Annotated in this window: 35 protein-coding genes and 1 pseudogene; 6 read left to right on the top strand and 30 right to left on the bottom strand. The window is 67.4% G+C overall.

Annotation, left to right across the window (positions count from 1 at the left end; genetic code table 11):
- From DM816_RS09965 to DM816_RS09915, 9 genes and pseudogenes are all read right to left on the bottom strand, one after another.
- Window positions 1–2,659: pseudogene (locus DM816_RS09965) on the bottom strand (SpvB/TcaC N-terminal domain-containing protein); the annotation flags it as partial.
- A 61-nt stretch (window positions 2,660–2,720) separates the two neighbouring features.
- Window positions 2,721–6,266: a LamG-like jellyroll fold domain-containing protein gene (locus tag DM816_RS42365; protein ID WP_162907289.1), complete on the bottom strand. Its 3,546-nt coding sequence runs from the start codon at window positions 6,264–6,266 to the stop codon at window positions 2,721–2,723.
- Window positions 6,267–6,655: 389 nt separating this feature from the next.
- A complete protein-coding gene (locus DM816_RS09945; RefSeq protein ID WP_117209859.1) occupies window positions 6,656–8,053 on the bottom strand; it encodes an L-fucose/L-arabinose isomerase family protein in 1,398 nt (465 codons plus the stop codon).
- Between the two features lie 96 nt (window positions 8,054–8,149).
- Window positions 8,150–9,355, bottom strand: a complete 1,206-nt coding sequence (gene mmsB, locus DM816_RS09940; RefSeq protein WP_246001789.1) for a multiple monosaccharide ABC transporter permease — start codon at window positions 9,353–9,355, stop codon at window positions 8,150–8,152.
- The gene (gene mmsA, locus DM816_RS09935; protein ID WP_211588621.1) at window positions 9,352–10,920 is read right to left on the bottom strand and encodes a multiple monosaccharide ABC transporter ATP-binding protein; all 1,569 of its coding nucleotides are present in this window, start codon (window positions 10,918–10,920) and stop codon (window positions 9,352–9,354) included. The genes mmsB and mmsA overlap by 4 nt, the downstream gene beginning before the upstream one ends.
- A 2-nt stretch (window positions 10,921–10,922) precedes the next feature.
- Complete coding sequence (chvE, locus tag DM816_RS09930; RefSeq protein ID WP_246001787.1) at window positions 10,923–12,059, bottom strand: multiple monosaccharide ABC transporter substrate-binding protein; 1,137 nt, start codon at window positions 12,057–12,059, stop codon at window positions 10,923–10,925.
- On the bottom strand, window positions 12,022–12,681 hold the full coding sequence (locus tag DM816_RS09925; RefSeq protein ID WP_117209857.1) for an L-ribulose-5-phosphate 4-epimerase: 660 nt from the start codon (window positions 12,679–12,681) through the stop codon (window positions 12,022–12,024). Before DM816_RS09925 ends, chvE begins: the two co-directional genes overlap by 38 nt.
- Window positions 12,678–14,342 carry a ribulokinase gene (gene araB / locus DM816_RS09920; RefSeq protein WP_117209856.1) on the bottom strand — a complete coding sequence of 555 codons (1,665 nt, stop codon included), beginning with the start codon at window positions 14,340–14,342 and terminating at the stop codon, window positions 12,678–12,680. Before araB ends, DM816_RS09925 begins: the two co-directional genes overlap by 4 nt.
- Complete coding sequence (locus DM816_RS09915; protein ID WP_246001786.1) at window positions 14,339–15,397, bottom strand: LacI family DNA-binding transcriptional regulator; 1,059 nt, start codon at window positions 15,395–15,397, stop codon at window positions 14,339–14,341. Before DM816_RS09915 ends, araB begins: the two co-directional genes overlap by 4 nt.
- Before the next feature lie 379 nt (window positions 15,398–15,776).
- Between DM816_RS09915 and DM816_RS09910 the strand changes: the two genes are divergently transcribed.
- A complete protein-coding gene (locus DM816_RS09910) occupies window positions 15,777–15,980 on the top strand; it encodes a Tn3 family transposase (protein WP_117209854.1) in 204 nt (67 codons plus the stop codon).
- A 575-nt stretch (window positions 15,981–16,555) separates the two neighbouring features.
- Here the strand turns inward: DM816_RS09910 and DM816_RS09905 are convergent.
- The 4 genes from DM816_RS09905 to DM816_RS09890 form a co-directional block, all read right to left on the bottom strand.
- Window positions 16,556–18,331, bottom strand: a complete 1,776-nt coding sequence (locus DM816_RS09905) for an FG-GAP-like repeat-containing protein (protein ID WP_117209853.1) — start codon at window positions 18,329–18,331, stop codon at window positions 16,556–16,558.
- A 244-nt stretch (window positions 18,332–18,575) separates the two neighbouring features.
- Window positions 18,576–19,796 carry a chymotrypsin family serine protease gene (locus DM816_RS09900; protein ID WP_117209852.1) on the bottom strand — a complete coding sequence of 407 codons (1,221 nt, stop codon included), beginning with the start codon at window positions 19,794–19,796 and terminating at the stop codon, window positions 18,576–18,578.
- Window positions 19,797–20,747: 951 nt separating this feature from the next.
- Window positions 20,748–21,548 (bottom strand): pentapeptide repeat-containing protein, encoded by an 801-nt coding sequence (locus DM816_RS45215; protein ID WP_117209851.1) that lies wholly within the window; start codon window positions 21,546–21,548, stop codon window positions 20,748–20,750.
- Window positions 21,542–24,232, bottom strand: a complete 2,691-nt coding sequence (locus DM816_RS09890; RefSeq protein WP_211588620.1) for an AfsR/SARP family transcriptional regulator — start codon at window positions 24,230–24,232, stop codon at window positions 21,542–21,544. The genes DM816_RS45215 and DM816_RS09890 overlap by 7 nt, the downstream gene beginning before the upstream one ends.
- A 97-nt stretch (window positions 24,233–24,329) precedes the next feature.
- Here DM816_RS09890 and DM816_RS09885 point away from each other — a divergent pair, with 97 nt between their 5' ends.
- Window positions 24,330–25,355, top strand: a complete 1,026-nt coding sequence (locus tag DM816_RS09885; RefSeq protein ID WP_117209850.1) for an ArsR/SmtB family transcription factor — start codon at window positions 24,330–24,332, stop codon at window positions 25,353–25,355.
- A gap of 43 nt (window positions 25,356–25,398) precedes the next feature.
- On the opposite strand, the gene DM816_RS44320 is transcribed toward DM816_RS09885, so the two are convergent.
- From DM816_RS44320 to DM816_RS09840, 6 genes are all read right to left on the bottom strand, one after another.
- A complete protein-coding gene (locus DM816_RS44320) occupies window positions 25,399–28,080 on the bottom strand; it encodes a proprotein convertase P-domain-containing protein (protein ID WP_281274312.1) in 2,682 nt (893 codons plus the stop codon).
- 395 nt (window positions 28,081–28,475) lie between these two features.
- Window positions 28,476–29,360, bottom strand: coding sequence for a hypothetical protein (locus tag DM816_RS09860; RefSeq protein WP_117209865.1), 885 nt, complete (start codon window positions 29,358–29,360; stop codon window positions 28,476–28,478).
- A 197-nt stretch (window positions 29,361–29,557) separates the two neighbouring features.
- Window positions 29,558–30,199: a formylglycine-generating enzyme family protein gene (locus DM816_RS09855; protein WP_117209864.1), complete on the bottom strand. Its 642-nt coding sequence runs from the start codon at window positions 30,197–30,199 to the stop codon at window positions 29,558–29,560.
- A gap of 32 nt (window positions 30,200–30,231) precedes the next feature.
- A complete protein-coding gene (locus tag DM816_RS09850) occupies window positions 30,232–31,419 on the bottom strand; it encodes a heparan-alpha-glucosaminide N-acetyltransferase domain-containing protein (RefSeq protein ID WP_117209849.1) in 1,188 nt (395 codons plus the stop codon).
- Window positions 31,416–32,078: a BPL-N domain-containing protein gene (locus DM816_RS09845; RefSeq protein WP_117209848.1), complete on the bottom strand. Its 663-nt coding sequence runs from the start codon at window positions 32,076–32,078 to the stop codon at window positions 31,416–31,418. The genes DM816_RS09850 and DM816_RS09845 overlap by 4 nt, the downstream gene beginning before the upstream one ends.
- 12 nt (window positions 32,079–32,090) lie before the next feature.
- Complete coding sequence (locus tag DM816_RS09840) at window positions 32,091–36,041, bottom strand: Pls/PosA family non-ribosomal peptide synthetase (protein ID WP_211588619.1); 3,951 nt, start codon at window positions 36,039–36,041, stop codon at window positions 32,091–32,093.
- A gap of 268 nt (window positions 36,042–36,309) precedes the next feature.
- On the opposite strand from DM816_RS09840, the gene DM816_RS42360 reads away from it, so the two are divergent.
- Window positions 36,310–36,459 (top strand): hypothetical protein, encoded by a 150-nt coding sequence (locus tag DM816_RS42360; RefSeq protein ID WP_162907287.1) that lies wholly within the window; start codon window positions 36,310–36,312, stop codon window positions 36,457–36,459.
- A gap of 38 nt (window positions 36,460–36,497) precedes the next feature.
- Here DM816_RS42360 and DM816_RS09835 read toward each other — a convergent pair whose 3' ends face one another.
- The 3 genes from DM816_RS09835 to DM816_RS09825 all read right to left on the bottom strand — a co-directional run bounded on the left by DM816_RS09835 (window position 36,498) and on the right by DM816_RS09825 (window position 38,384).
- A complete protein-coding gene (locus tag DM816_RS09835) occupies window positions 36,498–37,064 on the bottom strand; it encodes an Asp23/Gls24 family envelope stress response protein (RefSeq protein ID WP_117209847.1) in 567 nt (188 codons plus the stop codon).
- Window positions 37,065–37,096: 32 nt separating this feature from the next.
- Window positions 37,097–37,894, bottom strand: coding sequence for a L,D-transpeptidase family protein (locus DM816_RS09830; protein ID WP_117209846.1), 798 nt, complete (start codon window positions 37,892–37,894; stop codon window positions 37,097–37,099).
- Window positions 37,895–37,970: 76 nt separating this feature from the next.
- Complete coding sequence (locus DM816_RS09825) at window positions 37,971–38,384, bottom strand: Fur family transcriptional regulator (RefSeq protein ID WP_117209845.1); 414 nt, start codon at window positions 38,382–38,384, stop codon at window positions 37,971–37,973.
- Window positions 38,385–38,437: 53 nt separating this feature from the next.
- On the opposite strand from DM816_RS09825, the gene DM816_RS09820 reads away from it, so the two are divergent.
- A complete protein-coding gene (locus DM816_RS09820) occupies window positions 38,438–39,247 on the top strand; it encodes an LLM class flavin-dependent oxidoreductase (protein WP_117209844.1) in 810 nt (269 codons plus the stop codon).
- On the opposite strand, the gene DM816_RS09815 is transcribed toward DM816_RS09820, so the two are convergent.
- The 6 genes from DM816_RS09815 to mca form a co-directional block, all read right to left on the bottom strand.
- Complete coding sequence (locus DM816_RS09815; RefSeq protein WP_117209843.1) at window positions 39,201–41,474, bottom strand: MMPL family transporter; 2,274 nt, start codon at window positions 41,472–41,474, stop codon at window positions 39,201–39,203. The two genes, DM816_RS09820 and DM816_RS09815, sit on opposite strands and share 47 nt — an antisense overlap.
- A 39-nt stretch (window positions 41,475–41,513) precedes the next feature.
- The gene (locus tag DM816_RS09810) at window positions 41,514–42,734 is read right to left on the bottom strand and encodes an RNA polymerase sigma factor (protein WP_246001785.1); all 1,221 of its coding nucleotides are present in this window, start codon (window positions 42,732–42,734) and stop codon (window positions 41,514–41,516) included.
- A 1-nt stretch (window position 42,735) separates the two neighbouring features.
- Window positions 42,736–43,164, bottom strand: coding sequence for a YciI family protein (locus tag DM816_RS09805; protein WP_117209842.1), 429 nt, complete (start codon window positions 43,162–43,164; stop codon window positions 42,736–42,738).
- A gap of 128 nt (window positions 43,165–43,292) precedes the next feature.
- Window positions 43,293–43,868, bottom strand: a complete 576-nt coding sequence (locus DM816_RS09800; protein ID WP_246001782.1) for a cadmium resistance transporter — start codon at window positions 43,866–43,868, stop codon at window positions 43,293–43,295.
- Complete coding sequence (locus tag DM816_RS09795) at window positions 43,861–46,416, bottom strand: putative bifunctional diguanylate cyclase/phosphodiesterase (protein ID WP_162907286.1); 2,556 nt, start codon at window positions 46,414–46,416, stop codon at window positions 43,861–43,863. The genes DM816_RS09800 and DM816_RS09795 overlap by 8 nt, the downstream gene beginning before the upstream one ends.
- Before the next feature lie 287 nt (window positions 46,417–46,703).
- A complete protein-coding gene (gene mca, locus DM816_RS09785; RefSeq protein WP_211588622.1) occupies window positions 46,704–47,576 on the bottom strand; it encodes a mycothiol conjugate amidase Mca in 873 nt (290 codons plus the stop codon).
- A gap of 167 nt (window positions 47,577–47,743) precedes the next feature.
- On the opposite strand from mca, the gene DM816_RS09780 reads away from it, so the two are divergent.
- Both DM816_RS09780 and greA read left to right on the top strand, forming a co-directional pair.
- Window positions 47,744–48,184, top strand: a complete 441-nt coding sequence (locus tag DM816_RS09780; RefSeq protein ID WP_117209839.1) for a DUF4307 domain-containing protein — start codon at window positions 47,744–47,746, stop codon at window positions 48,182–48,184.
- Window positions 48,185–48,235: 51 nt separating this feature from the next.
- Window positions 48,236–48,724, top strand: a complete 489-nt coding sequence (greA, locus tag DM816_RS09775) for a transcription elongation factor GreA (protein WP_117209838.1) — start codon at window positions 48,236–48,238, stop codon at window positions 48,722–48,724.
- Window positions 48,725–48,848: 124 nt separating this feature from the next.
- On the opposite strand, the gene ilvA is transcribed toward greA, so the two are convergent.
- Together ilvA and DM816_RS09765 are read right to left on the bottom strand one after the other, a co-directional pair.
- A complete protein-coding gene (gene ilvA / locus DM816_RS09770; RefSeq protein WP_117209837.1) occupies window positions 48,849–50,066 on the bottom strand; it encodes a threonine ammonia-lyase in 1,218 nt (405 codons plus the stop codon).
- 37 nt (window positions 50,067–50,103) lie between these two features.
- On the bottom strand, window positions 50,104–51,014 hold a 911-nt coding region (locus DM816_RS09765), incomplete at its 5' end, for an amidase (RefSeq protein ID WP_162907285.1).

The raw sequence follows: 51,014 nt of genomic DNA, 5'->3' as shown, positions 1-51,014 counted from the left end.
CGTTGATGGTGCGTGAGGCGGTCGGTGTGGATTGCCACGGCTCATTGACCACCGCAGACACTTCTGGACCGGTGGCACCGTTGAAGGTGATGGAGGCCCGGGCCATACCGGCGTAGGCGTCTTCATCGTTGACCGCGGGCACGTCCACCCCGGTGTCGCTGGTGTCACCGTCTTTGTTCATGTCCACGGCCGGCAGCGTGACCGTACGGGCGCCCGTAGGCAGGCGATCACCGTGCATACCACGGAAATACCGGGTTTCGGCCAACGTTTGCGTCGTCTTGGCAGGGTCTCCGGTGCGGGAACGCACGGTGGCGTAGCCGCGCCACACCGACCAGGTCTTGTTCTCCGGCTTGACCAGACCGTCGTCGTCGCTGTAACGCCACGCGCCCGTCGCCGGCGGGTACTCGTAACGGTGGATGACATCGTCTGCCCCACCCACCAGATCGCCTTCACGAACCTCGGCCACCACATACTTATGGAAGAAGTCGATGATGGGGTTGGTGTACCCGTCCGGCGTCCAGCGGACCGGGAAGCAACGCAAGGTGTTGTCCTGCAACGCGCTGACGTTAGGCATCGCCGCTGTGCCCGCCACGCACTCCTGCGGTGCGTAGTTGACGATGATCGCGCCGCCGGTCTCGGTGTCGATGCGCGAGATGCGCCACCAATTCATCGGGAACAGCTGGTCGCCGATGGTGTCGACCCGGTTTTGCAGCTGCACGCCGGAGAACACGATGTCCGGCACCGTAGTGGTGGTACCGACCAGACCGGCATGCGAGATCCGTGACAACCACAGCCCGGCCCGGGAGCTGTCACCAGGGTCGGGGAAGCTGTGGGTGAAGGTCCATCGTTCGACGTTCTTATATCCGGCGGCTGGCTGCTTGGTGGCATCCCACACTTTGGTGGTGATCGATGCCAGGCGTTTGGTTGACCAAAACGTCGGCGCATAATCGTTACATGACGAGCCGGCGCATTCCTGGTCTAGCGGGGTGTCCGGATAGGTCACCGGATCGGTCTTGGTGCACGCACCGGTGCATCGCTCGGCGACCTCGAAGGACACCTGCATCGGAGCCGAACCTGTACCGCCCGTACGCGTGCCGTAGTTGATGGTGGCCAGGTAGCCGCCCCGGTCGTAGGTGACCGCATCGGTGGAGGTGTTGTTGCGCCCGTATCGGTTGGTCTCCTTCACATAGGTGTAAGACATGGTGTTGCCGTGGGTGTCCACGACATGGTCCAGGTTCCAGCGCCAAGACTGAGTGCAGCTCGATGCGGCGAATGTGGTCTGCCGGCAGGGTTCGCCCGGGTCGTTGCCGAACACCGGCACATTCCAGGCGGAGTTCGCCGACGGCACGCCACCGAACCAGTACTGGGTGCCCTTGGTATCGGTGAGCACCCACCATTCGCCGTCGTTGTCACCGTTACCGGCGCCCGTCTTGCGCATGACCAGCGAGCCGTCCTCGCCGCGCAGGTGCCACCGGTTGGCATCCGTACCGTCTTTGATCAGCTCCCCGGAGTGGCCCGACAGTGACAGCGTGGCGTTGTCGGTTTCCCAGCACTGGTCGCCGGTCTTGACCGTGTTGTTTCGCCCGGGCGTGTCCATGTCCTCGGCACACGGCTTGTAGCGCCGTTCGATGTACCCGGGCCACCAGTCGAACCCTTCACCCAGCCAGCTCGGCTGATTGTTCGTGGCAGCGGTGCGCCCATCAACGGACTGCGCCGAATACGACAGACCGATCCCCGGAGACGGCCCACCCAGCGACGGCGGTACCTGGATCGGATACGACCACGCGAAATCCCCGGAGTTCGACCCGGCATTCCACGTCGACGACGGCGACAACGACGTGGCCGCAAAGTCACCATCGTTTCCGGCCGCCCCGGCAGACAGCGCCAGCAATGTGCCGGCCGGTGCCCCATATTCGGCGTCGGCGCGGTCCTGCCGCGACAATGTTGGGCCAGAACTGCTGCCGGGCAGCGAAACGGTCGCGGTGACACGCTTACCACGCACGTCGTTGGCCGAATCGAGCACAGTCGCATCGGTACAGCCGGCCACTGCCGGTGTCGTCAGAGCACAGGCAGGCAGCTGCACCAGCCGTAGCCGGCCCGCCCACGACGCCCCATACGCATTCGCGAAGCCGCTGTAGTCAACACCCACCTGGACCACACCACCTGATGTGGCCGAGTCTGCCCGTTGCACTCGCAGCAGCAGCCCGTCAACACCCAGAGCACGCACCGCATCGCGGTCGTAGGCCTGCACCCGCAGCCGTGACACCCCTCCCGGCCCGGCTTGGCCCCGCGCCGCGGGAACCGGCTCCACCCACACCGGCAGCGATCCTGCACGGGCCGGGCCTGCCTGCGCCGCCCGTGCAGACACCGACGGCAAGTCGACGTCCACTATGGACGGCTGCGGCCACATCGGTGCGGCACGAGACACGGTCCGCGCAGCCGCGACCTGCGCCGGATCTGCCGGACGTGCCTTGGCCGCCACCCGTTCCCCAGGGATCGGCTTGTCCTGCTGGCCCTCCTGCAGAGACAAAGGCCCCGCAGACGCGGACACCGGCCCGGCCAGCGACGAGACCAGCACACCCACGATCACCGCAGCGGTAACACGACGTGCCCGCCGGCTCAGCAGCCGCGAACCCCTACGAATAAGACGAGCTGACACGACACAGTCCCTTCACAACAAGCCGGGCGTAGGAAACGAGAATCGGTGAGAAGACAAGGAGCTAGGGAATATTGCCGATTGAACCCGTAGGCACGACGCCCTGATACACGTAGACAGTGTCGATACCGCCCCGCCAGTCGTCGATCAGGTCGGGTGTGCCTCCAGCCGCAGTCCACAGTGCGGAGCCGATGGTCAAAGGTCCTGTGGTGGCGAAGGAGGCGTTGGGCCGGGTTCCCGACGCGATCTCGATACCGTCGAGGTACAAGCGCATCGCCCACTTGTTGGCGTCGTAGGTGGCCACGAGATGATGCCACTGGCCAATGTCCGAAGTGGTCAACGCCGTAGGTGAGAAGATGTTGTACCACGGCGCGGTCGTGTTCGGGTCCTCACCGGCGTCTATGTCGGCTTCCGGGATGGCAAAACACCATCGTGAGGTTCCGTTGACCTGACGCACACCAAGGTAGAAGCCGCTGACCTTCTGACCTGACTGGCCGAGCACCGTCCGGGCAGCGGTCGGCAAGTCCAGCGCGGGGGTGCTCGGATCGTCGTCGTCCAGCCTCACCCACGCCGACACGCTGAACGACTGGTCGGTATGCAACACCGGGCCAGGCCCGAACGTATTGGGATCCAGCGTTTCAGCGACCACACCAGTCCCTTGTGCCTGCAACCCATAACCACTGTGGCCGCTAGCGGTCGTGCTCACACCACTTGTCAGCCTCAGATCATGTGCGTAGGCCGAATAATCCTCGCACACCACAGGCGGCCCGGCCGTACACCGCTGCGGCTCAACCAACCAGGTCCCCACGAGATCGGTAGCCTGGTTGGCAGGGTTGGTCGGATCCACCATCTTGCCGATCTCCGTGGCCGACAGCAGCCGGTTCCACACCCGCACATCCGAAAGCTTGCCCGGCCAACGGTCGCCAACGCCACCGTTCCACTTCAGCCGGCCGATCACCAGCGGCCCGGACGCCTTGAACGGCGCCGCATCCAGCGTGCTGCTGCCCTCGAATACACCGTTGACGTAAATACTGACCCTGCGCGTGGCCGAGTCGTAGCTTCCGACCAGATGCGTCCAGGTATTCAACCGCGGCGCGCTGACCGACCGTGCCTCAGGGCATGACGGATTATCGACATCCAGCGGGCACACCGTCATCCGATACGTGCCAGCGAAATAGTCCACGCCCAGCGTGAAGGCAAATGTGCGGTTGCCGTCCATCGCCACCGCGGACCGGTTCCAGGTATTGGCCGACAGGTACACCCACGCCGCCACCGTATAACTCTTGGTGTTGTCCAATCCCACACCGGCAGCGAATACGTCGGCGACCGCGCCAGCGTCGGCCGACAGAACGGTCGGACCGTTGACCATACGGCCAGAGGCGCCCAGCGTCGACCCCGCGCTCAGGGTGACGGTGGCATGATGGCCATTGCCGGTACTGTCAACCGCGTTGGTCGACCCGGCCGGATCCGTCAACAGCCAGCGGCCGATCTCGGTCGTCGGCTGCGCGGCATTGAAGACATAGCTGGCCGAGCTGACGCTGACGCCGATGCGGTCCTTGACTTCGACCCGGATGGTCCCCTGGCCCAACTTCGGTGTCCAATCCACGGTCACCGTGCTGCCCGGCTGCCACACCTTCGCCGTCGTCCCGGCCGAATCCTGCACCCACCAGTAATAGCCAGTGACATCGGTGTCGGCCGGGCTACCGCCCGGCCTGAACGTGACCCTGACCGTCTTGCCTTCCACGAACGGGCTGTTCGCCGCATCCGGCGTAATCAGCGGGGTGTTCGGCCGGACCGCGTCGACCTCAAACTCACACCATCGGGTCCAGTTCGTGTAGTCGGTGCCTGACCCCGCATTGGGATATGACCACGAGTTCGCCGCGCGCAGCAACCACCGGTAGATGCCGCCCGTGGCGAACGTCGGCGCCGGTGACGGGCTGGTCGTCCCGTTAGCCTGGGTCGGCCCCACGGCGGAGCCGATCCGCTCCCACACGCCGGTCGTCGTATTCCACCTGTCCCAGTGGAACTCGCCCGTCAGCGAACCGTTGATGTCCCCTTCGCCGGCCCCGTCGGGGTCGGTGATTCTGGCCGACAGTGTCGGGTTGGTCACCGCCACAACCGGTCGCCCGGAACCCTCGGTGCACGGTTGCCCATGAGTGGACAGGTTGTCCGGATTGTTGGGCGGTGTGTTGTACACGATCGACAGCGATGCGGTGGTCGAGTCGAACCGCTTCCACTGACTCACGGTGCCCTCATCGATGGCCCTTAATCCCAGGGTAGCGCTTCCGCCCCACTCCGGGTGCCGCTGCGCCTCCTGCATGAGCGCCGTAACATTGAACGCCACGTTGCCCGGGCCGGAGCAGCTGGTGCTGGCATCCCACTTGTGCGATGCCGGTGCGTCCATCGTCCAAGCAGACTCCCAGGCGGGTTGAGTATTCCAGGTCGTCGAAGAGGAGATCCCGCCCGTCAACCACAACCGGGCGTTTGAGCCAGGGTTGCACGTCCACGAATTCTTCTGCGTGATATTGAAGGTGGCGCTGATAATCCGGCGACCATGGATGCCGCTGGTATCCATGTCAAACATCGACCGCACCAGATACTGAGTGCTGGTGCACACCCCGTTGTTGGAGTTGTCGCAGACCCGTCCCGCTCCCGCGTCGCCCGCAATGGCCCCATTGTTAAGGGTGAAGGTGGAGCTGTTGACCAGATCGGAGCGGTTGGCCACCATCTTCCAAAGATTGCCGAGCTTTGCGCCGGACCATGAGGGGTCCACAAAGACCGGATACTCGGTGGCCGGATCGTTCAGCATCGCCTGATCCGGGATCACGGTGATGTGGGTGGCGTCGATCTGCTGATCCATCGCGGTGATCCGCGGCAGCACCGACTCAACCTCCAGCACCGTACGCGCAGCCCCGCCCGGTGCGGCGCCACGCGAATCCCACATCGTCGGCTGCGGCGACGTGAACACCACCTTGCCGCCCGGGTCGCGGGCCTGCGCCCCACCACCAGCGTCCTGTGAGATGCTCACCCCCCGGGTGGCATAACCCAGGCGCACGTTGCGCACCGCCGGATGGGCCGCCGCCTGCAGCGACTTGACCACTAGCACCTGCGTGAACCCGGTAGGCTCCGCGGTCACTCGCAGGTCTACATCGGTTAGCACGTTGGGGTAGGTAGCGGAGTTGCCGTCCAGCACCGGTGCCGGGAGTGTGCCCGGCCACGACAGCGCCAACTGCCTGTCGCCGTCGGCCAAAGTGGCGAATGGGGCGTCACCGCCGTTGGAGAACCACATCGGCAACACCGTATTGCCCGGAGTCACCCGGCCACCCTCAAACCGCAAAGCGGTGTCAACCGCCGCCCACGAGCCGTCGCCCCGTTTGGCCCACCGCGGCCGCCAAAACTCACGCAGCTCCGTGGTTCCACCCGGATGCGCATACACCTGCGCATCCGGCCTGCGAGAAGACATGTCCTCCACCGGCTGCCCGCAAGCCTTCGCCATCGCCGCCGCAGCAGCCGAAGTGTGCTGACTGTCCGAACACGACTGCAGCGCAGCCGCAGCGCTCACGGCTGGCAACGGCACACCGGCCGCCGCCACCAGCAGCGCGCTGAACACCGCTACCCGCGCATGCCAACGCCGAGGGACAGATCGACCTAAAAGGACAACGAAGCGCGATCGCAGCATGGCACTCCCCCGTGCAAGTAGCGATAGGACGTCTCAGAGCCACGAACACTAACGATCGAATGTGGGTATGTCAATATGTTGTGTTATCTCAGCGTAACGGGCTGTAACCGCCACGAGCGGCTGCTCATCAACGCTTCCACCTGTGCTTTTCCGACCGTGATGTGGAACGTGGCGGCCGTCTGCATACGCTTGCTGACAGCCAGCGAACAGTTTGAACGCCACCGCTTACATTTCGGTTGCGCGATGAACGTCGATACGACAAAGGGCGGCGTGCCCGGGGCAACCCCGGGCACGCCGCCACATCGCGCGGGCCACAGTGCTTAGACGGCGCGAAACTCGATCCCCGCGAGCTCGCAGAACACCCGCCAGTCGTCCGCGTGCAGCCCCATGTTCATGGCCATGTGGTGCGTGCCCCCGGCCTTCAGCCAGTTGTTCATGCACTGCCGCAGCCCCGTGTTCGGCCGGAACTGCCCGTACGGCATCTCAAGCACCGGCAGCACCTGCGAGTCCAAAATCTCGCCCTCCGACACGACCATCCGGAACCGCTCCCCACCAAGCGAAACCAGCGACGCCAGCGTCGCCGGCCCAGGCTCGATGCGGAACAGGAACGTGGGCGGGTCGTCGAGTTTGCCGATGCCCAGCGAGCGCTTGATGAGCCGCACCGGCTCGTCCTTGCGCGCCACCGCGTAGTTGCCCTCACCCATGTGGCTCATGAGGATCGACTCACTCGGGAAGTCCATCGCGTACATCTCGGTGAAGTGTCCGTCACCGGCAAGCTGATGCGCCGCATACACCATCGATGCGGCCATCGCATCACCTTCAGCCCCATAGCCATAACCCTTCGACATCAACGTCGACGCAGCGGCCAGCGGAAGCCGGGCAAACCGCCCATCCTCCCCGATGGCATCGAAGTGGGTCGAGTAGGCCCCATATCCCCTATCCGTCAGGATGTTCTCAATCGCCAGCTGCATCCGCGCGTGGTCTTCACGCTCCTCATTGGACAGCTGCCCGTCGACCTCGAAGTTCGCGTCCTCCCAAGCCATCAGCGAGGCCACCGCATCCGACGGCACGGCCGACATCCCGCGCCACAGATCCCCTGGCGCGATGAAGCTGATCTCCGGCCCGAGCGCCCGCAGCAGCGCGTTCTCGTCCACCCGGATGTCACCCATGTCGTTCATCGCGTACCCGAACACGCCCACCTTGAGCGTGCGCCAAGCCGTGATGGCCCGTGCCGCCCGCGCCCACCGGTCGACCTGCTCCTTGAAGGCCGGGCTCTGCCAGTCCTCCGTGATGACATCGAACGGCCGGTCGGCCCGCACCATCGCGTTGGCCGTGTCCTGCGCACCGTGGATGCCCTGGTTGTACGTCATGTCGGCCATGTCCCACGCCGGCGTCACCGCCGCCTCGGGCTGGATGTTGGCCAGGCACACCGGCAGCTTGTTCTCGTTGAACAGCCGGGCCACGCGCATCGCCGGGCCGTATGTCAGCATGATGACCAGGACACCGTCCAGGTCGTCGTTTTCGAACTGGCGCATGACTTTTTCGGCGTCCTGCCGGGTCTTCACCGGCGGCCCGACGACGAACTCGCACACGTCGGCAAGGCTGTCCGCCACCCGTTGGGCGTAGCCGGCCTGCCGCTCGGTGATCCCCGGAATCATGTGGTCGTACAGCGCCTGCGTGATGCCGAGGACGCCGATACGGGGCAAACGGTCGGTCACGACCCCTCCTACTGTGCTTTGAAATTGACCATGAAGTTTCGGTCACGACACGCCGTCGAACATGGACGTAAGTTCATGATCAACCAGCAAAGTGACTTATTTGGACTTGTTTTTGTTGTAGACGTCGAAGGCGACCGCTGCGAGCAACACCGCTCCCTTGACCACCTGTTGCAGGTTGACGTCCATGCCGATGATGGACATGCCGTTGTTCATCACGCCCATGACGAGCGCGCCGACGATGGCGCCGATCACCTTGCCGACACCGCCGGACGCCGACGCACCACCGATGAACGCCGCCGCGATCGCGTCGAGCTCGAAGTTGACGCCCGCCTGGGGCGTGGCCGCGTTGAGCCGTCCGGCGAAGATGAGCCCGGCCAGCGCCGCGAGCACACCCATGTTGACGAACACCCCGAACGACACCTTCTTGGTCTTCACGCCCGACAGCAGCGCCGCCTTTTCGTTGCCGCCCACCGCATACACGCGACGGCCCGCGACCGACGAATTCATGACGAAGGAGTACGCGATGATGAGCACGATCAGCAGGATGCCCACCACCGGCAGGCCCCGGTATCGCGCCAGCTGGAACGCGAACGCGTTGATGACCGCGATCAGCGCGGCCAGCTTCACCACCGACCACACCCACGACCCCGGCGGCAGTCCGTATTCCGCGCGCCTGCGCCGCGACGAAATCTCGATCCAGATCACGGCCAGCGACGCCAGCACACCCAGCCCCACCGTGATCATGTGCAGCCCGCTGAACTTGCCGACCTGTGGCAGGTAGCCGGAGCTCAGCTGCCGGAACGCCTCCGGGAACGGCGCGAGCGACTGTCCTTTGAGGACGGTCTGAGCGAGCCCACGGAACAGCAGCATCCCAGCCAACGTCACAATGAACGACGGGATGCGCACATACGCGATCCAGAACCCTTGCCACGCCCCGATCAAAGCCCCAACAACCAACGCGACCGCCACCGTGGCCAGCCACGGCCAGTCCCACGTCACCATCATGACGCCCGTGATGGCCCCGACGAACGCCGCGACCGAGCCCACCGACAAATCGATGTGCCCGTTGACAATCACGAGCATCATCCCGATCGCGAGCACCAGCACATAGCTGTTCTGCATGATCAGGTTGGTCACGTTGAGCGGGCGCAGCAGCACCCCGTCAGTGGTGACGCCGAACAGCACCACGATGACGGCCAGTGCGATGATCATCCCGTACTGCCGGAAGTCGATGCGGCGCAACAGCGCGCGCCACGCCGGCTCGTCCCGCGCCTCGTCGGCGGTGATTTCCGCTGTGGTCACGCCTGCCGCCCCCCTCCATTGGCCGTCGCGGTCATGAGCCTCATCAGTGCCTCCTGTGTTGCCTCGGCCGCCGGGAGCTGGCCGGTTATCCTGCCTGCGCTCATCGCGTAAATGCGATCGCAGATGCCCAGCAGCTCGGGTAGCTCCGACGAGATGACGAGGATGCCCTTGCCCTCGGCCGCGAGCCGCTGGATGATCAAATAGATTTCGTACTTCGCGCCCACGTCGATGCCGCGGGTCGGCTCGTCGAGGATGAGCAGATCCGGCTCGGAGAAGATCCACTTCCCGAGCACGACCTTCTGCTGGTTGCCACCGCTCAGGTGTCCGGTGCGCTGGAACACGCTGGGCGTCTTGATGCGCAGGGCCTCGCGCAGCCGCTCGGCCACCGCCGTCTCGGCCAGCTTGTCGATGACGCCCCGCTTCGACACGCGCGGCAGGTCGGCCAGCGTGACGTTGCGCCGAATGTCCTCGTCCAGGTGCAGCCCATATGCCTTGCGATCCTCGGTCACATAGGCCAGCCCGGCATCGATCGCGTCGGCGACGGTCTTGAGCTTGAGCTCCTTGCCGTCCTTGACGATCCGGCCGGAGATGCGAGCCCCGTAGGCCCGCCCGAACACGCTCATCGCGAGCTCGGTGCGGCCCGCGCCCATCAGCCCGGCGAGGCCGACTATCTCACCCCGCCGGACATTGAGCGCCGCATCGCGTACCAGATGACGATCGGCAATCTCCGGGTGATAGACATTCCAATCGTGCACCTCGAAGAAGACCTCACCGATCTTGGGATTTTCCCTTGGGGGGTACCGGTTTTCGAGATCACGCCCGACCATGCCCTTGATGATGCGGTCTTCGTCAACGGCATCACCGCGCACGTCGAGCGTTTCCACGGTCCGCCCGTCGCGCAGCACCGTGATGGAGTCCGCCACCGCGAGCACCTCGTTGAGCTTGTGCGAGATGAGGATGCTGGTGACCCCGTGCTCGCGCAGATCCCGCAGCAGTCGCAACAGATTGGCGCTGTCGGTCTCGTTGAGCGCGGCCGTCGGCTCGTCGAGGATGAGCAGCTTCACGTCCTTGGTGAGCGCCTTGGCGATCTCGATCAGCTGCTGCTTGCCCACGCCGAGCCCGGCGACCAGCCGGCCCGGCTCCTCGCGCAGGCCGACCTTGCGCATCACCTGCACGGCGCGTGACGTCGTCGCGTGCCAGTCGATGAGGCCGGCGCGGGACTGCTCGTTGCCCAGAAACAGATTTTCGGCGATGGACAGCTGCGGTACGAGGGCGAGCTCCTGATGGATGATGACCACGCCGGCATGCTCGCTGTCGCGGATGCTGCCGAACTCGGCCGCCTGTCCATTCAGGACGATCTCGCCCTCGTAGTCGCCGTGCGGGTAGACGCCGCTGAGCACCTTCATCAGCGTGGACTTCCCGGCGCCGTTCTCGCCGACCAGGGCGTGGATCTCGCCCCGGCGCACGTGGAACGTGACGCCGTCAAGCGCCCGCACGCCGGGGAACTCCTTCGTGATCCCCCGCATCTGGAGGATGAGGTCGGTGCTCAGCGTCGTCGTGCCCATGGCTAGCCGCCCAGCTGCGCCGCGGTGTAGTAGCCGCTGTCGACGAGGATCTTCTGGTAGTTGGACTTGTCCACCGAGACCGGCACCAGCAGGAACGAAGGCACGATCTTCTTGCCGTTGTCGTAGGTCTTGGTGTCGTTGGTCTCCGGCGTCTTCCCGCTGATCGCGGCGTCGGTCATCTTGGCCGCCGTCTTGGCCAGCTCACGGGTGTCCTTGAACACGGTCTGGGTCTGCTCCCCGGCGATGATGGACTTGACCGACGCGAGCTCGGCGTCCTGGCCCGTGACGATCGGCAGCGGCTTGCCACCCTTGCCGTAGCCGACCGCCTTGAGCGATGACAGGATGCCGATGCTGATGCCGTCGTACGGCGACAGCACGGCGTCGACGTTGGCCGCGCCGTAGTGGGTCGACAGCAGGTCGTCCATGCGCTTCTGCGCGGTGGCGCCTTCCCAGCGCAGCGTGGCCACCTGCTCCACCTTCGTCTGTCCACTCCGGACGACCAGCTTGCCCGAGGTGATGTAGGGCTGCAGCACGCTCATCGCGCCGTTGAAGAAGAAGAACGTGTTGTTGTCGTCGGGCGAGCCGGCGAACAACTCGATGTTGAACGGCCCCTTGCCGTCCTTGAGACCCAACTTCTCTTCGATGTACCCGGCTTGCAGCACGCCGACCTTGAAGTTGTCGAACGTGGCGTAGTAGTCGACGTTCGGGGTCTCGCGGATGAGCCGGTCGTAGGCGATGACCGGGATGCCCGAGTCCTTGGCCTGCTGCAGCACGGCCGACAGCGACTTGTTGTCGATCGCGGCGATCACGAGCGCCTTCACGCCCTTGGTGACCATGTTTTCGATCTGCGAGACCTGGGTCTCCACCACGTTCTCGGCGTACTGCAGGTCGGTCTTGTAGCCCATGTCCTGGAACGCCTTGACCATGTTGTTGCCGTCGGCCACCCAGCGCTCGGAGGACTTCGTCGGCATCGCGATGCCGATGGTGCCCTTGTCGTCACCGGTGCCGGTGCCGGAATTATCGCCGCACGCGGCGGTCACGAACAGCGCGCCGGCGACCGCCAGCCCCGCTATTATCTTGCGGTACACAATAATCATCTCCTTATTGGGGTTGGCCGTAGACGTTTTGGTAGCGGTCATACAGACTGTCCACATCGGACTGCCGGATCGGGATCAGCGGTCCGGCCGACCGAGCGATGTGGACGGTCCTGGCCACGTCCTCGCACATGACGGCGGCCTTGACAGCTGCCTTCGCGTCGCGGCCGATCGTGAAAACGCCGTGGTTTTGCATGAGCACGGCCGGGGAGCGGTGACCGCGCAGGGTCGCGACGATGCCGCGCCCGATGTCGTCGCCGCCGATGAGCGCGAACGGCCCGACCGGGATCTCCCCGCCGAACTCGTCGCCCATCGCCGTGAGCACACAGGGGATCGGCTCCCCCCGGGCGGCCCAGGCGGTGGCATAGGTGGAGTGGGTGTGCACGACGCCGCCCACCTCCGGCATCTCGCGATAGACGTAGGCGTGGGCGGCGGTGTCGCTGGACGGGGACAGGTCGCCCTCCACCAGCTTGCCGTCCAGATCGCACACGACCATCGACTCGGGCGTGAGCGCGTCGTAGCTCACGCCGCTTGGTTTGATGACGAACAGGTCCTCGCCGGGCACGCGCGCCGAAACGTTGCCGGCCGTCCACACGACCAGACCCCAGCGGATGAGTTCCTGATGCAGCCCAACGAGTTGCTGCCTCAGCCTTACCACATCGCTCATGCTCTGGCCTCGTTTCGTATGCGGCGCAAGCGGTGCAGCACGTCGTTGCCGCCCCGCCCGAAGTAGTCGTGCAGGAGGGTGTATTCGGCGAACAGCGCGTCGTAGGCGCGGGCGCGCTCCGGGTCGGGCAGGTAGGCGTGCTTGTCGACCCGGCCCATGACGGCCGCGGCACTTGCCACGTCGGGATAGGCGCCCGCGGCGACGGCGGCGTGGATGGCCGAGCCCAGCGCCGGGCCCTGCTCGGACGCCAGGATCGACAGCGGGCGGTTCGTGACATCGGCGTAAAGCTGCATCAGGAACCGGTTTTTGAGCAGTCCACCCGCGACGATCAGCTCCTCGACGGGCACTCCCTCACGCTGGAACGACTCAATGATCGTCCGTGTGCCGAAGGCGGTTGCCTCGACCAGCGCGCGATACACGTCCTCCGGACGAGTCGCCAGAGTCTGGCCCACAATCACGCCCGAAAGCTCGTGGTCCACCAGCACCGAACGGTTGCCGTTGTGCCAGTCGAGCGCGATCAGGCCGTGCTCGCCCACCTTTTGCGCGGCCGCCAGATCGCTCATGTGCTCGTGCACGCTCACGCCACGCCGGGCCGCCTCATCGTGATAGGACGGTGGGAGGAAGTTGTCGACGAACCACGCAAAGATGTCGCCGACACCGCTCTGCCCGGCCTCGTACCCCCAACTGCCCGCGAGGATGCCGTCCTTGACCACGCCGCACATGCCCGACACCTGCGCCAGGGTTTGGCCGTTCATCACGTGGCAGGTTGACGTGCCCATCACCATCAGCATCTGCCCCGGCTCCGTCGCCCGCGCGGCGGGCGCGGTCACGTGTGCATCGACATTGCCGACCGCGACCGCGATGCCCGCCGGCAGGCCCGTGAGCGCGGCGGCCTCTGGGGTGAGTCCGCCCGCCCTTGCGCCCAACGGGGAGAGAGGATGCTCGAGTTTCGCGATGAAGTCGGCGAAGCCCGGGTTGAGCGCGGCGAGGAACTCGCGCGACGGGTATTGCCCATCCTGGTGGATGCCCTTGTATCCGGCCGTGCACACGTTGCGCGTCTCCGCGCCGCACAACTGCCAGATAATCCAGTCGGCCGCTTCGATCCAGCGCTCGGCCTTTTGATACACCTCGGGATCCTCTTCGAGAAGCTGGAGTCCCTTGGCGAACTGCCACTCCGACGAGATCTTCCCACCGTATCGGCCGATCCACGGCTCCTTGCGGTCGTGCGCGAGCGCGTTGATCCGGTCCGCCTGGCCTTGCGCCGCATGGTGCTTCCACAGTTTGGCGTATGCGTGCGGCCGGTCGGCGAACTCGGGCAGATGGCACAGCGGCGTGCCGTCGGCGAGCGTGGGAAGAATCGTGCACGCGGTGAAATCGGTGGCGATGCCGATCACGTTGGCCGGGTCCACTCCGGACAGTGCGATCGCCTCGGGCACCGCCGTGCGCAACACATCGACCCAGTCGCGCGGCTCCTGTAACGCCCAGTCGGGCGGCAGGGGCGCGCCGGTGGACGGGAGCGTGCGGTCGATGGCGCCGTGACGGTACTCGTGCACGGCCGTGCCGACCTCAGCCCCATCGCTGACCCTGACGACGAGCGCGCGGCCCGACAGCGTGCCGAAATCCACGCCCACCACATATTGCTCTTCTGCGTTAGCGCTCACGGGGAATCCAATCGCGTGAGAGGGACGGTGGTGCTCTTGCGGATGACCAGGTCGGGTGGGATGACGCGACGCCTGCGGGAGCGCGGCGCGCCCTCGACCTGTTCCAGCAGAAGGTCCAGGCCCTGCCGCCCGACCTCGCCGAAGTCCTGCCGGACGGTGGTCAGCGGGGGCGTGAAATAGGCGGCCTCGGGGATGTCGTCGAAGCCCACGACGCTGATGTCGTCCGGCACGGAAACCTGGGCCTCGTGCAGCGCGCGCAGCACGCCCAGGGCCATCTGATCGTTGGCAACGAACACGGCCGAAAGGCCCGGTATGCCGAGGAGTTGTTTGGCCGCCTCATGCCCCGAGCGGGCGCTCCAGTCGCCCACGACCACCTCGGGCACCTCGCGGTCCTCGGCAACGAGCGCGTCGCGCCAGCCACGCTCCCGCTCGGGCGCTTCATACCAGTCCTGTGGGCCGCCGATGTGGACGACCGTGGCGTGGCCCAGTGCGAGCAGATGGCGGGTGGCCAAGAACGCGCCCAGATATTGGTCGACGGCCACGGTCGGCACGGCCGCCTTGCCACCCTCGACCGCGACAAACGGGACGCCGGTGGGCACATGCCGCAGGGCCGCCATGGTCGTGGTGTGCGGGGTGATGGCGATGATGCCCTCGACCGCTTGGGAGGTAAGGAAATCCACGGCATCACCGAGCGCGCGCCGGTCGAGCGCGGGCAGGCTGGCGATCGCGACCGCGTAGCCGGCGTCGCGCGCGGCGCGCTCGATCGCGACCAGCATGGAAGCCGGCCCATACAGCGTGGTGTCCACACTGATCACGCCGAGCCGGCGCGTGCGGCCGGTGACCAGCGTGCGCGCGGCGATGTTGGGCCGGTACGCGAGCTGCGCCATGGCCGCGAGCACACGCTCGCGGGTCGCGCTGCTGACCGCGGGATGGTCGTTGATAACGCGCGAAACGGTCATGTGCGACACGCCCGCCAGCTTTGCCACATCCGCCATCACCGCACGGCGACGCCCGGAATCCTCACCAGGCGAATCGACGACGGGATCGACGGACACGGGGGATGACCACCTTCGGGGAGCAGGCGATGTTAACGCGAACATTGTTAACGTGAACATGGCGTATGTGTCAAGCCCGTCTCCAAGGTCTTTCTGACCTGCGCCGCGTGAGCGTTAACAATTGACCCACAGGCACCATGAGCAGATCGGGATGCTCGACCGGACGCAGCCGGAACGCCGGCTCGATCCGCTCGATCTCCGGATGACCGTGGTCGGCCGAATGCGGCAACCCGGCGTCGGAACGTGATCTATCGCGGGTCCGGATACTGAGACGATCACCTGGAAGCCGCCGGCGGATCAGGAGCTATTGCCGGGCGTTTGACGACTTGTTGCTGGTACGGATCATGCGCCGCAGCGCGTCCCTGCCGGCGGCCGGGCGTTGCGCGACCGTGAGGCGCAGGAAATCTCGATGCTCGCCCTGGACCTGCTCCAATCGGCGCTGGTCCTGGTGAACACACGACTGGTGGACATGGTGCTCGACGCCGAAGACTGGCAGGCCAAGCTCACCGACCACGACCTGCGCGGCCTGACCCCGATGTTGTGGTCCGACGTCGCCTGTACGGCACGTTCGAGCCCGACCTGAACAAGCACATCGACTACGACGCCGGCTGCGGCCCGCACGCCGAGCAGCCGCTACCGCATGAGAAAGGGCGGCCCTGGCCGGGACCGCCCGATATTCTGCGGAATCAGACTCGCTCGACGTGGATGGCGATCACGCCGAGGGCTTCCTTCTCCGCCGGGTAGATCAGCCGGATGTTGGCCAGCTGCTCGGCCCGGGTCGCGGTTGGGTTCACCGACGAGGTTTCTCGTGGTCGAACATCTCCTTGAACGAGCTGTAGTGGCAATCTTGGTGATGCGGGTCAGGCATTCCTCGCCGCGGACGTTGACCAGATCAACACCGACGATCTGGCCGGGTTGGAAGGCTTCCTGCGACGCGAAGACCCGCCCCGGTACCCGAACGTCTGATACTCACCATGGACTGGCTGGCCGACAAGCCCGCCATGGTCGGCTGCCGGAGTCGGAGCGTGAGGAGTTGATCCGGCAGCGCCTCGTGAACGTCGAGCTGGCGATGTAGCGCGCTGTTTTAACGCGGCCGGTGGTCAAGTGGGTGAGGGTCGGTAGCCCAGGGTGGATCCCGTGGGTACCGACCCCCGGGAGTTAGGCGCCGCAGCGGCCGTCGAACACGTCGGCCTTGCGGTCGCCGTTGAAGTCGGCAAGATGCAGGCTGGTGATGGGACACGAGCTCTGCGCCAGGGCGATCCAGCTGCTCGAATGGCCGGTGGCGAAGTAGTGCCAGCCGGTGCCGTCGGTGCGGAAGACGTCGGTCGTGCCGTCGCCGTTGATGTCGGCGAAGCGGAGTGCTTCCAGCGGGACGCTGGAGGTTGCCAGCGCTGTCCACGAGCCGGTGCCGCCGGACGAGTAGTACCACTGGCTTCCGTTGGTGCGGAAGACATCCGTCATGCCGTCGCCGTTGAAGTCGCCGAAGCGCAACGACTCGACCGTGAAGCCGGAGGTATTCAGTGCGGTCCAGCTGGACCGGCCCGCCGATGAGTAGTACCAGCGCGTGCCGTCGGCGCGGAAGACGTCGGTCGTGCCGTCGCCGTCAAAATCGCCGAAACGCAGCGAGGCCAGCGGATCGCTGGAGATCGCGAGCGGTTGCCAGCTGGTCGCCGCCGCCGATGAGTAGTGCCAGCGCCCGTCGATGACGGTGAACACATCGGTCCTGCCGTCGCCGTTGAAGTCACCGAAACGCAACGACGACAACCTGCTCCCCGACGAGGCTCCCGCAACCCACGGACCCTGACCGCCGGGCGAGTAGTACCAACGACTTCCGGTGGCGCGGAAGACATCGGTCCTGCCGTCGCCGTCGAAATCGCCGAACCCGACCTCCGACACGTCAAAGGTGTACGGCGCCATCGCGGACCACGAAGCGGTACCCCCTGATGAAATACGCCAGGCGACGCGGCGGCCGCTGTTATGGCAATTGGTGGTCGTGGTGCCGTAGGTGTTGCTTCCGATGAACAGGTTGCCGGTGAAATGCCGCTGCACGACCGCGGAGCTGGAGCCGCCGTGCGCGAAGCAGTTGCCCGACACCCAGGCGCCCGTGTAGGGACGGCCGCGGATGGCCACGGCCGCCTCGGCGCTGGATCGGAAGCTGTTGTGTTTGATGTGGATGACATCGCCGGCATACTGGGCGCCGTTGTCCTGGGTTTCGTTCTCGCCGTGCATGTCAAAGCCATGTGAGCGGGCGTTGTCCACCACGAGGTTGAACCGCGCCTCGTAGCGCTGGGTGCGAAGCCCGTTTCCCGCTATGGCGTGGCGGTTCTGGACAAACGTGTTGTCCTCGATGACGGCGCTGGAGTCGTTGTAGAGCACCACGCCGTATCCCAAGCCGGTGCGCCGGTTGTGGTGGATGTAGTTGTCCCGGATCCGAGCCTCGATGGTGTAACCCACATAGACGGCTCCGTGTGACCAGCCGTAGAGCTCGTTGTTGTCCACGGTCAGGTCGGAGGCGCCGACCGCCTCGATGCCGCGAGAATTGTCGTATTCGTAGGCGTCGTTGCGGATCTGCTGATCCGGGCCCCCCAACCGCAACCCGGTGATGCGTACCTGCGGGCCGCGCACCGCGAACTGTGCCCACGCCTCCGACTGCCTGTAGTCGAGCTCGGTGTTGTACAGCAGGGCACCGGCCGCCCCGTTCTGGCCGCGATTGCTGGCCAGGGTCACGCCGGCCGGGATCAGGATCCGCTTGTGGCCGGTGAGGTTGATGGACACCGAGCCGTCAACGAAGACGGTGTCGCCTGCTGTGGCGTTGGCCAGCGCGCTCAGCAGCTCGTCTTTGGTGCGCACCACGGTGGTGCCAGCGGCCACCGGGTCAGCGGTCTGCGCGGTGGCCGCTTCGGCACCCGGCCCGGCGAGCAGCCCTAGCAGCATCGCCAGGGCTGTGACTTGAAACCCTCGTCCAATCAAGACGAATCCTCTCCAAGATTGATAGTCGCCTCAGCAGAGGCGGTACGCCGGAAAATTGTGCATATCCTCGAGATTGTCATCAATGACGTGGGCGGCGGCACTGACGACGTCGACCTTGTCGATGCCCGGTTCGCCATGCTGTACCCAGGGGTAGAGGCGAAGCGGTGTGCAGGACGGCAGACAATGCCGCCCTGCACAACCGGATCTGTCATGTACCGCCGACGACTACCACGGCGCCCGTAGCCGCCTCGACCCGGTGGATCGGCGTGAAGAGAGCGACGTTGTTTCTGTTGCTACACGTGATTATGCCTTCGGCAGTGAGGTCGTGCGTGGCCGAGGTAGCCGTGTTCCACCTTACGGCTGGCCCACCCGAGTCACCGCCCAGTACCGCGCCATCGTGGGTGTGCCCCGTGTCCGTATCGACGACGACCAGCGGTGTGCCGTTGCAATCCGTGTTGTTGGTCGCCGTGACCAAGCCGTAGACAAGGCCGCCATTGGCGCCTGAGAAATACACTGCAGAACCGATCGCAGGCCAACCAGTCAGCTTCGCCGTCACCGGGTTGATGTTCGACGTATCCCGTCCGCCGAACCACAGATACCGGCTGAAATACGCGCCGTTCTCCCCGGCCAGCATGGACACATCGGTGCCCCCCGCGAGATAGTTTGACCTGACCCGCAGGTTCCAGCCGTCATGCCAGAAGAGACTGCCGCTAGTCGCGCAGTGGCCCGCGGTCGTCACCCACGCGCTGTCGGTTCCACCGCGTGTCATCCGGAAACCGGTCGTGCAAAACGCATCCTCCGTGCGCTGATTCACGCCGTTGGCATCGAGGTTGCTTCTCCACAGGGCTAATCCGCCATTGTACGGAAAGGGGTCGGCGCGACGGCTTGCCTCCACGACACCGGCATCCGAAATGTTCACCCGAGGGGTCAATCCAGTGGCCTTGACCACAGCCGCGACAAGCGCTTCCGAATCCCCGGAAGCCTCGATGACGATCTGTGGCGTCAGCTCGTCCAACCGCACCTGGTGCACGCTTGCCGCGTGGGCGCCGGCCCACGCCTTAGATTCCCGTAGACGCTTTGTCGCTGCTTTCAGACGCTGCATCGGTATAGCCGTGGGCTCAAACCGGACCGCAACCTCACCTACCCGGAAGGGCTGCAGGCTCAACTTGGACTTAAGCCGGGCGCCGTCGGCGTTTTGCACATACCGCACCACGAGCTGGCCGGTTTTCTCGTCAAAGTATGTGCCGCCCGCGCCGTCCGGATGCAGTGCGGCTACGGCTTGTAGGCGATGGAATTGGGCGGTCATCGCGTTATGGTCGACACCCGCGGCGAAGCCGGCGGTTAATGGATCTGAAGGCGTGGCCGCCGTCGAGAATCCTGCGTTCGCCGCTGTCGTCGTGGTAACGATCGTCGTGGTAGCGATCGCCATGATTACGCCGCATGCTACTGCTATGCGTCGTCGCATCAAGTCCTCCTCTTTGGACTGTCCGATCAATTGGGGGCTCAGCTATATGGGAGCGAGCGTCGGCTGTGCCAGTTTTTGCCTAGCCGGTCAGGTTCATGGCGATACCGTGGGTCGGCTGCGTGGTGCCCTGCAGACCGTGGATTTTTGACCGGTTTCCCGAGACATGCCTTATGTAGACACGCATGATGAACTGGCGGGTACCACCCGAGGGGTCAGTGGGAATGTTCGAAAACGAGAAGTAGGCGGCGTAGTGGTGTGCGTCGTCGCGGATCGTGCGCCGCGTCGTGGTAGTGCTGTAATTCCGGCAGGTGTGCGCACTCCCTCGATCTCCCAATGCCACCAGGTTTCGAACTCGGCACGGTCGGCATAGTAGACAATCTTGATGCCCTTATCTATGTAGACGATTTCAGCGCGGTGCACCGAGGTGGCCGTTGACGCGCACGGTCCGTGTGGACTAGAGGTCCGCGGACGGGCCGTTCCTCAGTGCGTGAACGAGGTCGGGGTCGGGGGTTTGGGATTATGCTCTTGCCAGTCGCAGCCGCCAGCATGCCGGGCCTCGATTGCAAAAGACATGTGGACTGTTTGAATCCGCTGCTCAGGGCGGCGATGACCTCGACAGCTGCGGACAGCTGGCACGGTCGTCGCCTGAGAGCGGTGGTTGTGCGTGAAGCCACGCATCGATGGCGACCTGCCTTTCTGATCGGCCTGGTGAACCAGGATCGACCTCGACCGGCGTGGCCCATGGGCCCGACCCCGCCGGAACGCTTCGAACAGATCCAGCGCGAAGGCGGGCGCCAAGCAGAGCTCTACCGGCAGTTGGCCGCCCTGGCGACGGTATCTGGCTCGAATCCGCGCCGGATTCGTCGACATCCCGAGGCGCGTGTCCGGTTACAAGTAGCGGATGGAAAGCGACTTTTATCCGCGCCAATGCGCGGGCCGGGCCAAACCCTTGGGCAGCCTGGTTTTCCCGTCGCCGTGAGCCGAGTCGAGCTGGGGTTGGGTCACGAACAGGGTGGTGGACAGGTTGGCACCGGTGAGGTAGGCGCCCCGCAGGTCTGCCCCGGTCATGTCGGCCAGGCGCAGGTCGGCACGGGCGAGATTGGCTCCGATGAGCAGTGCGCCGCGCAGGTTGGCCCCGCGCAAATCCACACCTGCGAGCTGGGCGCCGATCAGTGTCGCCCCGCGATGGTTGGGGCCCCGCGTGCCGGACCGGGCAAGCGTGCTCGCCCGCAGGAGCAGCTCGTTGACCCGCGCGCGGTGCGCCGGGACATCGACCGAGCGCACATCCTCGGCGAGCGTCAACTGCGAGGTCTCGGAAAAGGCGCGGCGGAGTTCGGCATGGATCGGTGTGGTCGACGAGAGGGCGAGCGCTGCTTCCAGGTACCAAAGAAGCTCATGAAGTTGACGCATCACGGCGAAGCTTTCGAACATCTGCTCCCGGATGTCCGGCTGCGTGCGCCAGTCGCGGCCGCCGAACGTCACCTGCGAGACCTTCTGGCCCGCGCCGAAGCAATCGAAGACCGTGCAGCCGGTGAACCCGCTGTCGCGCAGCCGGTGGTGGATGCCGCAGCGCAAGTCGCCCGCCAAATGCGGGCATGCGTGCCCGCCGGGCTTGTCGATGGCGAAGTCGGCCGACGCGGCGAACGCGGGCACCACGCAGCACAGCGCGAAGCAGCGCGTGCAGTCGGCGCGCAATTCCTGGTCGAACCTCACCATCTGCCCAACGATACGAGCTTCGCGCGGACCTTGGCCGCATCCGGGTGGCGCATCACATCAAGGATTTCCAGCGCCTGCGCCCACGCGTCGCGCGCCTGATCCAGCCCGCCGAAGGACTGATGGGCGTCGCCGAGATGGATCAGGATGTCGGCCACATTGTGCCGGTCGTCGATCGAACCGGACAGCTCCATCGCCCGATGGAAGCACGCGATGGCCTCGTCGCGCTCGCCGAGGTGGTGATGGACGTAGCCGAGGCTGTCCCACGACGCGGCCTGGCCCGAGACGTCGTCGAGCGCCTCCTGCAGCCCGAGCGCTTCCCGGCAGTGCTCGACGGCCTGCCGGTATTCGCCGAGATGTGCGTGGTACCAACCGATGTTGTTATGGGTCCGAGCCTGGCCAACCCGGTTGCCGGCCACCCGGAAGAGCTCCACCGCCGCGTAGGCGTGCTTTATCGCTTCTTGGTACCGGTTGAGCCGCTCGAAGACTATCCCCATGTTGACGTGGACGTGCGCCCGGCCGCCCGCGTCATCCAGTTCGCGATAGATGTCGATGGCACGGGCCATGTTGGCCAGCGCCTCGTCCGTGTGCGCCAGCCGCGCCTGCGCCCGCCCCAGGTCCCGGTGCGCGTGCGCCTGCCTCGCCAGGTCGCCCAACCGCTGTGCCGCGCCGAGCGCGGCCGACTGCGTGGCGGCCCAGTCGTGCAGGTGCCCGCGCCGGGCGAAAAACGTCGACAGCGTCCACGCCAGGTGCCATGCCGTCGCGTCAAACCCCTGCGCGACGGCCAGATCGATGCACGCGAGCAGCACGGCATGCTCGGCGTCGAACCAGGCGAGCGCCTGCGCGAAGCCGGGCATCGGCTCGGGCATGACACCCGCGCTCGGCGGGCCCGGATCGACCGGATCGCGGTGCGGGTTGAGCAGAAGCGCCGCCCGATGGCCGGTGCGCATGTAATGGTCCAGCACCCGCTCCACGGCCCGGTCGTCGTCGGCGAGCTCGGCCGCGTGCGCACGCAGCAGATCGTGAAACGAGTACCGCCCCGGTGCGTGCTGCGCGATGAGGTGTGCCCGCTCAAGTTCGGCCAGTGGCGCACCGGCCGTGTCCGCGCCGCCGTCGCCCAGGATGCTGGCCGCCGCGGGCGCCGTGACGTCCGGGCCCGGATGCAGCGCGAGCAGGCGGAAAAGCCGTGCGGCCGCGGGGCTCACGGCCCGGTATGACCACGAGAACACGGCCCGCACGTCCGCCATCGGGTCGGGATCGGCGAACGCGTCGAGCGTGCGCAGCTGCTGCGCGACCGCGCGCAGCGGGAACTCCGGGTGCATCGCGGCCCGCGCGGCCACGACCGCCAAGGCGAGTGGCAGGTGCGCGCAGCGGGCGATCAGCTCCCGCGTGGCGTCGGGGTCGCCGTCGATGCGCGGCCCGCCGAGCCTCCCGCGCAACAGGGCTTGGGCGTCCACTGTGGACAGCACGTCGAGCCCGATGGCGCGGGCGCCTTCCGTGGCAACGAGCCCGGTCAGCCGGTCGCGGCTCGTGATGAGCGTGAGGCAGCCCGGTGACGCGGGCAGCAGCGGGCGTACCTGTTCGGCGTCGCGCGCGTTGTCGAGCACGACGAGCATGCGCCGGTCCGCGACCAGGCTGCGATAGTGCGCGGTGAGCGCCTCCACCGACCCGGGCGCGGTGTGCGGGGCGACCCCGAGGGCCTCCAGGAAGCCGCGCAGGGCTTCGGCCGGTGGCTTGGGCGCACCGGACGGGTCGAACCCGCGCAGGTTCACGTACAGCTGTCCGTCCGGGAACCGGCCCGCCATGCGATGAGCGGCACGGACCGCGAGCGCGGTCTTGCCCACGCCCGCCATGCCCGTGATGACGCATATCGTGGAAGCGCTGTCTATTGTGGACAGCTCGTCGGCCCGTCCGGCGAACGCCGCGATATCGGGTGGCAGCTGCCGAGGGACCGGCCTCGCGGTGTCGCCCGCCAAAAGCTGTTGGTGCAGCCGCTGGAGCGGTTCACCCGGATCGCTGCCGATCTCCTCGGACAGCCGTCGCCGGATGAGTTGATATTGTTCCAGTGCGTCGGCCTGCCGCCCGCTTCGGTACAGCGCCAGCATGAACTGCCCGACCAGGCGCTCGTTGAGCGAGTCGGCCGACACGCGGTCGGCCAGGCGGGGCAGGAGATCGGCGTGCTGCCCGGCGCGCAGGAGCAGATCGTCGCGGTCCAGTTCCGCCGCCATGCGCTCGGCGGCGAGCGTCACCCGCAGCCCGTCGAACCACGGGCTGTCCAGATGAGCGAACGGCTCGCCGCGCCACAGCGCGAGCGCCTCGTCCAGCAGGGACAGCCGGCGCCCAGCATCGGCGGCCGGATCGCGCGCCAGCTCGACCAGCCGCCGGAAGCGGTGCAGGTCAACCGAATCCCGGTCGATAATGATGGTGTACCCGCCGGGCCCGCGCCGGATGGCCGTGCCCGGCAACGCCCGGCGCAGCCGGGAAACATAGCTGTAGAGCGCGTTTTGCACCCGCTCCGGCGGGTCGGCGCCCCAGACCCGTTCGATGAGCTGGCCGACCGGCACCGGCCGGCCCGCGTCGACCAGCAACACGGCCAGCACGCACTGCTGCTTGGCGTGACCGAGCTCGATCGCGCCGCCGCCGGCGCGTGCCTCGACCGAACCCAGCACACCGAACTGGGGATTCAAGGTCTGCACAAGCTTCCCACAAGATCGAAGATGGACGATGGCCCTACGTGGAGACTACGCGGCACACGTTGGTGTCCATGGCGGGCATGGGGGGACATTGCTTCGGATCCACTTCACGGCGCAGGATCTCGCGCGCGTCACGATCGCGGCGGAGCCGGATCCGCTGTGGGAGATGCTGCTCAGCCTGCACCTGATGCAGGGCCAGGACGGCGAGCTGGTGTACGGGCCGTGGCGCGGGCAGGTGCGCGCTAGCGTGCCCGCTGCCGAGATGCGCCTGCTGTGCGAGCTGGCGCCGCCGTCGGGTTATTCGCCGGACTTCCTCACACCGGTCGGGTCGGGGCCGGCGTTCGACACCGCGGTCGATCGCCTGATGGCGACCCCGCGTTCGCGCGTGCAGGCGGACCTGCGTAATCTCGCGTCGCGGCAGGCGCCCACCGAATGGACGCGCTCACTCGCGTCCGGCTCACCCACGGCCATGAGGCGACTCGGGCAGGCCATGCGCTCCTATTACGGCAAGGCGCTGCGACCGTACTGGCGGTCGATCCGGCAGCACGTCGTCGCCGACCGCGCCCGGCGCGTGGCCGAGCTGGCGACGCTGGGCATCGATCACGTGCTGGCCACCCTGCACCCGGGCATACGCTGGGAGCCGCCCGTCCTGCAGATCACCGAGTTCGCCGACCACGACGTGTTCTCCTCATTCCCGCAGCGGCCTTCGCCTGAACAGAGTCACCACCTCGACGGGCGTGGCCTGCTCCTGCAGCCGTCGTTCTTCTGCCGGCACGCGCCGACCAAGCTGCCCGATACAGGACTGCCGCCCGTGCTCGTGTATCCGACCCAGCCACCGCCGGGAACCCTTCAGCGGCAACAAAATCCAGCCCGACCCTCGTCCCTGGAGTCGCTGATGGGCCGCACCCGGGCGATCGCGCTTGAGGCCACCGTCTCCGGCTGCACCACCAGCGCGCTGGCCCGCGTCTGCGGCATCTCCGTGGGCGCCGCGAGCCAGCAGGCCACCGTCCTGCGCGACGCCAACCTCATCACCACCCGCCGCCAAGGCCTCGCCGTCCTGCACGAGATCACCCCGCTGGGCCTCGACCTGCTCACCGCGGCCACCATCCGCCCATGAAAACGGCCCCGCCCGTGTCGAGGCGGGGCCGTTTCCCAGACGGTCAAAGGGTTAGCGTCCAGGAGTCGATGCGTCCCGTGTCCGACGTCTCCGCGTCCTGCACCTGTAGCTTCCAGGTGCCTTCGCGCGTCTCCGAGGACAGGTTCACCGGATAGGTCTTGTTGATGTTGTCTTGCCCGGCACCCGTCCGGTTGTGCAGCACATAGGTGCTGCCGTCCGGCGCCACCAGCGTCACGACGAGGTCACCGATGTAGGGGTGGACGATGTGGACCTCCACGGTCGAGGCGGCCGAGGCGTAGCCCGGACAACCCGAGACCGCGATGGTCGAGGTGACCGTCGACCGGTCGGGGATCGTCACGTCGGTGCCGTTGGTGCGCACGCAGTTTGCCGGGCTGCCGCCGTTGCCCAGGTTCAAGGTCCACGTGTCGAGGTAACCCGTGAACCCGAAGCCGACGTCCTGCACACGCAGCTTCCAGATGCCGTTGCGCGTCTCCGAGGACAGGTTCACCGTGTAGATCTCGTGAATGTCGGCATAGGAGCCGCCGGTCCGGTCGCGCAGCACATAGGTGCTGCCGTCCGGCGCAACCAGCGTCACCACCAGATCACCGCTATGGGGGTGGACGATGTCCACCTTCACCTGCGAGGTCGCCGAGGCGTTGCCCGCGCAACCGCCCGAGACCTCGACGGCAGAGTGGACCGTCGACACGTCCGGGATCGGAACGTCGGCGTTGTTGGTGCCCGTGCAGTCCGTCGTGCCGCCCTTCAGGTTCAACGCCCAGCTGTCGATGGTGCCCGAGTAGGCCGCGTAGAGGTCCTGCACCCGCAGCCTCCACGTTCCCTCGGCCGCCTCCGACGACAGGTTCACGACGTATGTCTTGTGGATGCCACCCGTGGAGCCGAGTTCCCGGTTGTGCAGCACATAGGTGCTACCGTCCGGCGCAACCAGCGTCACGACGAGGTCGCTGACCGCGCTGTGCAGGATGTGGACCTCCACCGTCGCCTGCGCGGAGCCCATGCCCGCGCAGCCGGAGATCGCAATGGTGGAGTCCACTGTGGACGCGTCCGGAATCGCCACGTCGCTTGCGTTGACGCCGTTACATCCCGGCACGGGCACGGGACTCACCGTCCACGAATACACGGCGCGCCCCGTCCTGGGCAGCGACGAGCTGTCTGTCGCCGTCACGGTCACACTGTATGTCCCGGCCGCCGTCGGGGTACCCGAAATGGAACCCGTCGAAGAATCGATCGACAGGCCGGCAGGCAACCCGGAAGCCGACCACGAATACGGCGCCGTCCCGCCCGAAGCCATGTGGCCCACCGGAGAAATCGCCGTGCCGACCGTGGCCGTCTGGTTGCCGGGGTTGCTGACGGTGAAGCCGGGCATGACCGTCCACGAGTATGAGGCGCGCCCCGTGCTGACTCGCGATGAGCTGTCTGTCGCCGTCACGGTCACGCTGTAAGTCCCGGCGGCCGTCGGGGTACCCGAAATGGAACCCGTCGAAGAATTGACCGACAGGCCGGCAGGCAACCCGGAAGCCGACCACGAATACGGCGCCGTCCCTCCGGAAACCGTGTGGCCCACCGGAGAAATCGCCGTGCCGACCGCGCTGGTCTGGTTGCCGGGATTGCCGACGGCCAGGCCGACCGACCACGAGTAGAACGTGATCCCCGTCTTGGCCGGCGACGAGCTGTCTGCCGCCGTCACGGTCACGCTGTAAGTCCCGGCCGCCGTCGGGGTACCCGAAATGGAGCCCGTCGATGAACTGATCGACAGGCCGGCAGGCAACCCGGAAGCCGACCACGAATACGGCGCCGTCCCTCCGGAAACCGTGTGGCCCACCGGAGAAATCGCCGTGCCGACCGTGCCGGTCTGGTTGCCGGGGTAACCGACGGCCAGGCCGCCGCTGGGCTGGCATCCGCCCAGCGATGCCGCGGCGGTGCAGATGTCGTTGGCGAAGTAGCGCACCTCGGTGTAGACGCCAGGCTTCTGGGGCTGGGCACAGCCGACGCCCCAGCTGGTGATGCCGACCTGGACCCACTCGTTGTTGGCGTCCCGCTTGAACATCGGGCCGCCGGAGTCGCCCTGGCACGTGTCCACCCCGCCGCTGCTCCAGTTGCCGGCGCAGATTTCCTCGTTGGGGATGAGGCTGAAGTAGCTGCCGCCGGCGCTGGCGCATTGCGTGTCGTCGATGAACGGCACGTCCGCCTTGAGCAGATACTGATGCTGCGGCCCGCCCTCATAGGTCGCGCCCCAGCCGGCGACGGTGAAGCTCCCGTTGTGCAGCGAGGTGTCGGTGGCGAGTCTGAGCAGCGGGCTGTTGATCGGCTGGGAGATGCGGATCAGCGCCCAGTCCTTGCCTTCGCCGTAGTAGCCGTCCGCCACGTGGATGTAGTTGGAGGTGCGGGTGGTGCGGTTGGGGTCTTCCAGGTCGACGACGCCCCACGTCACCGTGACCGAGGTGCTGGGTCCGGTACCTAGGTCGGCCACGCAGTGCGCGGCGGTCAGGATGAGCGTCTGGGTGTACATCGCTCCCCCACAGCCCACGGAAAGGCGCACCATCCATGGGAACTCCCCCTGCTGCGCCACTGTGCCGCCGACGACCTGGGGCCCGATCTCACCGCCCGGCTCGGTGGCGTGAGCCGATGTCGCGGCGATGCCGCTCAGCACCAGGCCCGTGAAAGCGGCGATCCCGATCCGGGATGCCGCTCGTAGTGCTTGTCTCACGTATTCCCTCCCCACGGCGCGCCAAGGCACCGCTGTAGATAGTGAAAGACTCGAATGCACTATCGACTAGCTCGTCACAGTGCTCGCGCATGCGAAGACGAATGCCGCTGCGTATGTGGCGCGATCTTCGTCGCGGTACACAATGGATCAACGCCATCCGGGCTCGCAACCGTCAACGCATCTCTCAACTGACCGATATGAATGTCAGGGGATGCGGCTTAAGCCCTCTGAGCTGGTGCGCCACAAGCGCGGAGAGGAATTTGGTGTGGTGGGTAACGGTTTGGCCACAACCGCCCCATCTCGGGTGGGGACCGGGAGAGGGCGCGGCCAATCACCGTCCAAAGTGGCCGCCAGTGTCACTCCGGACGATGATTGGCCTGCCTGTCGGCCTCCGGTCAGGCCGGCGGGATCACGTTGTTCTTCGCGACCGGGAGCATCAGCTGGGTCGCCTGCTGGATCTGGACCTGCTCGGTGGGCAGGTGGGCCAGCGCGGGGTTGAGGTGGTTGATGGTGAGGTTGAACGGCGCCTGCAGCGCGGGCGTGATGATGTCGAACTTCTCCAGGTCGATCCAGCGCACGATGTTGAGCACCTCGGGCGGGATCGGCTGGTTGTTCTTCTGCACGGGCACGCACAGCTGGCGGTTGTAGGTCACCCTGGCCTCGTGCGCGGGCAGGTTGGCCAGCACGGGGTTGAGGTGCCGCAGGCCGAGCCCGATGTTCAGGGGCGCGTTCGGCTGCTCGATGTAGCACTTGAGATCGATATACATGGCCAGCTGCCGGATCTCGGGCGGCGGGTACAACCCATTCTTGATGACCGGCACGCACAACTGCACCGGCACGGTGAGATACACGTTGCGCGGCGGCAGGTTCTGCAGCTGTGGGTTGAGATGGCGCAGGTTCAGCTGCGTGTTCACACTCGCGCCTTGAATCTTGTAGCAGGACAGGTCCACGAACCGGACGAACTCAAGGACGCCCGCCGGCGGCAGCACGTTGTTCTTGGCGACCGGCACACACAACTGCTCGCGCGGCCCGAGCACGTGCGTCTCGTTGGGCAGGTGGGCCAGGACCGGGTTGAGGTGCCTGGTGAAAATCGCCGTCTGTGGCGGCTGGTACGGGTTGGTCTTGAAGCACTCCAGGTCCAAATGGGACACGAAACGCAAGGGGGACGGCATCGCCTGAATGCCAGGTGATGCCGCGGTGGCCGGTGCGGCGGCCGTCAGCCCGGCGACGAGGCCCATCAGGACGGTGGCTACCCAACCACGTTTGAGGACTGAGGACATGGTCTTCACCTTTCGTCGACGCCCACAGCTAGATCGACATGTGTCGAAGCGGGCGAGCGAGCGACAGCGTGCCACGAACGAGAGGCGAGCCATGAGTACACTTTCGCGTTCAGTCGGCTAGCCGACAGCAGCGATGGTGCCGTTTACAGCGGGCGACAGGGGTTGGCGCCGAAGCCGGCGCGGCCCGCACATGTGGCTCAGGCGTTGCGCGCTACCCGGAAACCCACGTCGTCGATCCGCAAGTCCGGATGGCTGCGCCGCCGCACCGACGCACGGCAGCTCCAGTGTTCGTCGAACCAGCCGCCACCCCGCAGCACCCGATAACCGCCGTAGACCTCGGCATCGTAGATGTCCCAGCACCACTCCCACACGTTGCCGAGCATGTCGTACAGCCCCCACGCGTTGGGCCGGAGCTCACCGACCTCGTGCATCCGATCGCCGGAATTGCCGCGGTACCAAGCGATTTCGTCGAGCGTCCCGTAGCGCGGTCCGTCCGTGCCCGCTCGGCACGCCCGTTCCCACTCGGCCTCGCTGGGCAGCCTGTATCCGTCGGCGTCCGCATGCCACTCGATCGCCTCGTCAGGGCCCAGACGGTAAGCGGGCGTGAGACCCTCGCGCGTGGACAACGTGTTGCAGAATCGCACCGCGTCCCACCACGACACCGACTCGACGGGCAGCCGGTCGCCCCGCACACTGCTCGGCCGCAGGCCCGTGACACCCGCATATTCGGCCTGCGTCACCGGATGCGCCGCGAGCCGGAACGCCGCGAGCTCCACCGGCCAGGTGCGCCGGGTCCGCCGGTCCGACAGCGTGACCGGTCCTGGCGGGATCGCAATCATCTCCATGGCGACGTGACGTTACCCGGCAGACCTCATCGATCGCCCGTGGCGGGGGTGCCCGCTATGACCGCCCTCTCACTCGTGGCCCAGCGGCGGGCCCGGGAGGCCAGCGCACCGGTCAGGGTCTCCAGCGGGCCGCGCCCGACCGTCGCCCGCCACGCCAACCCGATCACGAGCGCGGCCACGATCTGCACCAGACACCCGGTCGTGGCCTCGAAGACGTCGTACTCAGAATTGATGAACATTATGTGTACCACGTAAAGCGTCAGCGTCATGCTTCCGGCTGCAGCGAGCGGGGTCTGGATGACACCCGCCCACCGGGTGGCCTGAGCCGCCAGCAACATGAGCCCGAGCACCGCCATGGCGACCCCGGTTGTGCCGAGCAGATCGAAAGGCGTGCCCGTGTGCGGGGCGTCGATCGCGAGCCACCACCACGTATTGGTCGGGGTGGTCCCGTCTCCGCCGAGTGCGAGCAGCTCAGCGGTCTCGCGCCCGGTCAAGTCGCTGCGGGGCTGCGCCGCCCAGATGCGCGCCATCGCATACCGCTCGGTCAGGAACGAGGAGGTGACCGACGCCGCCACGGCCAGAACCACGCCCGCACCGGCCAACGTGGTCGTCACAAGTCGCCGGGTCAGGTCCAGTCGCCCGATGGCAAGCCCCGCACAGAGATACGCCATCCAGGGCAGCGCCGGATATTCGCCCGTGAAGCACAGCTCGTAGAGCAGCCTCAGTGGATCGTCCACAATGTACCGGAGCGTCGGATTGCGCAGTTTGGGTTTTGGCAGGTGCGGTTGCAGGAGGTGAACGAGCACCGGCATCCCGATCGCGGTGAGCGCGCCGGTCGCCGCGATCACCCAACCGGGAAGGAACACGAGCGGGATCGCCAACAGGAGCATCACGGCCAGATGGGGCAGGATCACCGCGCCGAGCCCGGCATCGGTGTAGCCCAGCGCCAGCCCGATCCCTCCGATCGCGAGCGCCCTGGCGGCCAGGCCCGCAACCGTGCCCTTGCCCTCGGACAGCGGGATCCGCCGGCCCCCGGTCAAGAAGGCGACACCGAGACCGGCCAGCACGGCGAACAGCGCCGCCGAACGCCCGCCGAACAGCGAAAACGACCAGGTCGGCGTGCCATCGCGGTTGGCCTCGTACAGGGAGTGGACGGCTATCACGCCCAACAGCGCGGCGCCGCGGGCCGCGTCTACACCAATGAGCCTGTTCATGAGCTCATCACGGCTTCCACGAGATCCAGCCCGAGGTCGAGACCCGTGTCGGGGCGCAGCCCGGCGTCCACGTACCAGTCGGCGGTCGCCTCGGGGTGCGGCCCGACGACACCCACCCGGCCCTCGCCGAAGCGGGAAACCAATGCGGCGATGGTGCCGTTGGGGTAGGTCGCGACGACGGTCACCGGGGCCTGCGGGTGCACCTGGAAGTATGGACCGTCTTGGAAGAACAGTGTGCGTTCGCGGCCGCGCCAGCAGACTCGGACCACGGTGTTGTCCTCGGAGGCGATGGTGGCTCGGGGCGAGGCGATGTATTGGTCGGTGTCACCCGGAAGGAGTGCGAAACCCGGCGTGGCTCCGGCCAGGTACCCGCCCAAACAAAAGCCTATATATCTGCCTCCGAATTGGACGAACTCGCGAATCGCCTCGCGATGGTCACGCAAATGGCGGTATGCGCGTTTGAGCGACGCGCCACCGGGCTGCGCATAGAGCGTCGCACCGGAAAGGGCCGATGTGGACAGTGGCACCTTCTCCTTCGGCCCCACATAGTGGACGTCGAAGCCGAACCGGCTGGAGCGCAACAGTTTGGCCACCGCCTCCGGGCATCCCGGCAGCGATGCCGGGCCACGATAGACCAGTGCTACGGATCGGCATTTCATGAGTGTGCTCCTTTAAGCCAGACCCTGGGCGGGCAGGCCGCGCCAGCACGTGCCGGGCGTGAGATGCTCGCCCTTCATCAGCAGGGAAAGCGAGCTGAGCGCGACATCGTCGCCGACCACGGCGTCGTAAAGCACGATCGCCCGGGTGCCGACCGTGGCTCCCGCTCCGACGGTCACCACCGACATTTTCATCACGCGATCCTCGAACAGGTGAGTTTGCAGTGACACCTCGATGCCGACCGACGCGTCGTCGCCGATGACGACGAGGTCGAACTCGGTCAAATACGTTGTGCCTATCCAGGTACGCCGCCCGACGCGCGCACCGAACCAGCGCAGCACGGGCGGCAGGAACGGCGTGCCGACAAGCATCCCCGCGCCGGCCGGCACTGCTGCCGCCTCGTAGATTCCGGTCACGAATTCGGTGCGGCGCACGAATGGGCTCCACAACGGTTCGACGCGCGGTCGATAGGTGCCAACGACATTGCGTTTGATGGCTGCGCAACAGGCGACGATCGCCACGCCCGCCGCGATCGCCACGAAGGGCGAAACCACCGCCGGGACAACCAAATCGCGACCACGGGCGAGCCACGACAGCACGAGCAGGTAGAGATAGAACGACACACCCAGCAGCGAGGCCGGCAGTGTGACCCGGAAGAACTCGATGGCGAGCCGATGCACCACCGCCTTGCGGGGAGGCCGGAACGTCTGCTCCTCCGGATAGGAGCCGCTGCTTTGCCGCAGCGGCAAATGCATCGCGGGCGAGCCGAGCCACGAGGTCCCGTCCGGGACACCGGTCACGGGTGGCAGCGTGCCCACGCCGACAAGCGATCCGTCGCCAAGTTTGGTGCCGGCCGGCACGACCGCCGCGTTGCCCACAAAGGCGCGGCTGCCGACTTCGGTGGGCAGGAAAGCCACCCGGCCGTTGGCGTAGCTTGCCGCGCCCACGCTTGCCATGTCGGCCACAAAGCTTCCGCTGCCGAGCGTGAGCAGATCGGGGTCCAGGTGCGCGGCGGTGGACACCTCGGCGCCGCGGCCCACGCGAGCGCCGAGGATCCGCAGCCACGGCACGGTGTAGAGCGTGGAGTAGAGCGAATTGGTGAACGTGAGGCTGAACTCCAGCAACTTGTCGGCTATCCATTTGCGGACGCCAAGTCCGGAGCGCACGGGATGGATCCCCACCGGAGTGCGTGGCAAGACTATGCGCTTGCCGAGCGCGACCACGGCGCAGACCGTGAGCACATAGACCGGCCCGGCCAGGAGCGTCGCGAGCAGACCCGCGAGCAGGCCCCAGCTGAGCAGGGCCCACCACACGAGCGCCACGCTCGGCACGATCATTCCAATCGCGACAATCTCCAGCCCGAGCAGTCCGAGCATCGCGGCGGCAAGGTGCTGCGGGCGCCAGCCGCGCAGCCGGCCGCGGCAGGTGAGCATGCTCTCGACCACAGGGGCGAGTTCGTCGGTGGGCCGCGGAGGTGAGCCCGCCCAGCGCGCGCCGGGTGGGACCGACTCGTCCTGGCCGAGTGCGGACTGCTCGCCGAGCGCGCCCCCCGCGCCGATCGTGGAGCCGGGTTCGAGCACCGCGTTGGCCCCGACGAAGGCACCATCGTCCACTTTGATCGGTGCGACGTGTACCCAGCCGTCCTCGACACGCCACGGGCGAAGCGAGACGCCGTAACCGACCGACGCGTCGGCGCCGACCTCAAGCATGGTGGGGAGGCTGATCGCGCTCGTGGCGATGGTGGTGCGGCGCCCGATCTTGGCTCCGAGCATGCGCAGATATGTTGCCATCAAAGGGGATCCGCTGAAGATGGGCAGCGGCCCGATGGTCATCAGCAGATTCAGCGCCCAGATGCGCACGTATGTCAGTCCCCACAACGGGTATCGACCCGGCCGGATCCCGGCCGCGAGTGGCCGCGCGAACAGCAGGGGCACCACCCAGCGCACGGACAGGTAGCTGACCAGGATCGCGGCCATGAGTTGGACGAGCACGCGGACCGAAACGACACCGTCGTTGCGCGTGTACACATAGGACACGGGCAGGGTCACGACGAGGGCGAGCAGATAAATCGCGATGGCTTGACCGAATCCGGCGCGCGCGATCCGGCGGCTGTCGTGCCGCAGCGGTGCCGGGCGGGTCGCGGTCGTCTCGCGCGCTGCCGCCTTCGCCTGCAAATGCGCGGCCAGGCCGCGGATGGTCGGATGATCGTAGATGTCGCGCAAGGCAGGGCTCGCGCCCACGCCGCGTTCTCGCAACAGGGTGACCACCCTGGCGGCGAGGAGCGAATGCCCCGCGAGGTCGGTGAAGAAGTCTGCCTCGACCGAAAGCTCCTGCGGCGCGATGCCGAACGCGTCCGACCAGACGGCGAGCACCTGCTCCTCGAACTCGCTGTCGGCGACGACGATCGGGCCGCCCGCGGCCGCGGTCAGGCGCCGACCGGTTGGCGGTTGGAGCCGGCTGCGGTCGACCTTGCCGCTGGGCATGGTGGGCAGGTCGGCGACGATGTCGAGATAGGACGGCACCATGTAGGCTGGCAGCCGGCCGCGCAGGGTCTCGGAAAGCCGTGCCACCAAAGCGTCTTCGGTGATGCCGTCCTTGCACACCACATACGCCGCCAGCTCGCCGGGCGTGCCCATGAGCGCGGCCACGGCCTCGGACACGTCCGGATCCTCTAGCAGTACACTTTCGATCTCGCCCAGGTCGACGCGATGCCCGCGGATTTTGACCTCCGCGTCCGCCCGCCCCAGATACTCGATCTCGCCGTCGCTGGTGAGGCGGCCCAGATCGCCAGTACGGTAAAGCTTCCCGCCGGGCGGGGCGAGGGCATGCTCGATGAACCGGTCAGCGGTGAGCTCCGGCCGCCCGACATAGCCGCGGGCCACGCCCGGCCCGCCGATGCAGATCTCGCCCACATCGCCGTCGGCGACGAGCTGGCGCTGCTCGTCCAGCAGCACGACGGAGTAGGTCGGCAGCGGGCGCCCGATGGTGACCGGGCGGCCCGGGTGCAGCTCGCACCAGATCGCCGTGACCGTCGCCTCGGTCGGCCCATAGGTGTTGAGAATCCTGCGCCCGGGACGGCTCCATCGCTCCACGAGCTGGCCCTGGCATGCCTCGCCACCGACCATCAAGGCACGGATCAGCGGCAGGTCGCGGGGGATCGTCGCGAGCAGGGTTGGTACACAGTAGAAAACGGTGATTCCCGACTCCTCCAGGAAGTCCGCCAGTTCGGCGCCCAGCCGGCGGGAATCGGTCGGGCCTGCCACCAGCGTCGCGCCGACCGCCCAGGTCGGCCAGATCTCCTCGATCGAGAAATCGAAGGCGATCGTCATACCCTGGTAGACACGGTCGGTCGGGCGCACGTCGTAGAGTGCCGGCACGATGCTCAGAAAGTTGCAGATGCTCGACTGCGCCACCTCCACACCCTTCGGGCGGCCGCTGGAGCCGGACGTGTAGATGATGTACGCGGCCGGGTCGGCGACATCACCGCACGGTTGCGGCCGTTCGGCGGGCAGGGCCTGCAAGGCGTCGGCGCTTTCGTCGAGCACGACCATGGGCCGGCCGACCTCGCCCAGCTTGGCGGCGAGGCCCGATGACGTCACCAACAGGTCGACATTGGAGTCTGTAACTATGTAGGAGACCCGGTCGGGCGGCGACTCCGGGTCGATCGGCACGAACGCGGCGCCGGCCTTGCCCACGCCCAGCAGCGCGACATACGTTGCGACGGAGCGGTGGAGCAGGATGGCCACCCGCGCGCCGGCGCCGATCCCGAGCCCGCGCAGATGATGCGCCAGCCGGTTCGCCTTGACGTCCAGCTCCAGATAGGTGAGCCGCTCACCCGCGCACTCGAGCGCCACCGCCGCCGGATTCCGGTCGCACGCGGCCTCGAACACCTGATGCATCCGCTCGGCCGGCGCTCGCGAAGGGTACACCTCATTGGCGCATGCCGGGTCTTCAAATCGGATCATGCAACATCCAACCCGCTAGATTGTCGGATAACAGCCTTTACGTGAGGAAGGTTATAAAAACCGATTCCGATTCCAGATGCTACTAAAACAGACACCTGTGGGGTGGATGATTGCCCGAACCCGCAATCCGCGGGGAACCCACTTTGATCTGAAGGGGGTGGGATCTGACCAGGCCTCGTCCCATGCGTTCACGCAGCCCGTGACGTCACATGGATATACGGGTGGGTCGTCGTGTAGCACCCGCGGATGAAGACGCAGTAGTCGACGTGTGCTTTGTCGTGCCATCCCGTGGCGTTGCCTCGAACACCATGCGGGCGTCTACGGGCAGGGCATGATCGAAACCGAATGGGGACTCGACATCCCGCGCGGCCGGCCGCCGCTCGTCGCGCTCAAGGCGGCCACACCCGCACGCGCCTGATGGTGCACCGGGCCGCCTGAGCCGCAACGGGTTTCGGCCTAAGCCGTGGCCGGCTTGTCGTCGGCGACGTGTACGTCGTCGACTCGAATGTTCACTTCGAGGACTTCCAGGCCGAGCATGTTCTCGACCGCGGCGATCACCTTGACGCGCACCGCATCGGTCACCGAGTGCACGACGTAGCCGAACTCGATGACGATCGTCATGTCGATGATGGCCGTGGTGCCCTCCAGACGGACCCGCACGCCGCGATCGGATTCGCTTCCGCCGTCGGCGTCGCCGAGCCCGATCCGCTGCGTGAGGAAGGCGAAGCCGCGGGCGAAGTCGCCGCCGAGGTCGTGCACGCCGGCGATTTCGCGCGCCGCGATTCCGGCGATTTTGCCGACGACCTCGTCGGCGATGGTGGTCACGCCGCGCTCCTCGGTAAGCGCGGCCGTGTTGCGCACCCGCACGATGGCGCGCTCGACGGCGTCACCGGCCCGGTGTGCCGCATCGTTGATCCGCTCCACCGCTTCGCGCCCGCGTTGCTGAAAATTGGCCTGCACGTCGGCCGCCGGCGTGGGCTCCACCGCCGTCGGCGACTCTGGTGCAATGGGTTCCGTGGTCATGACGGGCAGAGTACCCGTAGGTTACAAGGTCGTCATGTCCCCGGGCGGCGGCCGAACACCTTGACGGGCGTGCCCACCTTCAGCGTTTCCCAGTAGGCGATGGCGTCGGACTTCAACAGGTTGACGCACCCGTGCGAGCCGAGCGACATGTCGTGGATGTACGAAGTCGTCTCGTGGAATCCGTTGTTGCCCATGATGCGCTGCCAGTAGTGCAGGTACACGTCGAACGACTCGGTGTAGTTGCTGCGCTGCCGCTCGATGATTTTGAAGCTTCCGGCGGGCGTGGGCGCACCCTTGCCGTCGGGGTGGTCGTATCCGGTCCGGGTCACCGTCGGCCCGTGGATCACCTTGCCGTCGCGCATAATCCACGTCGTCTGGTGGGTCAGGTCGATGCACGCGGTCAGTCCGGACCCGGCGCCGCAGCGCCCGGGATCGCTTGCCAGCAAACGCTTTGCGACGTTGAGCGTGGCTCCGCCCGGTACACCATCAATCGGCCGAAGGCCAAATCGGGTCTGGAATTTTTTGATCGCCACGCAGTCCGCATCGGACTGCTGCCCATCGGCCGAAAGTTTGCCGTAGCCGCCCAGCTCGTTGAGCGCCTGCTCGACCTCCAACTGATGCTTGCCCTCCTTGCAGGCGGGCTTGGCGGGCGACGGCGAGGCCGGTGGCGTCTCCAAGGAAGGCGACGGCGATGGTGTGGGCGAGGCTATCGGGCTCGAATCCACAACGGGCGCAACGGAAGGCGTCGTCGCACTGTCGAATGTGGACGAGGAAGGCTTGCACGCGCCGATCAGCGTGGCCGCGCATACGATGACCACCAAACGCCTCATGAGTTCCTCCCCGCCGGATCGCCTGCATACTGACACACGCCATCGCGTCGGGAAAGGTTGCAGGCGCGCTGTCGGATCAGCGACTCTCGGCGGCGCACGTGGCGCACGTGCCGAAGATCTCCAGGGTGTGCGAGACGTCGGTGAAGCCGTGCTCGTCGGCCACCCGCTCGGTCCACTTCTCCACCGCCGGGCCCTCGATGTCGATCGTGCGGCCGCAGTTGCGGCAGACCAGGTGATGGTGGTGGCGGCCCTGCCCGCAGAGCCGGTAGAGCTGCTCGCCGTTGGGCAGGCGCATGGTGTCGGCCTCGCCCGCGTCGGCCAGGGCCTGCAGGTTGCGGTAGACCGTGGTGAGCCCGATCTTGCTGCCCTGCTGCCTGAGGTCGGCGAACAGCTGCTGGGCCGTCTTGAAGTCCTCGGTCTCGCGCAGGATGGTGAGGATCTCCCCGCGCTGCCTGGTGCTGCGGGCGGTCCCGGGAATGCTCTCTGCCACCCGGCGATTCTAGCCGGATCGAACGCCACCGCGCCGAGGCTAGGCTGTTGACCATGCAAACGCGGTACGCGGTGGGCCTGCCAACGGTCGGTGAGTTCGGTGATCCTCGGACACTTCTTGATCTAGCGGTGGCGGCTGAGCGGCACGGCTGGGACGGCGTCCACCTGTGGGATCACGTGCTTTATCACCAGCCCGACTGGCCCGTGACGAGCTCCACGGTCACCGCCGCCGCCATCGCCACGGCAACGTCCCGCCTGCGGATCATCCTCACCGTGGCGCTTCCCCGGCGCCAGTTCCAGGACATCGCGCAGGACCTGACCGCGCTGTCGGCCCTGTCTGGCGGGCGGCTGACCATCGTGGCCACGATCGGCTCGATGGACCGCGAATACAGCGAGTTCGGGCTGGACCCGGATCTGCGGGCCCGGGGGCGCGCTCTGGACGCGGGCCTGGCCCGGCTCAACCGGGAGTTTCCCATCTGGTGCGGTGGCCGCTGGCCCAACCGGGCGGGCCTACGGCGGGCCGCCCGCTTCGACGGGGGGATGCCCACCTTCGCCGACCAGCGCGTGCACAACCCACCGGTCGAAGACTTCGCCCAAGCAGCCGCGGTGATACAGGGTGGCGGTCGTCTCGCCTCGGCCACCGATGGCCCGCGGTCATATCACGGCCGTGTGGCCTCCGCGGGCGACCGCCCGGCAGAAGGGGGCAAGCGGGACATCGCGGTCGAAGGGGCATCCACAAGCGCTGCCGACATCGCGCCCTACGCCGAAGCGGGCATGACCTGGTGGATCGAGGCCATGGGATGGTGGCGCGGGGGTGTCACGGCTGCACACGCTCGTGTCGCCGCTGGCCCACCCGTTCCATGACGGTCAGCAGGGCGGGCGCGAGCAGCGAACGCACCACAAAAGCATCGATGAGGATGCCCACCGACAGGGCGAAGGCCAACTCCCGGAACGGCCGCAGCGGCACCAGCGCCAGCAGGCCGAAGCTCACCGCGAGCGTGAAGGCCGCCGTCCGGATCGCGCGCGCCGACTCCGGCAGCGTGATCGCGAGCGCCTCGCGCAGCGGGCGCGCTCGCGCCTCCTTCCACGCCGGGCCGATTCCGAAGATGTTGTAGTCGGAACCGAGCGCCACCAACAAAACCGCCGCCGCGAACGGGACATAGAACGTCAGCCCGTCGTGCCCCAGCACACCCTGGAACACCCATGTGGTCAGGCCAAGCGTCGCCCCGATCGCGAGCACGCTGCATGCCAGCAGGCCGACCGGCGCCACGAACGCACGCAGGAAAAGCATGAGGAACAACAGGTTCGCGGCGAGGGCGGCCAGCGCGATGCGGCCAAGATCCCGCACCGTCTGGTCGACGACGTCCTTCGCTATCGCCGTGTCGCCGCCGAGACTGGCCTCGGCCCCGGCCAGCCCCGCCGATTGCAACATGCCCGGCAACGCGTTTTCCAACTTCGCCATATTCTGTACCGCGCGAGCGCCCAGCGGTTCGTCCGACAGCACAAGCAGGTAGCGCACCGCCGTGCCATCGGCCGCCTGGAACACCTCGCGTATCTCGGGGACGAGACCGTCGCCCGGCCCGATCACGGCGGCCACACCTTCTTGGCGCGCAAGCGACTCCCGCAGACGGCCCAGCTCGGCCTCACGCCCGCCGAGCCCGGACCCCTGCACGAGCAATTCCGTGGGCGACAGGATGCCGTTGGCGAAACCGGTTTCGGCCTGTGCCGCCGCCAACCGCGCCGGGTTGTCCGCGGGCAGCGACTCCACAAAGGACACTCCGAGTTTCAGGTCGCGCATGGGCACGGCCGCCGCGACAAGCCCGCCCACGCTCACCGCCAGCACAACGAAAGCGACCGCCGGACGGGTGAGCAACCGCGCGAACCACCCACTCGATGCGGAGGCCCGCGCCTCACGCGCCGATCCCGCCACCCGCCGGCCGAAGATCGCAATCAGCGCGGGCACCAGCGTCACGGCCACGAGCATGCCGATGAGCACAGCCAGCGCCATACCGGGCCCGAACGCCCGGAACGTCGGCGATCCGGCGACAATCAGCGCCGCCGTGCCGGCCGCCGCGGTCGCACCGGCGGTCGCGATGATGGGCGTGAACTTGGCCGTCGCCGTCTCGGCGGCCTCCAGCCGGCCGATGCCGGACGCGAGCTCCGCCCGCACGGCGGACAGGTAGAAGACCACGTAATCGGTTACCACCCCGAGCAGCAGCGCGACCAACAACGGCTGTGTCTCCTGGGGCACGGGGACGCCCAGGCGGTCCGCAAGATATCCTCCAATATGGAGCGTGAGCACGATGGCGACACCGGCCACACCCAGGGCGAGCACCGCGGCGGTCACCGACCGAAACGCGAACGCGACGATGAGAAACACCGCCACCACCGTCGCGATCTCCAGCCACGTCAGCGATCCGAGCACGATGCGGCCCTGCTCCACCCGCGCGGGAACCGATCCCGTCACACCGATCACCGAATCGCCCGCGCCATAATGGTTTTCGGCGAACCGCTGCGCCGCGTCCGCCTGGGCCTTGAAGCCGGCATCCGGTTCGGCGAACAGCAGCGTGATGATGGTGGTGCCGCTTTCCGCCGACCCGGGAAGCAGTTTCAGCGTGTTCGCGACCGGCACGGCCGCCACGATGGGCTTGATGTCGGGATATGCGCCCTCGCTCACCTCGCGTGCCCGTTGCACTGCCTCGACCTGCGTGGCCACCGGCAGCCCGTCCGGGTTACGCTGCACCACCGCGATCCGGCTCAGCAGCGGGAACCCGAACTTCTCGAACGAGCGCAGCTCGCTTTGCGCCGCCGGGTTGTCGCCCGACACCAGCTGTTCCAGGTCGCTGCCGCCGTGCCCGAGCGGGGGCAGATACAGCACGGCCGCCGCGACCGCCGCCGTCCAAAACGCCACCACAAACCAGCGCAGCCAGACAACCCATGTCGCATACAGCTCAAGCAACCAGCTGGGACGCCAACGGCTGAGCCTCGTGGCTGCGGGCGCCTCGCCTTGGCCCTCCGCCCGCCGCGGCTGGTCGCCGGACCGCGTGGCCTCCTCTCGCGCCTGCCCGGCCGTGTGCCGTGTTGATTCCATGCGGACGCTTACCCGCGTGCCACCGTCCGGAAACGACCGCTAGCGTCCCGTGCGGGCCCGCTCCAACAGCACGTCGCGCTCCCGCGTGTTGCGGGTCAGCTCGGCCGCGCGGGCAAAGGACGAACGCGCATCGGCAACCCGGCCCAGCTTCGCGAGCAGGTCGCCTCGTACCACATGAAATGGGTGATAGTCCGAAAGCGACTCGGCGAGCGGTTCCACGATTTCGAGCGCGGTTTGCGGCCCGAACGCCATGGACACCGCGACCGCCCGGTTGAGCTCGATGACGGGCGTCGGCATGAGCTTGGCCAACTGCTCGTAGATGTCCGCGATCTGGGCCCAGTCGGTCTCCCCGGCGGTGAGCGCCCTGGCGTGGCACGCGGCGATCGCGGCCTGAAGGCCATACGGCCCAAGGGTTCCGCCCAGTTTGGCCGCGCGCTCAAGGGCCGTCCGGCCGCGCTTGATGAGCACCCGATCCCACAGCGCGCGATTCTGGTCCAGCAGCAGGATCGGCTGCCCGTCGGGCCCCGTGCGGGCGCGCAGCCGTGAGGCCTGCAGCTCCATGAGCGCGACGAGGCCGTGCACCTCGGGCTCGTCGGGCATGAGGCCGGCGAGGATGCGGCCGAGGCGCATGGCCTCCTCACACAGGGACGGCCGGATCCAGTCGTCGCCCGCGGTGGCCGAGTATCCCTCGTTGAAGATCAGATAGATGACCTCAAGCACGGACGCCAGCCGCTCGGGGCGCTCGCTCGCGGCTGGAGGCTCAAACGGTACCCCCACAAGGCTTTTCTTCGCCCGGACGATGCGTTGCGCGACCGTCGGCTCCTGCGCGAGAAAGGCCCGCGCGATCTCCTCTGTGCTCAGCCCGCCCAGCAGGCGCAGGGTGAGCGCGACTCGCGACTGCGTCGGCAGCACCGGATGGCACGAGATGAACACCAGGCGCAGCAGATCGTCTTCGATGTGGTCGGGCTCGAACGCGAAGTCCTCGGCCTCCGGCAGCGCGTGGCCCAGCTCCACGATCTTGCGTTCGAGCACGGCGTTGCGCCGGAACAGGTCGATGGCGCGGCGCTTGGCCACCGCCATGAGCCAGGCGCCGGGGTTGTCCGGCACACCCGACTGCGGCCATTGCTCCAAAGCGGACACCAACGCGTCCTGTGCCAGCTCCTCGGCCAAGCCCACGTCGTGGGTCATCCGCGCCAGCCCGGCGATCAGGCGTGCCGACTCCATCCGCCAGACCGCGTCGACGGTCCGCTTGACATCCACGCTATTGGTTCCCGGCCGAGCGCCACTGCCGGTCCTTCTCCTGCATCTCGGGCGTCATGGTGTCGCCGAACTCCTCGGGCTCGAACACCTCGCGGATCTCGACCACACCCTCCTCCTGCTCGTAACCCTCGGGGACCGGGATCCGCTTGACCCACTCGACGGCCTCCTCCATCGACCTGACCTGCCACAGCCAGTAACCCGCGAGCAGCTCCTTGGTCTCGGTGAACGGGCCGTCGATGACGGTCGTCCTGCCGTCCTTGAAGCGCACGCGCTTGCCCCGCGAGGTGGGGGCCAGCCCCTCCCCGGCCAGCAGCACACCGGCCTTGACGAGCTCCTCGTTGTAATTGAGCATCGCTTCGAGGTATTTCTGGTCGGGCAGTTCGCCCGCCTCGGCCCGTTCGTCGGCCTTTATCAACACCATTACTCGCATGGTCGGCTCCCATCCCTGGCAAGTTGATCCTATGACCGCAACACGGACATTACGTGGCGCGGCGGTTTTCGCGGTGAGAACGCCTGCGGATCATCGACCGGATCGGCCCCCGTCTCCGCGTCGGCCGGCTACCCGCCCGAGAACAAAATGACCAGGCCGAGCACGATAAAGACGACCGGCACGACCCACCGGCCGTAGCGCTCGACCAGCCCGATGACCCGCCGATGGGAGCCGAGCCACGCTCCCGCCAGGCACCACACCGTCACGCCGACCGCGAACACCGCGATGGTCACGGCCGTCGGCACGGCCCCGATCGTGCGGAACACCGGCGTGTACACCGAGATGTTGTCGGCCCCGTTCGCGATCGTCACGCCCGCCACGGCCACCGCGCCGTTGGCCACGGGCACTTCTGCGCCGTCGCGATCGCGCCAGGCCGCGATCAGCCCACGCACGCCCAGCGCCAGCGGCACCAGCCCCAGCAGGAACACCCAGCGATCCGGCACGACGCTCAGGCCGAGCGCGGCCACCACGGAGATCGCGACCAGCGCCGCGATGCCCAAATATTGACCCGCCCAGATCTGCCACGGCCGGGGCCGTCCGGTGGCACGCGCCGACAGGAACAGCACGGTCAGCACCACGAGATCGTCCACATTGGTAGCAGCGAACATCACCACGGCGGTGCCAACGGTCCCGAACTCACCCAACCTGGCGTGCCTTCACCACACGAATGGGCCGCGCGGCCGCCTTGATCCGGGCCAGCACATCGACGATCTCGGTGGTCGGCACCGGCCGCGCGAAGTGGAAGCCCTGCCCCGCATCGCAGCCGAGCCGCACCAGCGCCGCCCGCTGCTCGGCGCTCTCCACGCCCTCCGCCACCACCCGGATGCCCAACCGCTTGCCGAGATCGACGACCGCCCGCACGATCGCGGCCGCCTCCTTCGACTCGCCCATCCGCGCCACGAACGTCCGGTCAACCTTGAGCTCGTCGACCGCGATCCGGGTGAGGAAGGTCAGCGACGAATAGCCGGTGCCGAAGTCGTCCACCGCGAACCGCACGCCCAGCGCCCGCAACGCGTGTATCACCTGGTCGGTCACCCGCAGCGGGCTGAGCGCCACGGTTTCGATGATTTCCAAAACCAGATCCCCAGCCGGTACCCCGTGCCGCTGCAGCATTTCGGCGAGATCGGTGGGCAGTTGCTGGTCGAGCAGGCTGCGCGGGGACAGGTTCACCGACATGGGCAGCCGCAGCCCGGCCTCGGCCAGCTGCGCCGCACTGGCCAGGGCCAGATCGAGCACGTGCCGGGTGAACTGGCCCAGCAGGTCGCTGGCCTCGACGGCGCGCAGGAAATCCTTGGGGATCAACTGCCCGCGGCGCGGGTGCTCCCACCGGATCAGCGCCTCCACCCCGATCGGCTCGCCCGTCGGCAGGTCGACCGTTGGCAGCAGCACGACGCTGAGCTGATCGGTCTTGGACAGGGCCACCGCCATCTCGGCCACCAGCGCGAGCCGGTCGGTGCTGGTGTCGTCGCGCCCGGCCTGATAGGTCATGGTCCGCACGCCCGACTCCTTGGCCTGATAGAGCGCGATGTCGGCGCGGCGGAGCAGCTCGATCAGGTCCACCGGGCCGGCCGTCGCCACCACGATGCCCGCGGTCACCTCGACCGACAGCATCACGCCCGCGACCTCGATGGGCGTGGCCAGGCTCGCCGTCAGGGCGCGCGCCCGTCGCAGCGCCACCGCCCCGGCCGCTTCCAGCGGATCGACACCGTCCACACGCGACGGAAGCGGCAGGTCGGTGATCAGGAGCGCGAACTCGTCGCCGCCGAGCCGGGCCACGAGCTCGGAGACCTCGGCGTCGGCGGACAGCCGCGATGCCGTGCGCTGCAGCAGCTCGTCGCCTGCCAGGTGGCCCAGCGTGTCGTTGACGGACTTGAAGTTGTCCAGGTCGAGCAGGACCAGCGCCACCGGCCGGTCCGGCGCGCACGCCCGCAGCAGCGCGTGCCCGCGGTCGAGCAGCGCATCGCGGTTGAGCAGGCGGGTCAGCGGGTCGTGCAGCGACTCGTAGGTGGTGCGCTCGTGCAGGTCGCGCAGCGCGCTGTGGGTCGCGGCGTCGTGCAGCGCGTCGCCGAACGCGGCCAGCCGGTGCTGGTCGTTGGCGCTCCAGCCGGCGGCGCGGGTGGGCGTGAGGGTCAGCAGGCCGACCGGGCCGCCCGCCACCTCCAGTGGCTTGGTCACCGGGGGCGGGTCGAAGCCGTCGTCGGCGGGCACGGGCTGGACAGCACCCTCGGCGACGATCGCGACCTGCGTGGAGCGGGCGTCCAGCACATAGCGCATATGCGAGCCGAACACCGCCAGCTCGACCCGGCGCACGCCGAACAGGGCACGGGCCGAGCGCACCCCCTCCTGCGCGACCGCGATCTCGTCCAGGCGGTGCAGTGAGCGGCTGGCCAGCGCGAACGCGTGCCAGGTGCGCCGCTCCTCGTCCTCGCGGAGGCGATGCGCGTACAGCTGGTGCATCAACCACAGCAGCGGCGGCAGCACCAGCAGGAAGATGCGCTGCTCCTGGATCTGCCACAGCAGCGCGGCAAGCAGGCCGAGCGCCAGGTTGCCGACGATCATGATGGGCGAGCCGCGCAGCGCCCGCAGCACGACGCCCAGGATGTTTTGATCGTCGCGTGCCCGCAGGTAGGCCGCGAGCAGCACCAGCGTGCTCAGCAGATAGATCACGGCCACGCCGGACAGGGCCAGCGCGGTGCGCGGGTCGAGCAGGCCGACCTTCTCGACGCCGCTGCCGACCAAAATGATCGAGGCGAACCCGGCGGACAGGGTCAGCGCACCGGTCGCCCGCAGCACCTCGAACGGGCTGCGCCGGTCGCCCAACATGCCGCGCAGGGACGTGCCGATCAGGATGCCGACGCCGACCGTCGCGGGCATCCACGCCGCGGGAATCAGGGTGAAACCGACAATGACCGCGGCCTCACCCCACGCCACGCTGATTGTCGTGTTTCCGACCCGCATCCGCAGCCCGAACAGGTTGGCCAGGATCACCAACGCGACCACGACCACGAACAGCACGGCTTCGCCGGGGAGGCCGTGCTGGCGATGACCACTCAGGTGCGGTAGTCCAATCGAGACGATCAGCGCTAAGATCGTCTGGATCGCGACGAAGCGCAGAGCGGCGCGCGGCAGGCCGGTCGTCCCGACCCTCCGCCCCAGCCTCTCCCGCCATTTGCCCAACTCAAGGCCCCTCAAGTCAGCACTGCCCGCCCACAAGTGCGCTGCGGTAGCGACACCAACTGGCCGGAACGCTACACACTAATGAGCCCGACGTAACAGTCCTTAGGCGTTGTTCCCATCTGAATCGTCACTCGGGGGGAACGACTCAGGCAGTCGCTTCAGCCTGGAGTTCATGTTGCGGATCAAGAAGATCGTGGCCACGGCCAGGAGCAGTATGACAAGCAGGGCCATCGGTCCCGCAAGGCCGTCACCCGATCTGGTGTCACCGAAGTTGTTGTCGGCCAATAGCTCCCACATGAACGTCAACCCTTGACATCGGCCGGCGTGTGCACACCGGCGAACAGGTCATCCTCTGGCACTGTTGAGTCTACGAGGGAGCGGACGAGCTCGTAATCCTCGGTCGGCCATCGCCTGCGCTGAACCGACAGCGGCACCCGGAACCAGAACCCGTCGGGGTCGATCTGCGTCTCGTGCGCCCGCAGCGCGTCGTCGCGCAGCTCGAAGAACTCGCCGCACGGCACGCGGGTGGTCACCCGGTCCGACTTGTCGTCCTTGTCGTCCCAGTTGGCCAGCCACTCGCCGTAGGGCGAGTCCTCACCCATCGCGAGCAGCTCCTCGTGCAGCGCCACGACCCGGGAGCGGGTGAAGCCCATGTGGTAGTAGAGCTTGAGCGGCTGCCACGGCGCGCCGGCCTCGGGATAGCGGTCGGGATCGCCCGCCGCCTCGAACGCCGCCATGCTGATCACGTGGGTGTGGATGTGATCGGGGTGTGGGTAGCCACCCTCCTCGTCGTAGGTCAGGATCACCTGCGGCTTGAACTCGCGGATCAGCTTGACCAGCGGCTCGGCGGCCTGCTCGACCGGCACCCGGGCGAAGGCGTCCTCAGGCAGCCCGCTGGGGTCGGCCGGGTCGTAATTTTCCACCCAGCCCGAGTCCACGAAGCCCAGCCAGGCCTGCTTGACGCCCAAGATCTCGCGGGCGCGGGCCATCTCGGCCCGGCGGATCTCGGTGATGCTCTCCTTCACCTCGGGACGGTCCATCTTCGGGTTGAGCACGTCGCCGCGCTCACCGCCCGTGCAGGTGACCACGAGGACATCCACGCCCTCACGGACATAACGCGCCATGGTCGCGGCGCCCTTGGACGACTCGTCGTCCGGGTGCGCGTGGACAGCCATGAGCCGCAATTCCATAAGGTCTCTCCGATTCCGATCCCGGCCGCTCGGGCCGCTCCTGTCCGCCTCGGCCGCTCGGGCCGTTTCCATCCGCTTCCGGCCGCACTGGCCGGCTCGTGTCAAACTTTGTCTCAGACGCCAATAGTCTTCCCGAACCCTCTGACAAAAGGATGCCGCGGGTGCCTGAGACTCCTGCCACAACATCACGCGAGACGACAATCTTCCCGCCCGGCCGGTACGGCCGCAGGCGGGAAGGGCGACGGACTCCTCGCTGGCTGGGCGTGGTGGCAGCGGTGTGCCTTGCCGCCGCGGCGATCCTCGTCGGGGTAAATTTGTACAACGCATACGGTGACGGCGATTACTCCCACTCGGTCACCGGCTTCACCGACATCACCGAAAACCAGGTTGTGGTCACGTTCATGGTCCGGCTCCCCCGGGACGGCAAGGCGGTGTGCGTCGTGCGCGCCCGGGACGCCACGGGTGCCGAGACGGGCCGCGAAGAGGTCACGGTCACGCCCGGGCCGGACGCCGGCCGCACGGTCGTGACCCACCGCCTGGCCACCCGCACCCGCCCGATCACGGGCGAGGTGAAGGGCTGCCGCCCAGCGTGATCCGCTGGTAAATTAGTACTTTCGTCCCCAAGAAGCAGCAGGAGTACTCCCGTGTCCACGCCCGATGCCACCTGGTTGTCCCAAGACGCGCATGACCGGCTGCAGGCTGAGCTCAATGAGCTCATCGCCGCCCGGCCCGCCATGGCGGCCGAGATCAATGCTCGGCGCGAGGAGGGAGACCTGCGCGAAAACGGTGGATACCATGCCGCCCGCGAGGAGCAGGGCAAGGCCGAGGCGCGGATCCGCTACCTGCAGGAGCTGCTGCGGGTGGCGCAGGTGGGCGAGGCCCCGACCAGCGATCGCGTGGCCGTGGGCAACGTGGTGACGATCCACTTCGACGACGACGCCGACGACACGGAGACGTTCCTGCTCGGGTCGCGCGAGATCGCCGCCACCACCGACCTGACCGTGTATTCGCCGGAATCCGCGCTGGGGCAGGCGATTCTCGGCGCGCGCTCCGGCCAGACCGTGACCTACACCGCCCCCAGCGGCGCGGAAATCAAGGTCACCGTGGTCAAGTTCGAGCCGTTCTCGGGCTGAGTTTTTCTCGCAGCGGGGCTCAGGGCAGCAGTGCGGGCTTGCCCCACGGTGGCCGCGCCCCAGTTCCGCGAGTGCCTTCGGCCCCTCGGCCAGCTCATAGACGGTGGGCTGGCCGGGGCCGCGGTTATTCGTGGTCAGTGAAGACGGTGTAGCCCGCGTCGCGCAGCGAGCGGATCAGGCGATCGGAGTGCTCCGCGCCGCGGGTCTCCACCGACAGCACCACCTCCACCTCGCCCAGGTGCAGGTGAGGGTTGTGCCGCTGGTGCGAGACGTCGAGCACGTTGGCCCGCTGCGAGGCGATCTGTGTGAGCAGCTCGGCCAGCGAGCCCGGCCGGTCGGAGCAGCGCACGGTCACGTGCAGGTAGCGCCCGGCCGCCGACAGCCCGCGCTCGATCACGCGCAGCAGGAGCAGCGGATCGATATTGCCGCCCGAGACCACGGCCACCACCGGCTTGCTGATGTGCGCCGCGCCCGCCAGGAGCGCCGCCACGCCAACGCTTCCCGCCGGCTCGGCCACCAGCTTGCCCCGTTCGAGCAGCATCAGCAGGGCCCGCGCGATCTCCTCGTCGGTGACCGTCACGACCTCGTCGACGAGCTTGCTGATGTGGGCGAAGGTCAGATCACCCGGCCGGCCGACCGCGATCCCATCGGCGATCGTCGAGATGTTTTTTATCCGCACCGGTGCGCCCGCGCGCAGCGACGGCGGCACCGCAGCCGCACCCGCCGCCTGTACCCCCACGATGTGAACGTCGGGTTTGAGCGCCTTGGCCGCGACCGCCATGCCCGAGATGAGCCCGCCCCCGCCGATGGCCGTGATGATCGTGCCCACGTCCGGGCACTGCTCAAGGATTTCGAGCGCGACCGTGCCCTGCCCGGCGATCACGTCCGGATGGTCGAACGGGTGGATGAAGACGGCGCCCGTGCGGTCGGCGAACTCCTGCGCGGCGACGAGGGCCTCGTCCACTGTGGACCCGGAAAGCTCGACCGCCGCGCCATAGCCCTTGGTCGCGGCCACCTTGGGCAGCGGCGCGTTGATCGGCATGAAGACGGTGGCCTTGGTGTGGGTCAGCCCGGCCGCGAGCGCCACGCCCTGGGCGTGGTTGCCGGCGCTCGCCGCCACGACGCCCCGGGCGCGCTCCTCGTCGGACAGGCGCGCGATCCGCACATAGGCGCCGCGCACCTTGTATGACCCGGCGCGCTGCAGGTTTTCGCACTTGAGCCACGCGGGCCCGCCCAGCTTGGCGGTCAGCGGCCGGCACGGCTCCAGCGGGGTGCTCCGGATGACGCCTTGAAGCAGCTCTCGGGCCGCTTCGACGTCGGAGAGGCTGATCAAGTGGGGCATCACGCCTCTGATATTCCCACCACGGCCTCGGTAACGCCTAAATCGCTCGGGGGTATCCGGGCGCGTGCCGCCGCCACGGGGAGGCCAGCTCGAATTGGCCCGCCACGGCCAGCAGCAGGAGCTCCGAGCCCGGGGGCCCGACCAACTGGACCGACGCGGGCAGGCCGTCGGGCCGCAGCCCCACCGGCACGACCAGGGCCGGCAGCCCGGCGATGTTCCACGGGGCCGCATAGGGCGCGTAGCGCGCGTTGGCCAGCACGTTGGCCGCCCAGCCGCGCCGGTGCCATTGCCGGGCGATCAGCGGCGCGTGCGCCAGGGATGGGGTCACCAGCAGGTCGAACCCGTTGTCGGCGAAGAAGCGCAGGGACATCTCGCGCAACGCCCGTCGGTCTTCCTCGCGCACGTAACCGCGCCGCCACGCCCATTCGCCCATCCGGATGTGCCTGCGGGTGCGGGGCTGCAGCCGCTGCCTGTCCAACCCGGACTCGACGCTGTCGCGGTATGCGCCCGCGAACCAGGTGAGCATGCCGCGCACGCCAAGCGATCTCGGGTACAAAGGGTCGGAGGTGACGGTATCGTGCCCGCTGTCGACAAGCAGCTTGCTCGCGGTGTGCACGGCGTGGCGGTTGCCCTCGTCCGGGCGGACACCCTCCAGGGGAGAGCGCAGCGACACCGCCACGCGAAGCCGGTCCGGCTGGCTCAGCGGCTGGGGCGTGCGCCCGCACAGCACCGCAAACCCGAGCGCCGCGTCGGCCACGGTCGTGGCCAGGATGCCGTGCTCGGTCAGGCCGAACCAGTGCTCGGCCGAGCCCGCGCCGAGCTCCACCGGCAGCACGCCGCGCCCCGGCTTGAGCCCGATCAGCCCGCAGCACGCCGCCGGGATGCGCACCGAGCCGAGGCCGTCGTTGGCGTGCGCGATCGGGACCAGCCCGGAGGCCACGGCCGCGG

Origin of the sequence: Allorhizocola rhizosphaerae (assembly GCF_003426775.1) — a bacterium.
Classification (GTDB): domain Bacteria; phylum Actinomycetota; class Actinomycetes; order Mycobacteriales; family Micromonosporaceae; genus Allorhizocola; species Allorhizocola rhizosphaerae.
The sequence above is the reverse complement of the archived record's forward strand: the minus strand, read 5'-3'. Positions and strand labels throughout refer to the sequence as shown.

Coding starts and splice junctions, on each gene's coding strand:
- mmsA (WP_211588621.1), bottom strand. CDS start 10,920: ATGGGCACGACGACGCTGAGCACCGACCTCATCCTCCAGATGCGGGGG.
- chvE (WP_246001787.1), bottom strand. CDS start 12,059: ATGACCGCTACCAAAACGTCTACGGCCAACCCCAATAAGGAGATGATT.
- DM816_RS09925 (WP_117209857.1), bottom strand. CDS start 12,681: ATGAGCGATGTGGTAAGGCTGAGGCAGCAACTCGTTGGGCTGCATCAG.
- DM816_RS09905 (WP_117209853.1), bottom strand. CDS start 18,331: ATGCTGCTAGGGCTGCTCGCCGGGCCGGGTGCCGAAGCGGCCACCGCG.
- DM816_RS09900 (WP_117209852.1), bottom strand. CDS start 19,796: ATGGCGATCGCTACCACGACGATCGTTACCACGACGACAGCGGCGAAC.
- DM816_RS45215 (WP_117209851.1), bottom strand. CDS start 21,548: ATGGTGAGGTTCGACCAGGAATTGCGCGCCGACTGCACGCGCTGCTTC.
- DM816_RS09860 (WP_117209865.1), bottom strand. CDS start 29,360: ATGTCCTCAGTCCTCAAACGTGGTTGGGTAGCCACCGTCCTGATGGGC.
- DM816_RS09855 (WP_117209864.1), bottom strand. CDS start 30,199: ATGATTGCGATCCCGCCAGGACCGGTCACGCTGTCGGACCGGCGGACC.
- DM816_RS09850 (WP_117209849.1), bottom strand. CDS start 31,419: ATGAACAGGCTCATTGGTGTAGACGCGGCCCGCGGCGCCGCGCTGTTG.
- DM816_RS09845 (WP_117209848.1), bottom strand. CDS start 32,078: ATGAAATGCCGATCCGTAGCACTGGTCTATCGTGGCCCGGCATCGCTG.
- DM816_RS09840 (WP_211588619.1), bottom strand. CDS start 36,041: ATGATCCGATTTGAAGACCCGGCATGCGCCAATGAGGTGTACCCTTCG.
- DM816_RS09835 (WP_117209847.1), bottom strand. CDS start 37,064: ATGACCACGGAACCCATTGCACCAGAGTCGCCGACGGCGGTGGAGCCC.
- DM816_RS09830 (WP_117209846.1), bottom strand. CDS start 37,894: ATGAGGCGTTTGGTGGTCATCGTATGCGCGGCCACGCTGATCGGCGCG.
- DM816_RS09820 (WP_117209844.1), top strand. CDS start 38,438: ATGCAAACGCGGTACGCGGTGGGCCTGCCAACGGTCGGTGAGTTCGGT.
- DM816_RS09815 (WP_117209843.1), bottom strand. CDS start 41,474: ATGGAATCAACACGGCACACGGCCGGGCAGGCGCGAGAGGAGGCCACG.
- DM816_RS09805 (WP_117209842.1), bottom strand. CDS start 43,164: ATGCGAGTAATGGTGTTGATAAAGGCCGACGAACGGGCCGAGGCGGGC.
- mca (WP_211588622.1), bottom strand. CDS start 47,576: ATGGCTGTCCACGCGCACCCGGACGACGAGTCGTCCAAGGGCGCCGCG.
- DM816_RS09780 (WP_117209839.1), top strand. CDS start 47,744: ATGCCGCGGGTGCCTGAGACTCCTGCCACAACATCACGCGAGACGACA.
- ilvA (WP_117209837.1), bottom strand. CDS start 50,066: ATGCCCCACTTGATCAGCCTCTCCGACGTCGAAGCGGCCCGAGAGCTG.